This is a genomic window from Micromonospora lutea, from assembly GCF_016863535.1.
Classification (GTDB): Bacteria; Actinomycetota; Actinomycetes; order Mycobacteriales; family Micromonosporaceae; genus Micromonospora; species Micromonospora lutea.
Map to the genome: position 1 here is coordinate 1 of NZ_BOPB01000029.1, position 57,671 is coordinate 57,671.

Consider the following 57,671-nt stretch of genomic DNA (forward strand, 5'->3'; position numbering starts at 1 on the left):
CAGCAGCCAGACCTCGAAGCAAGGGTTGGACCAGGCCAGCCGTACCCCCGACCGCTGCGCCTCAGCCGAGGCTTCCCCGGGCGGGTAGTGGTCGACGTCGCACACGGCCCATGCCTCGTCGTAGTCGTTGTCCCGCTGCCGGCGGTACGCGTCGCGTACCAGATCGACGGGGGAGCCGCGCTCGACGGCGACCGCCACTTTGGCGCTGATCCACGGCTCCCGCTTCAGCGCGTCGAAGTAGGTCCGCTCGGTCGACTCACCGTTCGTGGTGATCAGCACGGTCCGCCGTTGTTCCCGGGTGGCCGGCCGCCTGCGCAGGTCGGTCTCCCGCCGGCCGGTGCCGACCGTACGGCCTTTCCGGTGTTCAGCGTGCCGGGGTGTCATCCGCGTCTCCACGGGTGGCGAGTGCCTGCTCGAACAGGTGGCTGGACAGGTCGGGCACCGCGCCGTAGTTGCCGTTGAGGTAGCGGCGCTGGCGGTTCTCACCCTCCTTGCGGGGTTTGAAATCGGTCAGCGGGTAGAGCGAGGAGGCGCCCTGGTCATCCTTTTCCACGAACCAGATCTCGTCGCGGCGCAAGATCTCCTCGGTGTCGATGGTGCCGAGCAGCGCGGCGTCGTGGCTGGTGAAGATGAGCTGGCTGCCGAGCGGGTTGGCTTTCGGGCTGCGGAAGAGGCTCATGAGTTTGGCGGTCAGGATCGGATGCAGGCTGGCGTCGATCTCGTCGATCAACATGGTGGCGCCGCTGCGGAGCATTGCGGCGGCGTGCAGCCCCAGGGTGAGCAACTGTCGGGTACCACTGGACTGGTCGTGAAGATCGAGGAGCGCGGTGCCGTTGGGGCCTTGGTGCGCGAACTGGATCCGGGGGAGGCGCATCGCGGCAACCGCTGCCTTCAGCCATTTCCTGAGCGCAGTCGACGCAGGTTCCTCCTCAGGGTCTGCGTCTGATCGAACCACGATGTCGACGATGCCCACGTCAGCGGCTCGCAAGAGGTCGACGACGAGTTGGCGTACCTGCTCGGCGTCCGAACTGCCGGCACGCATCAGGGCGGACAACCCGGAGGCAGGATCGGTACGCTGGCTCATCAGGTAGAACCATCGGTACGTGTCGTGCAGCGGCTGTGGGTTCGCGGGATCCGGCTCCGGGCGGCTGTGGCCGAAGCGGGCGACGGTGCTGAGGAAGAGCGCGGTCGGGGCGGTGATCTCGGCGATCTGTTCCAAGGGACGCCGGCCCGACTCCTCGCCCCAGGCGAACTCGCTTCCGTCCCGTTCGAAGATGCGCCGCCTACGTCCCAGCGGGTAGTGGTAGAGCCATTCGTCGAGCACCCGATCGTCATCGATCGTGAACCCGTAGGTGTGCCGTACGCCCCCGAGCATGAGGTCCACGACGTAGCGCGAGGGCTGCACGGCGATGTCGGGATCCAGCCGGAAGGGCTCCCGGGACAGCCCTACGCCGGGCTCGACCGCCCGGTCTGACTCCACGACCATCTGCCGCATGAACCCCAGGGCACCCAGACAGTTGGACTTGCCGGACGCGTTGGCCCCAAAGATGCCGATGACCTGGACCGCCTGCGGAGTCGGCTCGTCCGCCTCGGCGCCGTCGCCGTAGACGGGCATGAGATTGAGCTGATGCTCGTCGCAAAACGAACGATGGTTGGCGAAGCGGAAACTCAGCAGCATCGGCGGTGTGCCCCTACACAGTAGGCGTTTACAAGCCCATCCCTGCGAGTAAATCACGAGAAACGCGGTCAAGCCCTCCACCGCGCGAGCTGTGTTACCCGCGCCGGAACTGACTGAGCGTCCGCAGGACCGCCCCGGGCGCGGGTGGGGGGGATTACCGCGACCCGGGGCGGGTGGCTCTCAGCGGGAGCGGACGGGGACACAGTCGGTGAAGCGCCGGTGCAGGTCCGGCAGGTGGGTGCCGGGGTGCAGGCGGGCGAGCTGTTCGATCGCCTCCTCGCGCAGGGTCACCAGGTAGACCATGAGTCCCGGGATGTTGTCCCGGTACTCGGCGAGCAGGCGCAGTTTCGCCGGGGAACAGGGCCAGGCGATGCCGCAGGCCCGGCAGCGCCACGTCGGGCGGGACGGTACGTGCTCGCGGGCGGGTGTGCTCACCGGTCGGCCCGCTTCGCATTGTGGGGCACCGGGTTGCGCTGCGGGTTCGTCGTCGGCTTGGGGTGTGCGGTCTGCGGTGGTTGGGCGGAGCGCATTCCGGCGGGGCGCATTTCGGTGGGGCGCATTTCGGTGGGGCGTACGTAGAGTTCGCGGCGGTCGATGGCGTCGCCTCGGGCGTCGAGTTGGTAGACCTCGATCCAGGCCCAGCCGTCGTAGGTGAGCAGGTCGCTGCGTTCCCGGATCACCCGTACCGTGATCGGCTTGCCGAACTGCGGCGACGCCTCGCGGGTCAGCACATACACCCCGGGGGTGACCCGGGGCGTGCCGTCCTCGCGAGTGCTGTGCGTCGCGGCGTCGGGACGACCGCGCCAACGCGACGCCGGGACGGCATTCGCTGGCTTTGGTACGGGCACCGGGCATCCCTTCGTGTATGGGGCATGTGGGTGGGCCGCCCTGTGAGTGCTCGCCCGCCAGGGCGGCCCGCCGGCACGCCAAGCGAGTGCAGGGGGACCGCTACTCGGGCCTGCCGGCCGATAAATAGCTTGCCGAGGGTTGCGAACCAGTAACACCGCGTAGGAGTTTGGTGGTCAGACATTCTGGACGAACGTCGTTGGGAGAGGGATGAACCGGGCTGTTCAGATCGCGATGGCGGAGGCGGGCCAGACGGCCGACACTCTGGCGGCGCGGGTGGGGGTGGATCCGAAGACCGTCGCGCGGTGGGTGAGCCAGGATCGGGTGCCGCAGACCCGGCATCGTGCTCTGGTGGCGGAACTGCTGGGCAGAGAGATGGAAGATCTCTGGCCGGACGCGCATCGCCGGCGCGAACCCGCCTGGTTCCTGCCCTGGACCCAGCTTGAGCGGGAGGCTGCCGGACTGCGGTGCTACGAGTCCGTTGTGATCCCGGGACTGCTCCAGACCGAGGCGTACGCGCGTGCCGTCCTGACCTGTGGCCCGTTGGTCGCCGACGCGGAGAGCCACGTCGCCATCCGGCTGGAACGGCAGGTGGCGGTCTTCGAGCGAGCCCGGCCGCCACTGGCGGTCTTCGTGATCGACGAGGCGGCGCTGCGTCGAGGCGCACCGGAGATCATGGGACCGCAGCTCGACCACCTGATCGCGATGGCGCGGCGACCGAATCTCATGGTGCACGTGCTGCCGCTGGCCGCCGGGCTGCACCCGGGTCAGGCCGGGCCCTTCGTGATCGCCACGACCGGCGATGGCGAGGACGTCGGCTACCTCGATGACCAGGCGCAGGGCAGGGTCACGAACGAGGTTGCTCCACTCTGGGCGGTGTGGGATACCGTGAGATCGGTGGCGCTTCCGCGTGACCAGTCCATCGACTTCCTGAGAGCGCGAGCATGGCTGAGCTGACCGGCGCCCACTGGCGCAAGAGCACTCGCAGCAGCTCCAACGGCGGCAACTGTGTCGAGGTTGCCGACAAACTGCCCGGCGTCGTCGGCGTACGCGATTCGAAGAACCCGACCGGCCCGGCGCTGACCTTCACCCCCACCGCCTGGCGAACCTTCCTCACCCACCTCCCCACCCCCTCCTAACCACCGCCCCGCCCCTGCCTCCCGCCCCACCCCCTCCTAACCACCGCCCCGCCCCTGCCTCCCGCCCCACCCCTGCGCCGATCATGCAGTTGTGGTCGTTGACAAAACGGTGCATACCTCACATTTCAGGTGCCACAACTGCATGATCGGCGGGAGCGGGGGTCGGCGGGAGCGGGAGCGCGGGGCATCTTGGCGATGTTGCCGCCGAGGTGGCCGGGGATGGGCTGCGATGGTGGGGTGACGAGATCATCGGGGCGCTGGGGCCGGGGACACGCGGTCCGGTTCCTTCGCAGTCCGACGAGCGGCCAGCAGTCCACGTACGTGGAGCTGTTCTTCGATCTGGTGATGGTGTTCGCCATCAACCGGCTGGTGGCCACCGCAGCGCTGGGTCTGGCGGGGCCCGGGGCCGACACGGCGGCTGAACGGTGGGCCGTGTTCGGCCAGACACTGCTGCTGTTCACGCCGCTGCTCTGGTCGTGGACGACGACCGCGTACATGACCGCCCGCTTCGACCCACGTAGCTCCGGTGCCCAGTGGGCGATCCTGGTCACCGCGTTCGCCGTGCTGGTGATGGGCACGAGCGTGCCGCACGCGTTCGACGGCGGAGGCGCGCTGCCGTTCGCCCTGGCGTACGCGCTCAGTCAGGTCGGTCGAGCGTCGTTCCTCACCTACGCGCTCGGTAGTCACCCACTGGCCCGGGCGTACCTCCGCGTCACGGTGTGGTTCGCCGCCGGCGGACTGCTCTGGGTCATCGGTGCGTTCCACCCGGGCCGGACGCAGGTGCTGTTCTGGATCTTGGCGGCGACCGTCTCGCTCGGCTCGGCGAGGTTGGGCTGGCCGCTGCCGCGCCTGGGCCGGCAACGGATATCGGCGTGGGCGGTCTCCCCGCATCATCTCGCTGACCGGTACACGCAACTGGTGCTGATCGCTCTCGGCGAGACGATCCTCGCGGTCGGCATCACCTACGCCAGCGGTCCGGGCCGCACCAACGGGTACGCGAGCCTCGGGCTGGTCGTGGCGTTCGTGACCGCCGTGCTGATGTGGCGCATCTACTTCCAGCGCGCGGGTCAGGTGTTCGGTGAGGCGGTCGCCGGGGCCCGGGACCCGGCGGCGCTGGGACGGTTCACAGCGACCGCCCACGCGTTGATGATCTTCGGAATCCTGATGACGGCGATCGGGCACGAGATCATCCAGGGCCACCCGGTCGGGCGGGTCCTCCCGGGGTGGCTGGCCATGATCCTCGGAGGACCGGCCTGCTACCTGGTCGGTCGGGCGGCGCTGGAGTGGGCGGTCTTCTCCCGGTTCTCGGTCCGCCGTTCGATCGGGATCGCCGCCCTGCTCGCCAGCGGCGTGCCCCTGTTGGCCGCACCGCCGGTGGTCGCCGGGATCACCGCCGCCGGCATCCTGGCCGTGATCGCGTACGCCGACACCCGGCGGGCAGCCGGCCGCCCGATCGAGCAGCCGAAACCGGCCCAGACGTTGCTGCCGCCGGCCTGAGGCCCGCCGAAGCGGGCCGTTCTACTCCGTCGACGGCGGCTGCGGTTCGCGCTGTCCCTCGTGGGCGGCGTCCAGCAGGTGGCACCGCACGATCGCCCGACAGGAGGTGGCCAGGAGCAACCCGATACCGGCGGCCATGATCGGGATTCCGGCTTCGAACGGCAGCTCGGTCACGTAGTCCAGGGCGCTCCTTTCGCCGAGCGTGCCGAAGCTGGCCGCCACCACCGCCATCGCGTTGACCAGGGTGCCGATGGCGGCGACCACACCGGTCATCGCCGCCGCCAGGACGGTCCGTGCCCACAGCGCGGCCCCGGCGGCCAGCGCCAGCCACGCGAAGGTGATCAAGGTCCAGCCGCCCCCGTTGCTCATCGACGCGTACTCCCAGCCGGAGAAGGACCACAGGGCGGACCTCCTCGGCCGGAACCAGGGCATCAGGTACCCGACGAGAGCGATCAGCGTCGCCACGAGCATGCCAACGTCGACCGCGAACACGGAGAGCTTCGACTCTTGCTTGGCCGTGGACATGGGGTCCTCCAGGGGTGCGTCGAGAGCCGCATCCTATGCGGCCGGCGCTGCGCCCGTGCTGAGCGGCGGGACGTGCGCGCCCGTGCGACGATTCTCGACGGTCCGGGCACCGACCCGGCGGCTGGCCGTGAAAGTCGAGGATGAAATGGAGCTCTTGACCAGTCCCGAGGTGTGGATCGCGTTCGCGACCCTGCTCCTGCTGGAGATCGTGCTGGGCATCGACAACGTCGTGTTCATCTCGATCCTGTCCGGTCGGCTGCCCGAGCATCAGCAGGCCCGGGCGCGGACGATCGGCATCTCACTCGCCCTGATCACCCGTCTGCTGCTGCTGGCGTCGCTGTCCTGGATCATCGGTCTGACCGCGCCGCTGTTCACGATGTTCGGGCAGGAGATTTCCGGGCGCGATCTGATTCTGTTGCTCGGCGGGATATTCCTGGTGGCCAAGGCCACCTACGAGATCGACGAGCATCTGGAAGGCCCCGACCACTCCCGCAAGAGCGCCAAGACGGTCTCGTTCGGCGCGGTCATCGCGCAGATCCTGGTGCTGGACGTGGTCTTCTCACTCGACTCGGTGATCACCGCGGTCGGCATGGTGGACGAACTCGCCATCATGATCGCCGCCGTGGTCATCGCGATGATCATCATGCTGGTCTCGGCCGGTGCGGTGAGCAGGTTCGTCAACCAGCACCCGACGGTCAAGATGCTGGCCCTGTCGTTCCTGCTGCTCATCGGTGCGAGCCTGATCGCGGAGAGCTTCGACCAGCACATTCCGAAGGGCTACGTCTACGGCCCGATCGCCTTCTCCATCTTCGTGGAGTTCCTCAACCTGCGGGTCCGGGCGCGCCAGCAGCAAAAGCGGGAGCAGGAGCCGCTGCCGGTGCAGTTGCGCCCGACGTACGTCAAGGACGCATCCCCCCGCCCCGACCCGCAGTCGGAGCCGGAGGTGACGCCGGCCGGCTGAACCACCCAGGCCCCCGACGCCGCACGCACCGCCCGGTGCGTGCGGCGTCCGTCGTTTGTGGAGCATCGTGCGGCCTGGGTACGCGTCGGAACGCCTGCTACCCGCGCGTAACTTTTCATTGACGTTTCTGGATCGTGACCCGCATCATCAATGCACGGTCGATCGGACACCCCACCGCCTCCACCCGGCAACCCCGGAATCCCCCTTGGGAGGTGCAGCGATGCTGCTCCGAAAGGCTGTCCCCGTCCTGGCACTCACCCTCGCCACCGTCCTCACCGCCACCCCCGCCCCTGCGGCGCCCGCTGCCCCTGCGGCGCCCGCTGCCCCTGCGGCGCCCGCTGTCCTCGCGGCCACCGCCGACTCCGCTGCCCCTGCGGCGCCCGCTGCCCTCGCGGACTCCGCTGCCCTCGCGGACTCTGTTGCCCTCGTGGCTCCTGCGGATTCCGCCGTTCCCTCCGCTTCCGTGGCCCGCTCCGATGCGGCAGCGTCCACCTCCGTCACCGCGCCCGTCGACACCGCCACCACCGGTGCGGCGGCAGACGACGACCTGCGAGCGCTGGCCAGTGCCAATCCGGTCATCGTGGTCGGTGGGCTCAGCGCCCCCGCCGCCGTCTACGCGCCGCTCGCCGCCCGACTGCGCGCCGACGGCTACCGGGTCTGGGTCTACCAACTGCCCAACCTCGGGCTCGGCGACATCACCGCCTCCGCCGCCGGGCTACGTACATACGTCGGGCAGGTACGCTCCGCCGCCGGGGCCGCCAAGGTCGACCTGGTCGCACACTCCGAAGGTGGCCTGGTCAGCCGCTACTACATCAAGAACCTCGGTGGCGGCGACTCGGTCGGTCGCTACGTCAGCCTGGGCACCCCGCAGTACGGCACGTACGTGGCGAACATCGTGAAGTTCCTCGGTCTGGGAAGCTGCGCCGGTGTGGTTGCCTGCCAGCAGATGAGCATCGGATCGTCGTTCCTCACCGCCCTCAACGAGGGCGACGACACCCCCGGCGCGGTGCGCTGGACCACCGTGCGTACCTGGCAGGACGAACTGGTCCGACCGGTTGACAATGCGATGCTCGCCGACGGGGCGACCAACGTCCTGATCCAGTCCGGGTGCCCGCTGCGCGTGGTCGGCCACCTCGGACTGGTCCTCGACGGCACCACCTACACCGTCGTCCGACAGGCATTGCGCGACGCCACGATCCGCCCCAACTGCCTCGCCCTGTAACACCCCACGCCCGCCGCCCGCCGCCCGCCGCCCGCCGCCCGCCGTCCGTTGGGCCCGCCGGCCGCCGGGCCCGAAGGCAGCAGTTTCCCTGATGTTGTGGGGTCCGGTCGGGTTGCAGGCAGCAGTTTCCCTGATGTTGTGGGGTCCGGTCGGGTCGCAGGCAGCAACTTCCCCGTTGTTGCTGCCTGCTGCCTGCTGCCTGCTGCCTGCTGCCTGCTGCCTGCTGCTGCGACCCGGCTGTCTGCTGGCCTGTCCGACGGCGCCGGGTCGAGGTCGGCGCCGGAGTCGAGGTCGGAGTCGAGGTCGGAATCGAGGTCGGGGTCGGGGTCGGCGGAGCGGCCGGTGCGTACCGATGGTCGGGTTTGTGGCAGCGCCTCCGCGCTGCCCCTGCTACCGAATACACGGCAGTGCTCCGTCGTTCACGGCGGAGGTGAAGTCGTGTTCCTGATCCCGCCGTCAGGCGGGCCGCTGTTGACTTTCGATGTACTGGCGCACCATGGACAGTGGTGCGCCGCCGACGGAGCCGGCGAAGTACGACGCGGACCACAGCCGGTTGGCTCGCCAGTAGTGCCGCCGCAGGTCGGGGAACTCCTGACGCAGCCGTCGGGACGAGACGCCTTTGAGGCTGTTGACCAGCTTGGCCACGGCGACTTTGGGTGGGTGGTTGACGAGCAGGTGGACGTGGTCGGTTTCGCCGTTGAACTCGACCAGTTCGGTGTCGAAGTCGGCGCATACGGCTCGCATGATCTGTTCCATGCGGGTGAGGTGCCCGTCGGTGAACACGCCGTGTCGGTACTTCGTCACGAAGACCAAATGGGCGTGCAGGGCGAAAACGCAGTGCCTACCAGTGCGAACGTCTCGATTATCTACCATAGGCCAATGCTAGACTGGGTACGTGCAGCTTCGTTACAACTACCGCCTGTACCCGACGCCGGGTCAGCAGCAAGCGCTGGCTCGGGCGTTCGGGTGCGCGCGGGTGGTGTTCAACGACGGGCTGCGCGCACGCCAGGAAGCCCACCAGCAGGGACGCCCGTACATCACGGACGGGGAACTGTCCCGCACGCTGATCACCGACGCGAAGCGCACACCCGAACGGGCATGGCTGGGCGAGGTGTCGGCGGTGGTGCTGCAACAGGCCCTCGCGGATCTGAACACCGCCTACCGGAACTTCTTCCACTCGGTCACCGGCAGACGGAAGGGCCGCAAGCTGGCTCTGCCTCGGTTCCGGTCCCGCAAGGACAACCGGCAGGCGATCCGGTTCACGGCCAACGCCCGGTTCAAGGTGCTCGACAACGGACGGCTGCGGCTGCCGAAGGTCGGGGACGTGGAGGTGCGCTGGTCACGCGCCCTGCCATCAGCACCCACCTCGGTCACGGTGATCCGGGACGCGGCGGGCCGGTACTTCGCGTCGTTCGTGGTGCAGACCACCGACGAGCCGCTGCCGGAGACGGACGCCGAGGTGGGTATCGACCTGGGGCTGTCGCACTTCGCGGTCCTGTCCGATGGCACGAAGGTTGCCGCGCCGAAGTTCCTACGCCGGGCGGCCCGGAAGCTGCGCCGGTTGCAGCAGGATCTCTCCCGCAAACAGAAAGGCTCGGCCAACCGCAAGAAGGCTGTCGTGAAGGTCGCCCGCGCTCACGCGAGGGTGGCCGACACCCGGCGGGACTGGCAGCACAAGCTATCCACGGCAATCATCCGCGACAGCCAAGCGGTGTACGTCGAGGATCTGTGCGTGACCGGGCTCGGCCGGACGCGGCTGGCCAAGTCGGTGCACGATGCCGGCTGGTCGCAGTTCGTGACCATGTTGGAGTACAAGGCTGCCCGGTACGGGCGGACCTTCGGGAAGGTCGACCGCTGGTTTCCGTCGACCCGCATGTGCTCCGACTGTGGCGTGATCGGCGACACGATGCCGCTGAATGTTCGGTCGTGGACCTGCCCGTGCGGGTCGACTCACGACCGGGACATCAACGCCGCCCGCAACATCAGGGCCGCCGGACGGGCGGACCTCAACGACCGTGGAGCGCAGGTAAGACCAGCATCCATGCCGGCACCGCGCAGCGAAGCGGTAACCCACCGGGAGCTAGCCCCCACGGGGGTGTAGCAGACCGGAATCCCCTTCCTTCAGGGAGGGAAGGACGTCAATAATCATCGGAATCGATGCGGGGGCGGGGGTGGCCGGCGTGGGGCAACGGTTCAGGTCCGATCCGGTGCGGCGGTTGCGCGAACGGCTGGACCGCTTCGGCAACACGATGAATCCGCGATGGGTGCTGGAACCCGACGCGCTCCAGGACGCCAAGGCGGTCCTCACTCTGATCGACGGGACCGGGCGGGGGCGGCCGCTCGCCGAACACGAGGCCGAGCGCATCTTCCTGCTGGCCTGCCTGCACTGGTACCGGTACCAGGTACTGCCCGTGGGCGAGAAGCAGAACGACCTGGTCCAGGCCGTCGGGCTGACCGAGCTGATGCTGCACCTGGCGCCGGAGCTGGTGCCGCCGTCGCTGCTGGCCATGCTCCACGCACACGCTCCCGGCGCGACCCGCGCCACGACGCCCGGCGCGACCCGCGCCACGACGCCCGGCGCGACCCGCGCCACGACGCCCGGCGGCCCGGCCCGGGGCGCGCCGTCTTGCCCGGCCGGCGCCACGACGCCCGGCGCGGGACGGATTCCCGCCGCGCGTTCGGCGGCTGGTGCCGCCGGGCCGGTCGGCTCCGGTGGGGACGCCCCGACCACGCTCTTTCTCCAGGCGGCCACCCTGATGGGGGGTGCCGAACGCTCCGGCGACTACCGGGTCGCCGACCAGGCCCAGGCATTGCTGGAGCGGGCGTTGGCCGGCACCCCGACCGGCACCCGGGAACATCTGCACTTCCTCTCCGCGCTCGGCCGGGTGTACCGGGAGCAGTACCTGCACCTGGGCCGCAAGCGGTCGCTGTCGGCGGCGATCGACGCGCACCGGGAGAGCCTGGATTCGACCCCGGCCGGCGACCCGGAGCTGCCGACCCGGCTGTTCAACCTCGGCAACGTGCTCGGCGACCGGTTCGCCGAGACCGACGACGCGGCGGCGCTGGACGAGTCGATCCACCTGCTCGGCGTCGCGGCCCGCACCGCGCCCGCCGAGTCACCGGTACGGATGATGGCTCACCTCAACCTGGGCCAGCGGCTGCGGGACCGCTGGCAGCGGCGTAGTGACCGGGCCGACCTCGACCGGGCCGTCGACGCGGTGGCGACGGCGGTCTCCGCCGGTGCGCCCCCGGAGGCGATCAGCGTGTACGCGTCGCTGGCCGGTGAGCGGTTCCTGGTCGACGGTGCCGACGCAGACCTGGACACGGCGATCGACGCCAACCGAGCCGCGCTGGCAGCCGGGCTCGGCGGAGACCTGGCCGGCCTGACCCGGGTCACCCTGGCGGGACTGATCGGGACGCGCTACGACCGGCACGGCGAGCCGGCCGACCTGGACGCGGCGATCGAGGCGTACCGGGCGGCAGCCGCCGGACACCGGGGTGGCGGTTCCGAACCGGCCGGACTGGAGCAGGCCACCGGCAAACTGCTGGAGTCCCGCTACGCCCTGCACCGACGGGGCGAGGACCTCGACGAGGCGGTGCGGCTGCTGCGGGCGGCGGCGGCCGAGGCAACCGACCCGACCGACCGCGCCGAGTGCCTCGGCGACCTCGGTTATCTGCTCGGCCGCTGGTACGCCGACCTGGCCGGGCTGCCGAGCCTGCGCGAGGCCCGGGACGTGCTGGCCGAGGCGGAACGGCTGCTGCCGGCGGGGGAGCCGGGCCGGGCCGACCTGCTGAACAACCTGGGCAACGTGCTGCGCGAGCTGGCCGACACAGCGGGCGAACCCGAACTGCTGGAGCCGGCCGTGGCGATGTGCCGCGCTGCGGTCGCCGCCACGCAGGATCCGGCGGAGCTGCCCCGCAACCTGTCCAACCTGGGATTGGCGCTGCAGGCGCTCTTCGGTCACACCCAGGACCTGGCCACCCTCACCGAGGCGATCACCGTGCTGCGTCAGGCGATGGACGCGGCCCCACCCGGGCACCTGGACCGCCTGCCCGTACTGACCAACCTGGGATCGGCGCTGAACCGGCGGACCGAGCTGGCGGCCAACGACGCGCTGCCGGCCACCGGGGACGCGCCGGAGGTGCCCCGCGCCGCCGCGCTGTCGGACGTCGAAGAGGCGATCACGCTGCTGCGGGAGGCGGCGGAGCTGACCCGGGGGGAGTCCGAGCCGGGCGAGCGGGCGCGGGTCGTCGGCACCCTCGTCCTCAGCCACCTGCTCCGGTACCGGCTCTCCGAGGACACCGCCGCGCTGGACGAGGCGGTCACCCTGCTACGGGAGGTCACGCAGGCGCCGATCGCCGTCCCCTCGGACCGGCACCGGCTGCTGACCAACCTCGGCAACGCCTTGCTGCTGCGGTTCCGAGCCACCCGTCACCGCCGGGACGCCGAGGAGATGCTGGCGGCGTACCGCTCGGCGGTCACGGCGTTGCCCGCCGGGCACGCGGAGCGGACGATGTGCCTGAGCAACCTGGCCACCGCCGTCGAGGAGATCGCGCACGCCGCCGCCGAGGACGCGGCGCTGCCCGGCGTCGACCTGGCCGAGGCGATCGCCGCGCTACGCGAGGCCGCCGCGATCGAGGCCGCCCCGTCGCTGCTGCGGGCCAGCGCCGCCCGACGGCACGCCGCCCTCGCCGCCGAGTCCGGCGACCTGGCGACGGCCCTGTCGGGCTACACCACCGCGATCGAGCTGATCGACCTGGTCGCCTGGCACGGCATGGACCCCGACGACCAGGTACGCCTGCTCGGACAGTTTCCCGGCCTGGCCGGAGACGCGGCGGCGGTGGCGATCGCGCTCGACCGTCCGGACCACGCGGTGGAGCTGCTGGAGTACGGCCGAGGAGTGCTGCTGACCCGCGCCCACGACGCCGGGGCCGACCTGGCGGCGTTGCGTGCCCAGGCACCCCGGCTGGCCGAGCGGCTGGCCACCCTCCAGAACGCCCTCGACCGCATCGGTCCGGCGTCCGGGACGGCCGGGGCGGCAGCCCCGCTGCTCCCGACGCCGGTCGAAGGGCCGGAGCGCCGGCACGAACTGGCGCTCCAACGGCGCAAGGTGCTGGCGAAGATCCGGCGACTACCCGACTTCGGTGATTTCCTGCGCCCGCCGTCCTTCGCCGACCTGGCCGACGCTGCCGCCGACGGTCCGGTCGTGCTGGTCAACGTCGCCGCCCGGCGCTGCGACGCCCTGGTGGTCACCGAGGGACGGGTACGGGTGGTGCCGCTGCCCGGACTGACCCTCGCCGAACTGACACCGCGGGTCCTGTCCTTCCTGGTCGGGCTCGCCGAGGTCACCGCGCCGGCCGTCGCACCCGGTCCCGAGGCGCAACGCCGCCGGGAGGCCTTCCGGCGGCGGATCCCAGAGACGCTGGACTGGCTGTGGCGGGTGGTGGCCGCCCCGGTGCTGGACACGCTCGGCCTGGCCGCCGCGCCACCGGACCCCGGGGCGGATCCGCCCCGGCTGTGGTGGTGCCCGACCGGGCTGCTCGCCCTGCTGCCGCTGCACGCCGCCGCCGCGTCCGGCGGTGGTGACGCCACGCTCGACCGGGTGGTGTCGTCGTACACGGCGTCGCTGCGGGCGCTGCGGCGGGCCCGGCACGCGGTACCGGAGCCCCCGACGCCGGTGACCTCGGCCCTGGTCGTCGGGATGCCGCAGACGCCGGGCCTGACCGATTTGCCCGGTGCCGCCCGGGAGGAGGCGATCGTGCGGCGGTACGTGACCGAGGTGACCTCGCTGACCGGGCCGGCGGCCACCCCGGCGGCGGTGCTCGGCGCGCTACCCGGGGCGGCGCTGGCCCACCTGTGCTGTCACGGCACCCAGGATCTCGCCGCACCGGCCCGGGGTCGGCTCGCGCTGGCGGGTGGCCCACTGCGGGTGCGGGACATGTGGCGTCCGGCCGATACCACGGCCGCGCTCGCGGTGCTGTCCGCCTGCGACACGGTACGCGGCGGCGCCGCCCTGCCGGACGAGGCGCTGACCCTGGGCACCGCGTTCCAGCTCGCCGGGTTCCGGCACGTCGTCGGCGCGCTCTGGGCCATCTCCGACGCGCTGACCGCGCAGCTGTGCGAGGAGTTCTACGCCCGGCTGGCGGTGCCCGGTGGCCTCGACCCGCAGGGGGCCGCGTACGCCCTGCACCATGCCGTCCGGCAGCTGCGCGCCGCCCTGCCGGACCTGCCGGAACTCTGGGCCGGCTACGCCCACCTCGGGCCGTGACCGCCCTGAGCAGCCAGCCGACGACGGCGGATCAGGGCTGGCCGGGCGCGTACCAGGTGAGGCCCACGGCGGCGACCAGCAGGGCGGTGCAGAGCAGCACCAGCAGCACCCCCAGACGCAGGGCCCGTGCCGCGGCGATCGCCTCCCGATGCTCACCGAGCGGGGCGGGCGGCAGCGCGGCGACCGGCGTCACCGACAGCGGTCCGTGCGCGGCGCGCAGCAACGCCAGGGCCCCGGCCACCCCGGTCACGATCGCGGCCAGCAGCAGCACACCGACCAACGCGCCCCAGCCCGGGGCGAGGGTGCTGACATCGGAGCGACCCCGGATCAGGCTGAAGCCGACCAACGCCACCAGCAGGCCGCCCAGACCGTTGCGCCAGGCCAGCGCGGCCGTCCGCACCCGGACCAGTTCGCCGCGCAGCAACGTGGCCAGCTCCTGCGCCCGGCGCAGGTCGGTGAGGGTGGCCGGAGGGCCGGGCCGCAGCCGGATCACGACTCGACCTCCAGCGTCACCGTCCAGTACGCGCCGCAGCCGGTCAGCCCGTCCGGGCGGGACGGGTGGTCACCGGCGCAACCGCACAGGAGAGTCCGGTAGCCGGGGTCGATCGACGGCGCCGGCGCCTCCCGCCGATACACCTCGCCGACGATCGGGCAGGTGATCGGATGCCGGCAGCGTGGGCAGTCGCCGCTGAGCAGCACCGCCGGACCGAACTGGCGCACCGAGAACGTCTCGGCGACCTCGGTGGCGTACCCCTCGTCGGTGACCTCGGCGTACGGCAGCGGCTCCGCTGCCGGCTCACCACCCTGCACCGGTGCACCCCCGCCGTCGGCCGTACGCATCGACCACACGGTAGCGGCCGTCCGCCCATCGGTCATCCGGCGCGCGGACAGCACCCGGCGACGGGATCGGCGGAGCGCCCGTGCGACCGAACCGTCCGTGGAAGGCTGGACGTACCGTCGCGTGCATCGCCGTGGCGTCGGCGGGCGGCGGAAGGGTGGTCATGTCGAAAGAGCCGCAGGTCGACTTCGCGCTCGACACCTACGAGTGCATCGTGCTGTACCCGGGGGCCGCCGGGCGGGCGCTGCCAGCCGAGACCGTCCAGCGGTTGCAGGCCGAGCACGCCGCACACATGCAGGCGATGCAGCGCCGGGGGATCATCCTGGTGGCCGGCGCGGTGGACGGCAAGGCTCGACAACCGGACCCACCGCTCGGGTTCGGTCTGGCCCGCACCGGGTCGGTCGACGATGTCCGCAGCGTGATGGAAGCCGATCCGGCGGTGCAGGCGGGCCTCTACCGGGTGGACGTGATGACCTTCCTCTGCCCGGCCGGCTCGCTTGAGTTTCCGCTGGTGAAGACGGACAGTTGAGCGAATCTGACGCACTCGCGCCATGTCATCGGATGCTTACCGACAGTTGTGCACCCGGAGCGCCCCAATGAGCGCTGGCGTCAGGGGCGTACCATTCCGGCTCGCGGTCGCCGTTGCCCGCCATCGACGTCCGGAGCGGCTCATGCTCGCCGGCTGCGCGTGTGAGCCGCGCGCCGTTGGACAGCTGTTCCACATTGCGCAAGGGGTCGGCCGGTGGTCCGACCCGGAGGAGAGACTAGCCTGATGGGCGTGACACGCCGCGCGAAGATCGTCTGTACTCTTGGTCCCGCCACCTCGTCGCCCGAGCGCATTCGCGGGCTCGTCGAAGCCGGCATGAACGTGGCGAGACTCAACTTCAGCCACGGCAGCCACGCCGACCACGAGACGGTCTACCGGCTCGTCCGGGAGGCGGCCGAGGCGGCGGGCAAGCCGGTGGCGATCCTGGCCGACCTCCAGGGGCCCAAGATCCGGTTGGGTCGGTTCGCTGACGGGCCACACGAGTGGCGTACCGGCGACTCCGTGGTGATCACCGGCGACGAGGTGATGGGCACCAAGGACCGGGTGTCCTGCACGTACCGGAAGCTTCCCCAGGAGGTCAAGCCCGGTGACCGGCTGCTGATCGACGACGGCCGGGTCGCCGTGGAGGTCACCGACGTGACCGGCAACGACATCCGGGTGCTGGTCACCGAGGGTGGGCCGGTCAGCAACAACAAGGGTGTCTCGCTGCCCAACGTGGCGGTCAGTGTGCCCGCCCTGTCCGAGAAGGACGCCGCCGACCTGCGCTTCGCGCTCGGCCTCGGTGTCGACCTGGTGGCGCTGTCGTTCGTCCGCTCCGCCGACGACATCAAACTCTGCCACGCGATCATGAGCGAGGTCGGCGTGCACCGTCCGGTGCTGGCCAAGGTCGAGAAGCCGGAGGCGGTCGACCATCTCGAAGCGATCGTGCTGGCCTTCGACGGCGTGATGGTGGCCCGCGGCGACCTCGGCGTGGAACTGCCGCTCGACGAGGTGCCGCTGGTGCAGAAGCGCGCGGTGCAGCTGTGCCGGGAGAACGCCAAGCCGGTCATCGTGGCCACCCAGATGCTCGACTCGATGATCGAGAATTCGCGGCCGACCCGTGCCGAGGCCTCCGACGTCGCCAACGCGGTGCTCGACGGTGCCGACGCCGTGATGCTCTCCGGTGAGACCAGCGTCGGCAAGTATCCGGTGCTCACCGTCAGCACCATGTCCAAGATCGTCACCACCACCGAGGCCGGATCGATCCGGGTGCCCCGCCTCCAGCACGACCCGCGTACGCACGGCGGTGCGCTCACCGTGGCCGCCTCCTCGATCGCCCGGGCCATCGGCGCCAAGGCGCTGGTCGCGTTCTCACAGACCGGTGACACCGTGCGGCGGCTCAGCCGGCTGCACTGCGACCTGCCGCTGCTGGCCTTCACCCCGGTGCCCGAGGTGCGCGCGCAGCTCGCCCTCTCCTGGGGGGTGGAAACCTTCCTGATGCCGTTCGTGCAGCACACCGACGACATGTTCCGCCAGGTCGACCAGGCGCTGCTCGGACTGAACCGGGGCAACCCCGGCGACTACGTGGTGATCGTGGCGGGCAGCCCGCCCGGCACCCCCGGCTCCACCAACACCCTGCGGGTTCACCAGCTCGGATCGCTTGTCGACGCCGCGTCGGCGAGGGCGTTGCAGTGACCGACGGCTCACTCGTCGGTCAGGCCGCCGTCGACCAGTTGCTGGAGGTGCTGGACCTCGCGCCGACCGGCAGCATGTCGTTCCGGGGGATGAGCCCGCCGGTCGGTCCGCAACGGGTCTACGGCGGCCAGGTCGCCGGCCAGGCACTGGTCGCCGCCGGCCGCACCGTCGACCCGGAGCGGGTGGTCCACTCCCTGCACGGCTACTTCGTGCGCGCCGGCGACCCGAGTGAGCCGATCGAATACGAGGTGGAGAACATCCGCGACGGCCGCTCGTTCTCGGTGCGCCGCTCGGTGGCCCTCCAGCACGGCAAGACCATCTTTTTCATGTCCGCCTCGTTCCAGCGACAGGAGGAGGGACTGGACCACCACGCCCCCCTCCCGCCGGACGTGCCGGAGCCGCAGGCGGTCCCGACCATGGCCGACCGGCTCTCCCGGTACCCGGAGCGGCTGGGCATCTGGGGGCAGATTCCCCGACCGATCGACGTCCGTTACGTCGGCGAGCCCGGGTGGGTACGCCCGGGTGACCGGCCGGCAGACCCGCACCAGCGGGTGTGGATGCGCATCGACGGCAAGCTGCCCGACGACCCGCTGCTGCACGCCTGCGCCCTGGCGTACGCCTCCGACCTGACCCTGCTCGACTCGGTGCTTTCGGTGCACGGCGAGGTGTGGGGGCCGGGCGGGGTGGTGGGCGCGAGCCTGGACCACGCCCTGTGGTTCCACCGGCCGTTCCGGGCCGACGAGTGGTTCCTCTACGACTGCTGGAGCCCGTCGGCCTCCGGTGCGCGTGGGCTGGCCACCGGCCGCATGTTCACCGTCGACGGCAGGTACATCGCCAGCGTGGTGCAGGAGGGGCTGCTGCGCCGGGTCGGCGCCTAAGAGCGACCGGCAAGAGGGCGGGTGGGGCTGCGGCACGCCCTGGCGCTTCGGCTGGCGGCGTTGTCGTCGTCGGCCATGCGACACCGGCATGGCCTCCTCCTCCGCCTTGCCACCCTCGGCCAGGACCCGCCTCGCCCTCCACCGCCCTACTGCCGGTCGCTCTAACGGCCGGTGACGGGCCGTCGGTCAGGGGCGGTTAACCTGTCCGGCATGCGTCTCTCAGCCCGGGTGGACTACGCCCTTCGAGCGGTCGCCGAACTGGCCTCGGTGACCGGGGCTGGACGCGGTCGCCCGGTCACCGCCGACCAGATCGCGCGGGCCCAGCAGATCCCGCCGAAGTTCCTGGAAAGCATCCTGCTGCAACTGCGCCGCGGTGGCGTCGTGCAGGCCCAGCGCGGGCCCGAGGGCGGCTACTGGCTGGCCCGGCCGGCTGAGGAGATCTCCCTCGCCGAGGTGATCCGGGTGATCGACGGGCCGCTGGCCCACATCCGGGGCCAACGGCCGGAGCATCTCGGATACCAGGGCGCGGCTCGAGCGTTGCAGGAGGTCTGGATCGCCCTGCGCGCCAGCGAGCGGCAGATCCTCGAACTGGTCACCATCGCCGACGTGGCCCGGGGCACGCTGCCCGAACCGGTCACCAAGCTGGTCGCCGACCCCAGCGCCTGGACCTGACCCACCGGTCTGTCACAGCGATCTGCCCAGCCAGGTCTCCTCCAACTGCCGCAGCGTGCCGTCGCGCCGCAGGTCCGATATCGCCGTGGCGACGCACGGACCGAGCGGACTGTCCGCGGGCAGGACGAAGCCGAACCGTTCGGGGTCCGGCGTCGTCTGTGGCAGCGCGCCGACCACGCGAGTGCCGGTCAGTTCCACGGTCGTCAGGTAGAACGCGGTCGGCAGGTCGACCACCAGGGCCTCGATCGAACCGGCGAGCAGCGCGTTCTTCGCGTCGTCGCTGCTGTGGAAGATGGTCGGGGGAGCGGCGGGCCGGATCGACTCGGCGATCGATGCCAGCGCGGCGGAGCCGGCGGGGGCCCCGAGCCGTACCGAGGCGAGATCGGCCGCAGTGGTCACCGACCGGACGTCGAGGTTGTCGTCTCGCGCAATGACCGCCTGCCGTACGTCGTAGTAGGGCGACGAGAATTGCGCGTTCGGTTCGCGCTGAGGAGTTACCGGCACCTGGTCGAAGCCGAGGTCGAAGTCTTTCGGGCCCGGTTGCAGCAGGGTGTTTTTCGTCGCCTGGACCCACTGCGTCCGATCCCTGGGAAAGCCGAGGTGGCGGCTTACGGCGGCGGCCACCGCGGCCTCGTAGCCGCGACCATCGGCGGGATCGTCGATCGTCCAGGGCGCATGGCCTGGATCACGGGCAGCCCAGGTGATTCGGCCCGGGGTAATCGTCTGAAGCGACTCGGTTCGGCAGTCCGCCGACAGCGTCGGAGACGGCTGCGGCCCCGGTGTCGATGCGCAGGCGGATGTCAGAAATACGACCATCGCGACGACGGATCGTTGTGCGGCCGGAACAGGTTTCACCAGCACCTCTCCTGACGGTTGTTCGTCCGCATTGCCGAACGGTAACGCCGGGATCTTTCAGATCGGCAGCGCCGACTCGGCGAGGATGCCTGGCCGATCATCCGAACGACAGGACCCATGTGGATGGAGGCCACCGCCTTCGCTCGCCGTAGGGTGACCGAAACCCATTCGGCGGTGCCACTGCCGCATTTCTGATCGGTTCTGATGCGACCCGCTCGCATTCCGGCGGTATGCGCGACCAGGTGAGATTCGGGAGACCCGATGAAGCGAAAGCGCGTCAGATTATTGGCAACCGGAATGGTCCTCGTACTCGCGGTCGGATCGTCCCTCGTGGTCACCGGGCCGGCAACGGCGGCTGGCCGCACCTGCCAGGGGTTCAGAGCCACCCTGGTCGGCACCGACAAGGCCGACACGCTGACCGGTACGCCCGGCCGTGACGTCATTCTCGGCCTCGGCGGCGACGACGACATCAGCGGCCTCGGCGGTGCCGACGTGATCTGCGGCGGCCCAGGTCAGGACGTGCTGCGCGGCGGCGGCGGACGTGACGTCCTGATCGGCGGTGGCGATGAGGACCTCATCGTCGGCGGAGCCGGCTCCGATGTGGCCATCGGGGGCGGCAGGCCGGACCTGTGCCATCAGGTTGAGCGGGCTTTCCGGTGCCGGAAGGCCCGTGCGGGCCGGATCACCGTGTCCGCACTCTCGCACACCTCCGCTCCGGCGACCGCGCTGCGCGGCTTCGCGCCGCCGCGCGCCACCGTGGTGGTGCTCGGCGGACTCGCGCCGGCCAAGGCGGTGGCCGACGCCGACGGTGTGTTCCGCGCCGATGTGATCCTGCTGCCGGGCAAACGCAACGATCTGCAGGCCGTGGTGCGGGCGTCCGGCAGCACGAAGCAACTGTCCGCGAAGGTGACCGTCTGGCAGCGTGGTGGCACGGCGACCCAGCAGGTCAGCGGACGGATCGTCGACCCCGAGGGACATGGTGTCGCCGGTGCGAAGGTCGCGTACGCCGGTCGTTCGGCGGTTTCCGCTGCCGACGGCAGGTACCGCCTGACCGGGCTGCCGGCCGGGCTGGTCGCGTTGCGTGCCACCAAGGCCGGCCACCTCGGCGGTCTGTCCACCGTCGACACCACCGGTGGCCAACCCGTCGACATCCTGGTCCAGCCGATCGCCGCGCCGGTCACGCTGACGTCGGCGGGCGGTACCTTCCAGGGCGCCGGCTACCGGATCGTCGTACCGCGGGACGCGGTGGCACGCCCCACCCCGCTGTCGATCACGGCGCTGGTGCTCAGCGGCACCAAGGACGACTACGGACTGCCGGTGGTCGACCTGTCGCCCAGTGGCCTCACGTTCCGCCGGCCGATCACCGTCGAACTGGACCCCGGTGTGGTCGGCGTCGCGGCCCGGGACGCCGGCGTCGTGGGACTCAATCCGGACACGGGCCGGCTGACCCCGCTGGCCTCCCGGATCGTCGGCGGCAAGCTGCAGGTGAGCTTGCGTACGTTGGACGGGATGGAGCTGCGCCTGCCGTTCGACCCGGCCGCGCTCGGCACGCCGTGCACCCGGTACAACCCGATCGCCGCAGTGGCGGTACGGGATTTCTACCGCGGGGTGCTGCCGCCGTTCCTGCTCGCCAGGATGGGGCTCGACGCCAGCCTGCTGTGGGGCCGCTACCTGGCCGGGGGGCGCGCCTCGACGCAGCGGCGCACGCTCACGTCGTTCGGTCAGGACGCGTTCAGGACCAGCCGCTTCACGGTCGACGCGCGCGCCGGCGTCGCCCAGGACCTCGGGCGGGCGCTGCTGGGCTCCGCCACCCTGCCGGCGCTACGACCGCCGGCCACACCCGCCGAGCAGCAGGTGAAGGACTTCGGTGTCGGGCAGAATTTGCAGATCAACTATGCCGAGGTGTACTCGGTGCCCGGCAACCTCGCCGGCGGCGTCGGGGTGTCTTCGCCCGCGCTCGGCTCCGTCCGGGACTCGCGCGCCATCGACGGCACCATCACGTTCACCCCCGAAGCCACCGACCGCGGCGTGCTCACCAGGGTGTCCGCCAAGGCCGGGTTCAAACTGACCGTGCTGGACAGCGTGGATCTGTGCCCCGGTGACGTGGGCGCAAGCATCGAGCAGTTCGCCACGATTCCGTTGAGTCGCCTCGAGGTGACCCCGATCCCGATCCTCGGCGGCACCTTCGCCACTCCGCAACTCTTCATCGCCGACCCCGACCTTGAGCCCGAGACGTACGACGTCACCCGCCGCTATCCGGGCAACGACCAGGACAGCGACGGCGTCCCCGACCGTCAGCCCTGGACGGGCGGCACGTATCGGCTGGACAACTGCCCGGCGATCGCCAACCCGGACCAGGCCGACAGCGACGGCGACGGCGTCGGCGACGCGTGTGACGACAGCGACGACCCGGAACCCGACCCGGGACCTCGCCCGCCCGGCGCCGGAAGCTCCTTCGGCGACCCCCACCTGCTCACCTTCGACAGTCTCGCCTACGACTTCCAGGCCACCGGCGACTACGTGGCCGTGACCGACCCCGTCGACGGATTCGAGATCCAGTACCGGTTCTCCCGGCAGACCGGCGGCTCGCCGGCCATCTCCTTCAACCGAGGAGCGGCCGCGCGGGTCGGCGACTCGGTCATCGCGTTCGGCGACGACGCCAGCACGACCCCGGGCGCCGAGATGGCCGCGACGCTGGACGGCCGACCGCTCACCGTCGGCACCGCACCCACCGAGCTGCCCGGCGGGGCCACCGTACGTCTGATCGGCAGCGATCGGTTGGTCCGCTGGCCCGACGGCACGGAGCTGCGGGTCGGGCCGCGGGCCGCCTACTCGACCGTCGCCGTCACCGTGGCCCCGGCCCGGTACGGACGGGTGGCCGGCCTGCTCGGCAACGCCGACCGGGATCCGCGCAACGACCTCACCGCCCGCGACGGCACCGTCGTCCAGGACGTCCGCGACCGGGCGCAGCTCTACGACGGGTTCGGTGCGAGCTGGCGGGCCACCGGGACCGCGTCGCTGTTCCGCACGCCGCTGCCCAACCTGATCGGGCTGCCGGTGCTGCCGAGCAGCATCACCTCCATCTCGGAACTGTCGGCCGAGGCCCGGGCCGAGGCCGAACGGATCTGCCGGGACCGGGGCCTGCAGGCCGGTGCCGGCCTGGAGCAGTGCATCCTCGACGTCGGCATCACCGGCGACCCGGCCTTCGCTGACCTCGCGGCGCAGCTGGCCACCCGGATGCTCACCGTGGTCGACGCCTCCGCGTTGAATCCGCAGGTCGAGACGACCTCGGCGGTGACGATCGGGCAGCGGGCCACCGGCTCCCTGGACACCCCCTTCGCCGTCGACGTCTTCACCGTCAACCTGACCGCCGGCGACGGCATCCGGGTGGAGTCCGGGGGCAGTTGTCCCTCCGTGGGCACGTTCAGCGTCACCCTGGTCTCCCCGACCGGCCGCGTCATCACCCGTACCCGGGGATCGGAGTGCGGATCACTGGGTGTCTCGAACGTCCGCGAATCCGGTGTCTATCAGCTCCGGGTGCAGGACACGGGTGGCTTCACCGGTGCGTACGCGTTCACCGTCAGCGGCACCGGCCTCGGGCTGACCTGCCAGGCCAACGAGGTCGGCCCGAACGACGACGGCTCCTCCGAGGAGGTTTCCCTGCCGTTCTCGCTCGACTTCGACGGCCGGACCTTCTCGACCCTGTGGGTGAACAACAACGGCAACGTCACCTTCGACGGCCCGCTCAGCGCCTACACCCCGCAGGACCTGTCGACCTTCGGTCGGCCGATCGCCGCGGTGTGGTGGGCCGACGTGGACACCCGCGGCACCGACAACGGCCAGGTCCGGTACGGGCTCGGCGAGGTCGATGGACGACGGGCCTTCTGCGTGGACTCCCGCGACGTCGGCTACTACGGCGGCAGCGACAGCAAGCGCAACTCGTTCCAGCTGTATCTGGTGGATCGCTCGGATGTCGCAGCCGGTGCCTTCGACATCGTCTACCGCTACACGAAGCTGCAGTGGGAGACCGGATCCGCCAGCGGTGGTACCGGCGGGCTCGGCGGCACGTCCGCCGCGGTCGGCTACACCAACGGGGCGGGCAGCGTCCGGGAGCTGGCCGGCTCGCGGGTACCGGGCAGCTTCCTCGACACAGCGCCGGGAAGCCTCGTGAACACCTCGACCAGCACCGATGAACCGGGCGTGCACGTGTTCCCGATCCGGCGTACCCGGTAACGCCGACACCCGGGGGTGTCGGCGCACGCCGGCACCCCCCGGTCCGGTCGTTCCACTGACTGATCAGGGCTTGACCCGGGGCCTGCGAGTACCGCATTGTCGATTGAGTTGGTAGGAGTTGTCGCAGAAGGGGGCGTCCGTGCGCAAGCTGCTCGTCATCGCACTGGTGGGGCTCGCCGCACAACTCGTCGACGGGGCGCTCGGCATGGCCTACGGCCTGACCTCCTCAACGCTGCTCCTGCTGGCCGGCGTCGCACCGGCAGCCGCCTCCGCCTCGGTGCACCTGGCTGAGATCGGCACCACCCTCGCCGCCGGCACGGCGCACTGGCGATTCGGCAACGTCGACTGGCGCGTGGTGCGCCGCATCGCGCTGCCCGGCGCGCTCGGCGCCTTCGCCGGTGCCACCTTCCTCAGCGCACTCTCCACCGAGTCCGCCGCACCGTGGATGGCCGCGATCCTCTTCACGCTCGGCGCGTACCTGCTCATCCGGTTCTCCCGACCGCTGCGCCGCAACCCGGCCGCCGGCCGGCTGCGCGGGCGGTTCCTCGGCCCGCTCGGCCTCGTCGCCGGCTTCGTCGACGCCACCGGTGGCGGCGGGTGGGGGCCGGTGGCCACGCCGGCCCTGCTGGTCAGCGGTCGGATGGAGCCCCGCAAGGTGATCGGCTCGGTGGACACCTCCGAGTTCGTCGTGGCCTCCGCCGCCAGCCTCGGCTTCCTGATCGGCCTGGGCACCGAGGGCTTCCTGTTGCCGATCGTGCTCGCCCTGCTCGCCGGTGGCCTGATCGCCGCGCCGATCGCGGCCTGGCTGGTCCGCATCGTGCCGGCCCAACTGCTCGGCGCGGCCATCGGCGGCGTGATCGTGCTGACCAACGCCCGGGTCCTGATGCGCGCCGTCGACCTGGACGGTGCCCTGCCGGTGGCCGTCTACCTGCTGCTGGCCGCAGGCTGGATCGCGGCGCTGACGCTGGCCGTCCGCGTGCTGCTCCGCACCCGCCGCCAGCGCGCGTTCGTCGAGCCGGTCGCGGTCCCGTCCCGTCCGCGCAGCACCGAGAAGGTCGACGCCTAGGACGGCGGGAGATCGGCTGCCGCACGCGAGATTAACTCCCACGCCTCGTCGACGTGTGCCTGCGTGGTCTGCGGGGCGCCGACGGCCAGCCGTAGCGTGTGTCGACCGTCGACCCGGGTGTGGGTCAGGTAGACCCGACCGGTGGCGTTCACCGCCGCCAGCAGCCGCTCGTTCGGCCCGTCCGGGCCGCGCAGCCGAAAACAGACCAGGGCGTACGGATGGTCGGCGACCAGTTCGAAGCGTTCGTCGGCGCGGACCCGGTCGGCGAAACCGGCGGCCAGCGCGACGCCTTGACGGATGTGCTCGCGCAGCCCCTCGACGCCGTACCAGCGCAGCACGAACCACAGCTTCAAGGCCCGGAACCGTCGGCCCAACGGCACCTGCCAGTCCCGGTAGTCGGTCACCGCACCGGAATCGGTCGCCGCGTTGCGCAGGTACTCCGGTAGCACGGACAACGCCTCGACCAGCTCGGCGGCGTCGGCGACCCAGAAGGCGTCGCAGTCGAAGCCGGTGAGCAGCCACTTGTGCGGATCGAAGCAGTACGAGTCGGCGTACTCCAGACCCGCGTGGCCGAACCGCAACTCCGGGCAGACCGCCGCCGCCCCGGCGTACGCGGCGTCGACGTGCAGGAACACCGCGTGCTCGGCGCAGATCGGGCCGATCTCCGGCAGCGGGTCCACCGCCGTGGTGGAGGTGGTGCCGACGGTCGCCACCACCAGGGCCGGCACCACCCCGGCGGCCCGGTCCGCTTCGATCGCGGCGCGCAGCGCCGTCGGCGACATCGCCCGACTCACCGAATCCACCTCGATCAGGCGTACCCCGTCGGCGCCGAGCCCGGCGATCCGGGCGGCCTTCTCCACCGACGAGTGCGCCTCCGTCGAGGTGTACACCCGGTAGCGGCGGTCGACGCCGGTCTGACGCCACCGCCCACCGGCCGCCCGGTGCAGCGCGATCAGGGTGGCCACCAGGGTCGCCGAGGAGGCCGAGTCCTGGATGACGCCGCCGCCGCTGCCGGTGGAGCGGAACGTCGCCGGCAGGTCCAGCAGGGCGGCCAACCAGTCGAGCAGCACCGTCTCCAACTCGGTGCAGGCCGGACCGGTGGCCCACAACATGCCCTGGACGCCCAGCCCGGCGCTGACCAGGTCACCCAGCACGCTGGGGCCCGAGGTGTTGGCCGGAAAGAAACCGAAGAAGCCCGGATGCTGCCAGTGGGTGAGCCCGGGTACGACCAGCTTGTCCAGGTCCGCGAGGACGGCCTCGACCGGCTCGCCGGTCACCGGTGGTCCGGCCGGCAGCCCCGCAGCCACCGTGCCGGGCGGGTCCTGGGAGGTCACCGGGCGTTGGGGGAGCGTCGACCAGTAGTCGGCAATCCAGTCGACCACCGCGTGTCCGGCCCGGCGGAACTCCTCGGGCGTCATGTGTGCAGCCACCCGCCGAGTGGATCAAGAAGATCGGCGGCGAAGCAAGACCACGGATCGATTGTGAGCAGAAAACGCTTGCCCTAGCATCACAGGTGCGCGGGAACGCACTCATGGGCGTCGATCAACTCCGCTAGCGTGGCGCGGCCCGCTGTTCCGGGCACGGCCAGCGGACCAACGGCTCGTCGGCTCCGGGCACGGCCGACGGCCACCGCACGCCGCGCGTCCGACCTCCACCGGAGGAACCATGCCTCGCACCGCCCCCCGGGCGGCCCTGCTCGCCGCCGCCACCGCCGTCACGGTCGCCGCCGCCGGAGTGCTGACCACCCTCACCGCCTCGGCCGCCGTCGCCGGCTGCCACGTCGACTACCGCGTCACCACCCAGTGGACCGGCGGCTTCGGCGCCGACGTCACCATCACCAACCTCGGCGACCCCGTCAACGGCTGGACGCTGACCTGGTCCTACGCCGCCGGGCAACAGGTCACCCAGGCCTGGAACGCCACCGTCACCCAGTCCGGCGCCCAGGTGAGCGCCCGCAACGCCGACCACAACGCCGCCATCGGCACCAACGCCAGCGCCAACTTCGGCTTCAACGGCTCGTGGAACGGCAGCAATCCGACCCCGACCAGCTTCGCGCTGAACGGCACCACCTGCACGAGTTCCCCCACCCCGACCACCCCACCGCCCAGCCCGCCGCGTCCGACACCCACCATCGCGCCGTCGACGCCTCCATCGCCGACCGTCTCACCACCCACCCCACCGCCCGGGACGATGCAGGCGGAGAACCTGGAACGGGGCCTGATCAGCGTCCGCTCCGGGTCGGCCAACCTGGTCTCCTGGCGGCTACTGGGCACCGAGACCAGCGGCGTCGCGTTCAACCTCTACCGAGGCACGAACAGGGTGAACGCCAGCCCGATCACCGGCGCGACCAACTACCTGGACAGCGGCGCGCCGACCGGAGCGAACTACACCGTGCGGCCCGTGGTCGACGGCGTCGAACAGTCCCCCTCCGTACCGGCCCTGCAGTTCCCCGCCGGCCACCTCGACGTGCCGTTGCAGGTCCCGCCGGGCGGCACCACGCCCAGCGGCGAGACGTACACCTACTCCGCCAACGACGCCAGCGTCGGCGACCTCGACGGCGACGGCGATTACGACTTCGTCGTCAAGTGGGAGCCCTCCAACGCCAAGGACAACTCGCAGTCCGGCTACACCGGCAACGTCTACCTCGACGCGTACACCCTGCCCGGCTACCGGCTGTGGCGCATCGACCTGGGCCGCAACATCCGGGCCGGGGCCCACTACACCCAGTTCCAGGTGTACGACTACGACGGCGACGGCCGCGCCGAGGTGGCCATGAAGACCGCCGACGGCACCCGTTCCGGCACCGGCCAGGTGATCGGCAACGCCGGCGCCGACCACCGCAACTCCGCTGGCTACGTCCTCGCCGGCCCCGAGTACCTGACCATGTTCGACGGCAGCACCGGCGCCGCCCTCTCCACCGTCAACTACGACCCGCCGCGCGGCACCGTCTCCTCCTGGGGCGACAACTACGGCAACCGGGTCGACCGGTTCCTCGCCGGCACCGCCTACCTCGACGGCCAACGCCCGTCACTGATCATGGCCCGGGGTTACTACACCCGCGCGGTCATCGCCGCCTGGGACTTCCGCAACGGCACCCTCACCAAGCGGTGGACCTTCGACTCCAACGCCTCCGGCAACGGCTCGGCCGCCGGGCAGGGCAACCACAGCCTCTCCATCGCCGACGTCGACAGCGACGGCCGGCAGGAGATCGTCTACGGCGCGGCCACCATCGACGACAACGGTCGCCTGCTGTGGTCCAACGGCCTCGGCCACGGCGACGCCGGGCACGTCGGCGACCTCGACCCGTCCCGCCCCGGCCTGGAGTACTTCAAGGTCAGCGAGGACGGCAGCAAACCCAGCTCCTGGTTCGCCGACGCCCGCACCGGCCAGCCGCTCTGGTCCACCCCCACCGGCGGCGACAACGGCCGCGGCGTCTCCGGTGACATCTGGGCCGGCAGCCCCGGGGCCGAATCCTGGTCGTCCGCAGTGAGTGGCCTGGCCAACACCCGAGGCCAGAACATCGGCCGCAAGCCGTCCTCGACGAACTTCCTCATCTGGTGGGACGGCGACCCGGTCCGTGAACTGCTCGACGGCACCCGGATCGACAAGTACGGCACCGGCGGCGACACCCGCCTGCTCACCGGCAGTGACGTCGCCTCGAACAACGGCACCAAGGCCACGCCCGCGCTCTCCGCCGACATCCTCGGCGACTGGCGGGAAGAAGTGATCTGGCGTACCAACGACAGCCGGGCGCTACGGATCTACAGCACGCCCACCCCGACCAGCACCCGGATCTACACCCTGATGCACGATCTGCAGTACCGGGTCGCCATCGCCTGGCAGAACACCGCCTACAACCAGCCCCCGCACCCGAGCTTCTTCCTCGGCGACGGGATGACCACGCCACCCACCCCCTCGATCTACCTGCGCTGACCGAGAGCAACAGCGGTAGACGGACAAGGCACCGGGCCGCAATCGCGGAATCCGCACAACTGCGGCCCGGTGCCCCACACCGCGGCACCCCCGACCCGTCCCGACCGGGGAGTGCCGTACCACCACCGGATACAACATTAGGCAGGCTCCGCGTCACGAGGGTGACGCTGCCGTGAAGATCGTGTTTCACGTCCCAGAAACGCTGTGACCTGGCCCACCAACCAGCCCGGCCACCGGAACCTGCCCAGTCGGCGGCACCGCCTCAGCGCCGCAGACCGCCGGCCACCTCGTTCGCGATCAACTCGAACGAACGCACCCGGTCGACGACGTCGTACACCATCGAGGTCAGCATCAGCTCGTCCGCGCCGGTGCTGGCCAGCAGCTCGCTCAACTGCCGACGTACCGTTTCCGGAGAACCGCACGCCTGACCCTGCTGCCGCTGCGCCAGGAACTCCCGCTCGAACTCGGTGTACGGGTACGCCGCCGCCTCATCCGGCGTCGCCAGGGGCTCCGGCCGCCCCGACCGCAGGCGCAGGAACGACAACCCGGCCGGCCCGGCCAGCCACTCGGCGCGCTCGTCGGAGTCCGCGCAGACCGCGTTGACCGCCACCATCGCGTACGGCCGCTCCAGCCAACGCGACGGACGGAAACTCTGCCGGTACAGCGCCAACGCCGGCAACGTGTTCTGCGCGCTGAAGTGATGCGCGAAGGAGAAAGGCAGGCCCAACGCGCCGGCCAGTTGGGCGCTGAACCCACTGGAACCCAGCAACCACACCGCCGGGCGCTGCCCGCGCCCCGGAGTCGCGGTGATCCGCCCCGACCCCGCCTCGTCGAAGTAGCCCATCAGATCATTCAGTTCCCGGGGGAACCCCTCGGCCGACAGGCCCTCCATGGTCCGGCGCAGCGCCAACGCGGTCACCTGGTCGGTGCCCGGAGCACGGCCGATACCCAGATCGATGCGTCCCGGATGCAGCGCCTCCAGGGTGCCGAACTGCTCGGCGACCACCAGCGGCGCGTGGTTGGGCAGCATCACCCCACCCGAACCCAGCCGGATCCGGGTGGTGTGCGCGGCCAGATGCGCGATCAGCACCGCCGGCGCCGAGGACGCGATGGCCGGCATGTTGTGGTGCTCAGCCACCCAGAATCGGTGATAACCCAACTCGTCGGTGCGTCGAGCCAACTCGGTGGTGTGCCACAGCGCCTCACCGGCGGAAGCGCCAGCGGCCACCGGGGCGAGGTCGAGGACAGACAACGGTACGTCGATCACAGAGGTGGCCAACCCGGCGTACGCCGAATCTGTTCCCGACCAGGCCGGCGACGTGATCAGCCTGACCCGCGGGCCTGCTCGAAGATCAGGCTGGTCTGGGTGTGCTGCACCGCCGGGTCGACCGCCAGATGGTCCAGCACGAAATCGCGCAGCGCCTCCGCCGAGGCCGACCGCACGTGCAACACGTAATCGTCCGCGCCGGCCACGTGGAACACCGACACCACACCCGGCAGGCGTACCGAGCGGGCCCGGAACGCGTCCACCGCCGCCCGCGCGTGCTCGGTCAGCCGTACCGACACCAGCGCCTGCAACGGCAACCCCAGCGCCGCCGGATGCACCTCGGCGTGGAAACCCCGGATCGCCCCGCACTCCCGCAACGTCCGGGTGCGCGCCAGGCAGGTCGACGGCGCCACCCCCACCCGCTCGGCCAGGGCATTGTTCGGCAACCGGCCGTCGCCAGCCAGCTCGGTGAGGATGGCGCGATCGGTGTCGTCGAGGGCCGCGAAGGGCCGAACATCGTTCGATACGGGAGGCATACCAGCATCCTCCACCGAACGCCATCGGCTCCGAAAGCGGTTATGACGAATTATATTCGGAGCTATTGCCCCTCATGGGCGAGATGTTCGATCCTCCCCCCATGACGACCGTGGACACCCGAGCCGTGCACGCCGGCCGCGAAGACCTCGCCGCCCTGGGCGTCCACGTGCCGCCGATCGACCTCTCCACCACCAACCCCCTACCCTCGGTGGACGCCGGAGGCGACGCCTACGAGACCCTCGCCACCGGCGGCACCCTCCCCGCCGGTGCCAGCGCCGTCTACCAACGGCTGTGGAACCCGACCGTCGCCCGCTTCGAAACCGCCCTCGCCGAACTGGAAGGCACCGCCGAGTCCGTCGCCTACGCCAGCGGCATGGCCGCCCTCACCGCCGCTCTGCTCGCCGCCACCCGCGACGGCCGCCGCCACCTGGTCGCCGTCCGCCCCCTCTACGGCGGCACCGATCACGTGCTCGCCACCGGCCTGCTCGGCACCGAGGTCACCTGGGCCCGACCCGAGGAGGTCGCCGCCGCCATCCGCCCCGACACCGCCCTGGTGATCGCCGAAACGCCCGCCAACCCGACGCTCGACCTGATCGACATCGCCGCCCTCGCCGAGGCCGCCGGGCAGGTGCCGCTGCTGATCGACAACACCGTCGCCACCCCCGTGCTCCAACAGCCCACCCGCCACGGTGCCCGGTTGGTGCTGCACAGCGCCACCAAGAGCATCGGCGGCCACGGCGACGTCCTCGCCGGAGCGATCGCCTGCGACGCGGACTGGGCCGCCCGCCTGCGCCAGGTCCGCGCGCTCACCGGCGCGATCCTGCACCCGCTCGGCGCGTACCTGCTGCACCGTGGCCTGCAGACGCTGCCGGTGCGGGTCCGCGCCCAGCAGGCCAGCGCGGAGAAACTCGCCCTCTGGCTCACCGACCACCCGGCGGTCGCACGGGTCCACCACCCCGGCGTCGACGACCCGAGCGGGCTCGTCGGCCGGCAGATGTCCGGCCCGGGCAGCCTCCTCGCCTTCGAGGTACGCGGCGGCGCGCCGGTCGCGGCGGCGGTCGCCGGCGCCTGCCGGCTGATCACCCACGCCGTCTCACTCGGCGGCGTCGACACACTCATCCAGCACCCCGCGTCGCTCACCCACCGCCCGGTCGACGGGGACGCCCGGCCCGACGGTGGACTGCTGCGGCTCTCCGTCGGTCTGGAGGACCCGGAGGATCTACGCGCCGACCTGGCAGCCGCGCTCGCCACGGTCTGACCCGTCCAGTCGTGACCATGCCGAGCTGGCCCGGCATGGTCACGACTTCGGGCCGACGTGGCGGTCCAGCGCGGCGACCGCCTCCCGTCGGGCGACCGAGAGGCTGTTGCGACGGTTCATCCGCCAGGCGACGCCGAGCAGGTCCAGCGCCCACTGGCAGAGCCCCATGATGTCGGTGGACTCGTTGACGAACATGTAGCGCGGGTAGACGTACACCTTGTCGCGAACGGTGACCCGGTTGGCGAAACGGGCGCCGTCGGAGTGGAAGAGACCGCACAGAAAGTCACCGGGAACCGCCCGGACGATGCGCTCCTGCCAGTCGGCCAGGGTGATCGGTCGCTCGTGCTTCTTGCCGGGCCCGTGCTGTGGCAACAGGCAGGGCCAGTGTGTGCCGTAGCTCTGCACGCCGACGCAGCCCTGCTTCTGCACGCGTTGCACCGAGGCTGCCAGCACTGCGCGCATGGCCTTGTCGCAAAGGGAGATCAAGGTCGGCCAGGCGTCGGAGCAGTAGATGCGCAGGACCGGTATCCGGGCACTGGTCACGAGATGGCCATCACCCAGGTAGAGGCCGAGGAGGTAGGCGTACTGATCGGGTGCTGTCGGATTGCCGATCTCAGGGCGGCAACGGAAGCAACGTAGGGCGCTGGCTTGTTGTTTCGGCTCCGGTTGGCCTCTGCACCAGTAACGGACGGTCGCGTATGGGAGCCCGACGGCGCGGGCGGCCTCGGACACGGTCGCGCCGGCCAGGTAGAGACTCCGTGCCTTGACGCGAATCTCGGGGGGATGCACCGGTGCATTTTTGAACGCGTGTACGACACTTCGTGCCCCCGGTGGGATTCGAACCCACACTGTATGGCTTTTGAAACCATCGTCTCTGCCGTTGGACTACAGGGGCCTGGAGTTCTTGGCCCTCACAGGTTACCCACTACGCTAGGAGCGGCGACACCCGGTACCGCGGGTGTCGGGTGCAGAGTGGGTGGGAGTGGCTCGTGGCCGAGACGCAGACGGATGCCGCGCGCAGGCGGGTACTGATCGCCGAGGACGAGGCGCTGATCCGGCTGGACCTGGCCGAGATGCTGGCCGAGGAAGGCTATGAGGTGGTCGGCGAGGCCGGTGACGGCGAGGCCGCCGTACGGCTGGCCGAGGAACTCAAGCCCGACCTGGTGATCCTCGACATCAAGATGCCGATCATGGATGGGCTGGCGGCCGCCGAGCGGATCGCCGGGGCCCGGATCGCCCCGGTGATCATTCTGACCGCGTTCAGCCAGCGTGACCTGGTGGAGCGGGCCCGCGCGGCCGGCGCGATGGCGTACCTGGTCAAGCCCTTCCAGAAGAGCGATCTGGTGCCGGCGGTGGAGATCGCCCTCTCCCGCTACGCGGAGATCGCCGCGTTGGAGGCCGAGGTGGCCGGGCTGAACGACCGGCTGGAGGTCCGCAAAGCCGTCGAGCGGGCCAAGGGCGCGTTGATGACCACCTACAACATGAGCGAACCGCAGGCGTTCAAGTGGATCCAGCGCACCGCGATGGACCACCGGATGACCATGAAGGAGGTCTCCGAGCGGATCCTCGCCGAGACCACCGGTGGTGAGGTCACGCAGCCCGCTCCATGATCGGGTTTACCGGCGACCGGCGACCGGCGACCGGCGACCGGCGACCGGCGACCGGCGACCGGCGCTGGGCGTCGCCAGCGTCCGGCGTCGCCGGCGTCAGTAAAGAGCGTTGGGTCGCACGTGGTCGACGTGCGTCGATCAATGGTGTCTAAATTCTCCCGGAGACGAGTGTCCTGCCTCGGTCAGGGCGGTTGCTGATGGTGTTGAGCCTGGTGTGCGAAGGCGCCTGTCCGCCGTTCACCACACACCGGCGACAGGCTGACGAGACCAACGAATTGATCGCTACTTCTTACAGCTATCGCCTGCTATCACGCATGCCGTGTAACGGTTCGGTCAACGGCCTGTTCTGGGACTTACGCCACGCCTGCAGGGTGGGATAACGTCCGGCCCCAGACCGGCGACGACGGTCTGGTTCGTCCGCCCCGCAAGTGCCAATGGGCAGCGGGTGGTTTGGGCCATGGGACGGAGGAGGGTTCGGGCCGTGAGGCAGAAGCTCGTACGTTTGGTCGGTGGGGTGGCAATCGCCGCGCTCGCCCTCGGCGGCGCAGCCGCCTGCAAGTCTGACAGCGCCAGCAACGAGGCCGGCGGTGACGGCTGTGGCAGCAAGATCGCGTTCTTCGGCGCGCTGACCGGTCCGAACGCGGCGCTGGGCATCAACATGAACAACGGTGTCAAGCTCGCTCTCGATCAGTACAACAAGGAGAACGCCGACTGCCAGGTGACCCTGGTGCCGCTGGACTCCCAGGGCAACCCGGAGCAGGCGCCGGGCCTGGCCCAGCAGGCGATCGACGACGCGCAGATCCTCGGCGTCGTCGGCCCGGCCTTCTCGGGTGAGTCCGAGGCCGCCAACCCGCTCTTCTCCGAGGCCGGCCTGGTGCACGTCACCCCGTCCGCCACCCGGCCCAGCCTCGCCGACCAGGGCTGGAAGACCTTCGTCCGGACCGTCGGCAACGACCTGAGCCAGGGCCCGGCGGCGGCCAACTACATCAAGAACGTCCTGAAGGCCGAGAAGGTCTTCGTCGTCGACGACCAGTCCGCGTACGGCGCGGGCCTGGCCGACGAGGTCAAGAAGGTGCTCGGCGCGGCGGTCGTCGGCAGCGACAAGGTCCAGGGCGACGGCAAGCAGAGCGACTTCTCCGCCACCGTCACCCAGGTCAAGTCCTCCGGCGCGACCGCGATCTACTACGGCGGCTACTACGCCGAGGCGGGCCTGATCCGCAAGCAGCTCACCGCCGCCGGTGTGACCGCCACCCTGGTGGCCGGTGACGGCGTCAACGACCCCTCCTACATCACCGGTGCCGGCGCTGCTGCCGCCGAGGGCGATGTCCTGACCTGCCCCTGCATGCCGGCGTCCGAGACGGGCGGCACCTTCGCGGAGGACTTCAAGGCGCTGCACGGCAGCGAGCCGGGCACCTACAGCGACACCGCGTACGACGCGGCGAACATCCTGCTCCAGGGCATCAAGGCCGGTAACACCGACCGCGCCAAGCTGCTCGAGTTCGCGCGTGGCTACACCGGCCAGGGTGTCGCGGCCAACTACAAGTTCACCGAGAACGGCGACCTCGCGCCGGAGGCGGTCCGGGTGTGGGCGTACGTGGTCAAGGACGGCAAGATCGTGCCGGACCAGGAGATCCCGAAGTCCTGACGCCGGTCGCTGCGACAGCGATCGAGTGGTGATCGTGGGTGCGGCCGGGAGCTGACTTCCGGCCGCACCCCAATCTTTCTTCATTCCTGTACGGAGTACCTTCCTTGGACTTCAACACCCTGTTCTCCGATTTCGGGGGATACACGATCACCGGCCTGACAGTGGGTGCCATCTACGCCCTCGTCGCGCTCGGTTACACGCTGGTCTACGGCGTGCTGAGACTCATCAACTTCGCCCACTCCGAGGTCTTCATCGCCGGTGCCTTTGCCGCCATCTGGGGCTGGGCCGCGCTCGGTCTGGACCGCGACTCGGTCGCCAGCGGTTTCGGCTCGATCATGCTCTACCTGCTGGTCGGCGCGCTCATCGCGGCGGCAGCCTCGGCCGGCACCGCGACGGTGATCGAGCGGGTGGCGTACCGGCCGCTGCGCAAGCGCAACGCCCCGCCGCTGGCCTTTCTGATCACCGCGATCGGCGCGTCGATCGCGATCGCGGAAGCGTTCGGCATCTACACCCGGCGGCTGCCGGTCGGTGCTCCCACCGTGGTCAAGAACGACGTGGTCTTCACCGTCTTCGGTGCCGAGGTCACCGTGGTGCAGCTGCTGATCCTCGGCTCCGCGCTGGCCATGATGGTCGCGCTGGACCTGTTCATCAACCGCAGCCGGATCGGCCGGGGTATCCGGGCGGTCGCCCAGGACCAGAACACGGCCGCGCTGATGGGGATCAACAAGGACCGCATCATTCTGGTGGTCTTCGTGATCGGCGGTGTGATGGCCGGGGTCGCCGGCATGCTCTACGACATCCGGATCGGCACGCTGACCTACAGCGTGGGCTTCCTGCTCGGCCTGAAGGCGTTCACCGCGGCGGTTCTCGGCGGCATCGGCAACCTGCGCGGCGCGCTGATCGGCGGGCTGCTGCTCGGCCTGGTCGAGAACTACGCCTCCGCGCTGTGGGGTGCGAACTGGAAGGACCTGGTCGCGTTCGTCGTCCTGGTCGTGCTGCTGATGTTCCGGCCGACCGGCCTGCTCGGCGAGTCGTTGGGGAGGGCCCGCGCATGACAAGCGTCAGGGAATGGATCGCTTCGGGCCGCCACGCGGTCTCCGACCGTTGGCACGACGCACCGCGCTGGATGCGGTGGTCGGTCATCGCGGCGGTGATCGTCTTCTTCTACGCCCTGCCGAACCGGGAGTTCTACCAGTGGCTGGGGCCGATCCCGACCACCGGCTCGAACTTCGGTCAGGTGCTCTTCACCGTCTCCATCTACGTGCTGCTGGCGGTCGGGTTGAACATCGTGGTCGGCTTCGCCGGCCTGCTCGACCTGGGCTATTTCGGCTTCTTCGCCGTCGGTGCGTACACGGTGGCCGTGCTGACCTCGCCCAGCAGCGACCTCAAGACGCTCTGGCCGTGGCTGCTCGCCCTGCCGGTGGCGTTGGGGCTCACCATGATCTCCGGGGTGATGCTGGGTACGCCGACGCTGCGGTTGCGCGGTGACTATCTGGCCATCGTGACGCTCGGCTTCGCCGAGATGATCCGGGTGGCGGCGACCGCCTCGGACTTCCTGAAGGGGCAGCGGGGCTTCAACCAGATCCCGCACCCGCCGGGCACCCACGCCGACGGCACACCGGTCTTCGGGGTGCTCGACCCCCGGCCGTACTACTGGCTGGTGCTCACGCTGATCATCCTGGTGGTCATCGGGGTGCGGAACCTCAACCGCAGCCGGGTCGGCCGGGCCTGGATCTCGATCCGGGAGGACGAGGACGCGGCGCAGCTGATGGGGGTGCCGACGTTCAAGTTCAAGCTCTGGGCGTTCGCCTCGGGCGCGTTCATCGGCGGTCTGGCCGGGGCGCTCTTCGCCGGCAAGCAGAACTTCGTCAGCTCGCAGAACCTGGAACTGCTCAACTCGATCATCATCCTCTCCGCGGTCATCCTGGGCGGTTCGGGCAACATCGTCGGCGCGATCGTCGGCGGCGGCCTGGTGGCGTACCTGATCGAGCGGTTCCGCGGCATCGAGGTGCTCGGCATCGAGCTGTACGAGTACCGGTTCATGTTCTTCGGCCTGGTGCTGGTGGTCATGATGATCTTCCGGCCGCAGGGCCTGATACCCAACCGACGACGAGCGGCGGAGCTCAAGGACCGCCGCAAGGAGGTGATGGTCGGTGGGTGAGACCGTGCAGCAGCCGACTGTTCCGGAGCAGGCCGGGGCGCCGGCGGTGGAGTCCACCGCCGGTGGCCGGGAACCCCTGCTGGAGGTCGACCACGTGACGCTGCGGTTCGGCGGCGTGGTGGCCCTCGACGACGTGGACTTCACCCTTTACAAGGGGGAGATCCTCGGGCTGATCGGCCCGAACGGCGCCGGCAAGACCACCTGCTTCAACGCGATGACCGGGATCTACCAGCCCTCGCAGGGGGAGATCCGGTTCCGCGGGCAGCGGATCACCGGCAAGAAGAAGCACCACATCACCAAGATGGGCATGGCGCGGACGTTCCAGAACATCCGCCTGTTCCCGGAGATGACCGCGCTGGAGAACATCCAGGTGGGCGCGGACGCCCACCACAAGACCAGCGTCATCTCCGCGCTGTTCCGGTTGCCCCGGCACCGGCGGGAGGAGCGCGACGGGCTGGAGAAGGCCAAGCGGCTGCTGGACTTCGTCGGCATCTCCGACCGGATGCACGACGCCGCCCGCAACCTCTCCTACGGCGAACAGCGCCGGCTGGAGATCGCCCGGGCCTTGGCCACCGACCCGGTGCTGCTCTGCCTGGACGAGCCGGCCGCCGGCTTCAACCCGGCGGAGAAGGAGGAGTTGCTGCAGCTCATCCGCAAGATCCGGGACCAGGGCGTCACCGTGTTGCTGATCGAGCACGACATGCGCCTGGTCATGGGGGTCACCGACCGGATCGTGGTGCTGGAGTTCGGAAAGAAGATCGCTGATGGGCTCCCCGCCGAGGTGCGCGAGGACCACCGGGTGATCGCGGCTTACCTGGGGGTGCCGGATGACGACGTTGCTTGAGATCGAGGACGTCAGTCTGCTCTACGGGCGGATCAAGGCGCTGCACGGGATCAGCCTGACCGTGGACGAGGGCGAGATCGTGGCCCTGATCGGCGCCAACGGTGCCGGCAAGTCCACCACGATGCGGGCCGTGTCGGGCATCCGCCCGATCGCCAGCGGGAAGATCCGGTTCAACGGTGAGGACATCACCAAGCTCCGGGCCGACCTGCGGGTACGCCGCGGGCTCTGCCAGGCGCCGGAGGGCCGGGGCATCTTCCCCGGGATGACGGTGCTGGAGAACCTGGACATGGGCGCCTACACCCGGCGGGACCGGGCCGGGGTGGCCAAGGACCTGACCCGGGTGCTGGAGCTGTTTCCTCGGCTGGCGGAGCGGCGCAAGCAGGTCGGCGGGACGCTCTCCGGTGGTGAGCAGCAGATGCTGGCCGTCGGCCGGGCACTGATGAGCCGGCCGAGGCTGCTGCTGCTCGACGAGCCCTCGATGGGGCTGGCGCCGATGTTGATTCAGCAGATCTTCTCCATCATCACGGAGATCAACGAGCAGGGCACCACGATCCTGCTGGTGGAGCAGAACGCGCAGCAGGCCCTGGCCCGGGCCCACCGTGCGTACGTGCTGGAGACGGGCCGGATCGTCAAGAGCGGCACCGGCCGGGAACTGCTGCACGACCCGGCGGTCAAAGAGGCCTACCTCGGGGTGGTCTGACCGACCGCCCCACCCCTCAGTGCAAGGAGTACGACATGTTCAACCTCAGAGGTCGTCGGCGGGCGGTGCTCGGCGTGGCCGGGGCGGCGCTGCTGGCACTTTCCGTGGCTGGTTGCGGCGAGAAGGAAGCCACCGAGCAGCCCGGTGCCGGCCCGAGCGTGACCGCCGACGCGGATGCGTCGCTCGCCGCCAAGGTGCCCGACGCGATCAAGGCGGACGGCAAGATCGTGGTCGGTAGCGACACGTCCTACGCCCCGGCCGAGTTCCTCGACACCGACGGCAAGACGGCCATCGGGTTCGACGTGGAGCTGTTCAAGGCGGTGGCGGCGAAGCTGGGGCTGGAGGCGGAGTTCGTCTCCGCCGACTTCGGTGCCATCATCACCGGCGTCAGCTCGGGCAAGTACGAGGTCGGCGTGTCGTCGTTCACGATCAACGAGGAACGCAAGGCCCAGGCCAACATGGTCAGCTACTACCAGGTCGGCACCCAGTGGGTGACCAAGAAGGGCAACCCGGCCGGGGTTTCGATCGACGACGCCTGCGGCAAGAAGATCGCCGTACAGCGGGACACCGTCCAGGTGGAGGACATCGAGAAGCGCTCCAAGGCGTGCACCGACGCCGGCAAGCCGGAGATCACCATCGAGCAGTTCCCGGGCCAGGACGCCGCCACCGCCGCGGTGGTCTCCGGCAAGGACGACGCGATGCTCGCCGACTACCCGGTCGGGGTGTACGCGGTGACGCAGTCCAACGGCCAGTTGGAGCTGCTCGACAAGATGTACGAGGCGGCACCGTACGGCTACGTGGTGGCCAAGGACCAGAGCGCGTTCGCCGAGGCCATCCGGGACGCGACGAAGGCGCTGATCGATGACGGCACGTACCAGGCCATCCTGGACAAGTGGGAGGTCGGGGACGGCGCGATCACCGATCCCGCGATCAACCCGTAACACGACATGACACCGGAAACGACTACCGAACGGGCACGGCCAGAACCAATCAGGGCCGTGCCCGTGCGGCATCCCGGCCGCTGGGTGGCTGTCGCCGTGCTGGCGGTCCTCGCGGCGATGTTCGTGCATGTACTCGTCACGAACGACAACTTCCAGTGGTCGTTCATGGTCGATCACATGTTCCGGCCGCCGGTCATCGAGGGCCTGCTGCGTGGCACGGTCACCATGACCATCTGCGCGATGCTGCTCGGGGTGTCCCTCGGCATCGTGGTGGCGATCATGCGGCTCTCGTCCAACCCGATCCTGCGGGTGGTCGCCTGGCTCTACACGTGGGTCTTCCGGGCGGTACCCCGGCTGGTGCTGCTGGCGGTCTTCGGCAACCTCGGCATCCTGTGGAGCCGGATCGAGTTCGGGGTGCCGTTCGACACCCAGATCGGCCAGCTCTTCGGGATCGACAATCTGCAACTGCGGGTCTTCGGGTTCAGCTCCCGGGACGTGTTGACCGGCTTCGTGGCCGGCCTGCTCGGGCTGGCGCTGTCCGAGGCCGCCTACATGGCCGAGATCGTGCGGGCGGGCATCCAGTCGGTGGACGAGGGGCAGACCGAGGCGGCCTCGGCGCTGGGCATGAGCCGGGCGCAGATCCTGCGCCGGATCGTGCTGCCGCAGGCGATGCGCGTGATCATCCCACCGACGGGTAACGAGACCATCGCGATGTTGAAGGACACGTCGCTGCTGTTGGCCGTGCCGTACAGCGTCGAGCTGTTCTTCCAGCTCGACGCGGTGGGGAAACGGACGTTCCAGATCTTTCCGATGTACGTCGCGGCCGTGCTCTGGTATCTCTTCCTGACCAGCATCCTGCTGATCGGGCAGTACTTCCTCGAGCGGCACTTCGCCAAGGGGTACGGGCGGACCGAGCGGGCGCGGCTCCGGCTGCGGTCGATCACCGCGGAGGCCGGTGGCGGCGGCGGTACGGGAGGTGACACGTGACCGGACAACCCCAGGCACCTCAGGCCGACGCGCCGGAGGCGGAGTCGGGCCTGATGGTCCGGGCCGAGCAGGTGCACAAGTCGTTCGGGTCGCTGGAGGTGCTCAAGGGCGTCGACCTGGAGGTCCGGAGCGGGGAGGTCTGCTGCCTGCTCGGGCCCTCCGGCTCCGGGAAGTCGACCTTCCTGCGGTGCATCAACCACCTGGAGAAGATCAACGCCGGGCGGATCTGGGTGGACGGCGAGTTGATCGGCTACCGGCAGCGTGGCGACAAGCTGTACGAGATGCGGGAGAAGGAGGTTGCCGCGCAGCGCCGCGCCATCGGCATGGTGTTCCAGCGGTTCAATCTGTTTCCGCACAAGACCGCGCTGGACAACGTGACCGAGGCGCCGCTGCTCGTGCGCAGGGAGAAGCGGAGCGAGGCCAGGGACCGGGCGGTGGCGTTGCTGGAGCGGGTCGGGTTGGGCGACAAGCTGCACAACTACCCGAGTCAGCTTTCCGGCGGGCAGCAGCAGCGAGTGGCGATCGCGCGGGCGCTGGCCATGCGGCCGAAGCTGATGCTCTTCGACGAGCCGACCAGCGCGCTCGACCCGGAGCTGGTCGGCGAGGTGCTCGACGTGATGAAGGACCTGGCCCGCGACGGCATGACGATGATCGTGGTCACCCACGAGATCGGGTTCGCCCGGGAGGTCGGCGACTCGCTGGTCTTCATGGACGACGGCGTGGTGGTCGAGCAGGGCAACCCGCGTGAGGTGATCGCCAACCCGCAGCAGGACCGCACCAGGTCCTTCCTCGCCAAGGTCCTCTGACCGGGTTCCCTATCCGTTGATCATGAGGTTGGCGGCGGTCGGCTGCCGCCACCTCATGATCAACCGCTTTGGGGGTGGGCCCCGCCTGGGTCAGCTTGTCGGTGGCACGGACTAGAGTCGCAGCGTGACAGCTACCACCCCGCGCCTGCTTCTCGTCGACGGCCACTCCCTGGCCTACCGGGCGTTCTTCGCCTTGCCGGTGGAGAATTTCTCCACCACGACCGGGCAGCCGACCAACGCGGTCTACGGCTTCACCTCAATGCTGATCAACGTGTTGCGCGACGAGCAGCCGACCCACATCGTGGTCGCCTTCGACGTCTCCCGCCGGTCCTTCCGCACCGAGAAGTACGCGGAGTACAAGGCGGGCCGCAGCGAGACTCCGACCGACTTCAAGGGCCAGGTCAGCCTGGTCAAGGAGGTCCTGGCGGCGCTGCGCGTCCCGGTGGTGGAGAAGGAGGGCTACGAGGCCGACGACGTCCTGGCCACGCTGGCCTGCCAGGCTCGTGACCAGGGAATGCCGGTGCTGATCTGCACCGGCGACCGGGACGCCTTCCAACTCGTCGACGAGCAGATCACCGTGCTCTACCCGCGCAAGGGCGTCTCCGATCTGGCCCGGATGGACCCGGCGGCGGTCGAGACGAAGTACGGCGTCACCCCCGACCGCTACCGCGACCTCGCCGCCCTGGTCGGTGAGACCAGCGACAACCTGCCCGGCATCCCCGGCGTGGGCCCGAAGACCGCGGCGAAGTGGATCAACGCGTACGGCGGGGTGGAGGGTGTCATCGCCCGCGCCGACGAGATCAAGGGCAAGGCGGGTGACAGTCTCCGCGAACGGCTCGCCGACGTGATCCGTAACTACGAGATCAATCGCCTGGTCGCCGACCTGGAGCTGCCGCTGCGCCCCGAGGACGCCCGCTGGCCGGGATGGGACCGGGAGGCGGTGCACCAGGTCTTCGACACCCTCCAGTTCCGCATCCTGCGCGACCGTCTCTACCAGTACCTGGAGGCGGTCGAGCCGGAGGCGGAGTCGGGCTTCGACCTGGCCGGCGAGGTGCTCGCCGCGCCCGGCGCCCTGGCCGGCTGGCTGGAGACGCACGCGCCGGCGGGCACCGGCGTCGGCGTCGCGGTCAAGCTCGACACCGGTCCGAACCGCCGACACACCGCCACCGTCACCGGCATGGCACTGGCCACCGGTGACGGCGCGGCGGCCTGGTTCGACCCGGGTCAACTGGAGGCCGGCGACGAGGTGGCGCTGGCGGCGTGGTTGGCCGACGAGACCCGGCCCAAGGTGCTGCACGACAGCAAACCGGCCGTGCTCGCCTTCGCCGCGCACGGGTGGGACCTCGCCGGCATCGCCCGCGACACGCAGATCGCCGCCTATCTGGCCCGCCCCGACCAGCGCTCCTACGACCTGACCGACCTGGCGCTGCGCTACCTGCACCGGGAGCTGCGGGTCGACGCCCCGCAGACCGGGCAGCTGACCCTCGACGGGCTCGGTGACGACAGTGAGGCCGAGCAGAACCTCATGCTGCACGCCCGGGCCACCCTCGACCTGGCCGACGCGATCGACGCGGAGCTGTCCCGCGACGGGGAGCAGTCGACCCGGCTGATGGCCGGGGTGGAGCTGCCGCTGATGCGGGTGCTGGCGCAGCTGGAGCGCACCGGCATCGCCGCGGACACCGACTACCTGACGGAGTTGGAGGCGCACTTCGCCGCCGAGGTGAAGGCCGCCGCGCAGGGCGCGTACGAGGCGGTCGGGCGGGAGTTCAACCTGGGCTCACCCAAGCAGTTGCAGGAGATCCTCTTCGGCGAGCTGGACCTGCCCAAGACCAAGCGGATCAAGACCGGCTACACCACCGACGCCGACGCGTTGCAGTGGCTCTACGCGCAGAATCCGCACCCGGTGCTGGCTCACCTGCTGCGGCACCGAGATGTGGCCAAGCTCAAGTCGACGGTGGACGGTCTACTCAAGTCGGTCTCCGACGACGGGCGCATCCACACCACCTTCAACCAGACGGTGGCCGCCACCGGTCGGCTCTCCTCCACCGAGCCCAACCTGCAGAACATCCCGATCCGCACCGAGGAGGGGCGACGCATTCGGCGCGCCTTCGTGGTGGGGGAGGGATTCGAGTGCCTCCTCACCGCCGACTACAGCCAGATCGAAATGCGGATCATGGCGCACCTGTCGGCCGACGACGCGTTGATCCAGGCTTTCAACTCCGGCGCCGACTTCCATGCCGCGACCGCGTCGTCGGTCTTCGGGGTGCCGCTCGCCGAGGTCACCCCGGACCAGCGGCGCAAGATCAAGGCCATGAACTACGGCCTGGCGTACGGGCTCAGCGCCTTCGGCCTGTCCCAGCAGCTCAGCATCAGCGCCGAAGAGGCGCGCGGGCTGATGGAGAACTACTTCGCCGGGTTCGGCGGCGTGCGGGACTACCTCCAGGAAGTGGTCGCCCGGGCCCGGCAGGACGGCTACACCTCCACCATCCTCGGCCGCCGGCGTTACCTGCCCGACCTGGTCAGTGACAACCGGCAGCGGCGGGAGATGGCCGAGCGGATGGCGCTCAACGCCCCGATCCAGGGCTCTGCGGCCGACATCATCAAGGTCGCCATGCTGCACGTCGACACCGCGTTGCGGGACGCCGGTCTGCGCTCGCGGATGCTGTTGCAGGTGCACGACGAGTTGGTCTTCGAGGTGGCGCCCGGAGAGCGGGCGGCGCTGGAGGAACTGGTACGCCGCGAGATGGGCGGGGCCTACCCCCTCTCGGTGCCGCTGGAGGTGTCGGTGGGCGACGGCCCCGACTGGAACAGCGCCGACCACTGACACCTCGCCCAGATCTTGGTACGAAAACGCCCTTATGACGGCGCTCTCGTACCAAGATCTATCCACGTCCGGTGTGGACGAGCCGCCGCCCTTAAGCCGGTCGGGTCCGGCGGGCCCTGGGTGGGGTGCGGTGCCGCTCCAGGGCCTTGCGGGACGGGCCGCCGGGTGGCGGCAGCTTGGCCTTGACCGGGTCGTGGCCCCAGTTCATCAGGGAATAGCGCCATCGGGTCGCACGTACGTCGCCGCTGGGTCGCTGCGCCATGTGCCGCCGGACGTACCCGACGACCTTGCGCATGTGTTTGTAGTCGGCCTCGGTGAGCTGGTCGCGTTTGCGCCGGAGCAGGTCGATGATCTTCCGGCCGGACTGGTGGCCGACCGACTCGCCGCCGCCCTTACGCCAGCCGACCTGTTTGGACTCCTCCGTCTCCAACCACGTGGACAGCTCGCCGGGCTTCATGTTCACCGCCTCGGTGAACTCCCGGTAGGTCTGGTCGGAATCGTCACGACTGCTCACGACGCAACACCTCCGGCCGGTGGGCGACGTCTCTGCCCGAGTCGTCGTTGGTGATCCGGTACTGCGGCTCGTCCGCAGAGGCGTTCACCGGGTGTCCGCGCACATGGGTGCGTTCGGTAAGTTTCTCCTTGACGACTCCGTACGCTCGGCCGCGGTGGCTGGCCCAGGAGACGTGGTCGCCGGTGCGGAACTCCTTGTCGGCCATGCCGCCCGGTTACCCGAGGTCGACCTGGGGAAACGACCAGGTGGTACGGGCTACGCGACGATCTCGGTGATCGGCAGCTTGATGTCGAAGGGCTCGGTCAGCTCGATCAGTTCCGCGCTGTCCGCCACGAGTTCGTACTGCTGCTCCCCGCCCGGCCCGATCCGGTCGCCGAGGCGGTAGGCGTACAGGTGCACCGGATCCTGTTCGATGCGCCAGTAGAAGGGGATGCCGGCGGCGGCGTACTCACCCGGCTTGGCGAACCGGTCGACGCGCCGGGTGCCGGGCGAGACGACCTCGACCGCCAGCACGACGTCCGCCGGTCGTAGCCGGGAGCGGTCGGACGGCAGCCCGGCGCGGCACAGCAGCACGTCCGGTTGCCGGCTGGTGTTGTGACTGAGCGCGACGCCAACTGCCTGGGTGGCGCGCAGGTGGGCCGGGGCGTGGGACCGCAACCACGACGTCAACAGGAATGAGATGTTCTGGTGGCCCAGGGTGGGGGAGGGTGTCACGTGGATGACTCCGTCGACGAGTTCGACGCGGGGGGCGTCGTCCGGCAGGGCGAGCAGGTCCTCCAGCGTGTAGTCCGCACGCTGCTGCCGCATCGGGTCCGGACACCAGGGGCCAGGTGATGTCGGGATGGGCTCGGCGCTCATGAGGTGAGCGTACCGCCGCTGCTGCGCCCCGAGGTCGCACCGGGAGTGCGGCTCAGCCGGCGGGTTTCTCGGCGACGAAGATGGCGGTGCCGGGGAAGAGTCGGCCGCGCAGCGGACTCCACTGCCCCCAGATCCCCTCGTGTCCCTCGGGCCACTCGGGTTCCACCAGGTCCATGAGCCGGAATCCGGCACTCACCAGTTCGCGTACCCGGTCGCCGAGGGTGCGGTGCTGCTCGACGTAGGTGGCGACGCCGTGCTCGTCCTGCTCCACGTACGGCGCGGTGTCGAAGTACGAGTGCACGGCGACCAGCCCACCCTCGCCGGGATCGTCCAGGAAGATCCAACGCATCGGGTGGGTGACCGAGAAGACCCAGCGACCGCCCGGGCGCAGCACCCGGTGCGCCTCGCGCATCAGTGCCGCCGAGTCCTCCACGAACGGCACCGCGCCGAACGCCGTGCAGGCGATGTCGAAGACCTCGTCCCCGAAGGGCAGCGCCAGCGCGTCGGCCTGCGTCAGGGGCACGCGTACGCCGCTGCGGGCGCTGGCCTGCGCCGCGTGCCGCAACATGCCGGCGGACAGGTCCAGTGCGACCGGCCGGGCACCCTCGGTGGCCAGCCAGCGGGAGCAGGACGCCGCCCCGCAGCCGATTTCGAGCACCCGCCGCCCGGCCACGTCGCCGAGGAGCCGGGCATCGGCCTCGCGCAGTCCCTCGGGACACCAGACGAAGTCGACATCGCCCAGGAAGCTGCCGTGTTCGGCCTGGTAGGCGTCGGCGTCGGCGTCCCACCAGCGTCGGTTGGCGTGGCGTGCCTCGGCGTCACCGACCTGACGTCGGGTCACCCGGTGGTCGTCGTTCACCAGGCCACGCTAGGCCCTCACGACGTCGTTGCCCGCGGCGACCCGTCGCGGCCACGGCCCGCCTGGTCGAAATCTCCGCTTTCGCGGCTGGTGCGCCGATGAGTAAGACGGGAGGGCTTGCACGCTGTGGTAATGCAGCAGGTAGGGTAGACGATGCGCTCGCGGATCGTGTGCCTCGGCAGGGAGCAGGTGCGCGGTCGGCGGAGTCACATCAAGATCTCGTTCAGCGATATCCAGGTGGGCCCGCCGACGGATCCGCTGGCGCGCACAGGTCACCGCGACACCAGCCTGCTGTGACACACCATCCGACCGGAGCAACCGCCCACATGACGAGCAGCATCGAGGCCCCCTCGAGCGCCACCAAGGTCACCGTCGACGATCTCGGCTCAGAGGAGGCTTTCCTCGCCGCGATCGACGAGACCATCAAGTACTTCAACGACGGCGACATTGTCGAAGGCACCGTCGTCAAGGTCGATCGGGACGAGGTCCTGCTCGACATCGGCTACAAGACCGAGGGTGTCATTCCCTCTCGTGAGTTGTCGATCAAGCACGACGTGGACCCGGCAGAGGTCGTCTCGGTGGGCGACCACATCGAGGCCCTTGTCCTCCAGAAGGAGGACAAGGAGGGTCGACTGATCCTCTCCAAGAAGCGGGCGCAGTACGAGCGGGCCTGGGGCACGATCGAGAAGATCAAGGACGAGGACGGTGTCGTCCGCGGGTCCGTCATCGAGGTGGTCAAGGGTGGCCTCATCCTCGACATCGGGCTGCGCGGCTTCCTGCCCGCCTCGCTGGTCGAGATGCGGCGGGTGCGCGACCTGCAGCCGTACGTCGGCCGGGAGCTCGAAGCCAAGATCATCGAGCTGGACAAGAACCGCAACAACGTGGTGCTGTCCCGCCGTGCCTGGCTGGAGCAGACGCAGTCCGAGGTGCGCACCGAGTTCCTCAACAAGCTCCAGAAGGGGCAGGTCCGCAAGGGCGTCGTCTCCTCGATCGTCAACTTCGGCGCCTTCGTCGACCTGGGCGGCGTGGACGGCCTGGTGCACGTCTCCGAGCTGTCCTGGAAGCACATCGACCACCCGTCCGAGGTCGTCGAGGTCGGCCAGGAGGTCGAGGTCGAGGTCCTGGACGTCGACCTGGACCGCGAGCGGGTCTCGCTGTCGCTGAAGGCGACCCAGGAAGACCCGTGGCGTCAGTTCGCCCGCACCCACGCCATCCAGCAGATCGTGCCGGGCAAGGTCACCAAGCTGGTGCCGTTCGGCGCCTTCGTCCGGGTGGACGACGGCATCGAGGGCCTGGTCCACATCTCCGAGCTGGCCGAGCGTCACGTGGAGATCCCCGAGCAGGTCGTCCAGGTCGGCTCCGAGGTCATGGTCAAGGTCATCGACATCGACCTGGAGCGTCGCCGGATCTCGCTGTCGCTCAAGCAGGCCAACGAGGGCTTCGTCGAGGGCGAGGAGCACTTCGACCCGACCCTCTACGGCATGGCGGCGACCTACGACAACGAGGGCAACTACATCTACCCGGAGGGCTTCGACCCGGAGACGGGCGAGTGGCTCGAGGGGTACGACCAGCAGCGGGAGGCGTGGGAGCAGCAGTACGCCGAGGCGCGGCAGCGCTGGGAGGCGCACCAGAAGCAGGTGCAGACCTCCCGGGCCGCCGAGGCCGAGGCCGCTGCCAACCCGCAGCCGGCTCCCACGGGCGGCGGCACCACCACCTCGACCAGCGCGGCACCGAGCCGGCAGGCCGAGGAGCCCGCGGGCACGCTGGCGACCGACGAGGCGCTCGCCGCACTGCGGGAGAAGCTCGCCGGCGGCAAGTGAGCCTGCGGCGCTTCCAGGAGCGGCGCGTCTGAGGCGCGTCACGACCTGGATCTGTCGGCTGACGACAACGGGCCCCGTCCCGACCCGGACCACCGGGTCGCGGCGGGGCCCGCGTCGTTGGCGCTGCCGCTTGGATCTCGTTCCGACACCCGAACGGACGGCGTCCTCGCGGTGTGGCACGTGCGGCGAAGATCGGGTTGACTGGTCCCGTGCTGAGGGTGGGGTTGACCGGCGGGATCGGTTCGGGCAAGAGCGCGGTGGCACGACGGCTGGTCGAGCTGGGCGCGGTGGTGATCGACGCCGACCTGCTCGCCCGAGAGGTGGTCGCGCCCGGAACCGAGGGTCTCGCCGAGGTGGTCGCCGCCTTCTCCGACCGGGTGCTGGACGCGGACGGGGCCCTGGACCGGGCCGCCATGGGTGAGTTGGTCTTCGCCGACGAACCGGCCCGGCGCCGGCTGGAGTCGATCATCCACGGTCGGGTTCGGGCCCGTACGGTCGAGCTGACCGCTGCCGCCCCGCCGGACGCCGTGGTGGTCAACGACGTTCCGCTGCTGGTCGAGGTGGGGTTGGCGCCCGCGTACCACCTGGTGGTCGTGGTGCGCACGGAGGTGGAGACCCGGTTGGCACGGCTGGCCCGCGACCGGGGGATGAGCCGGGCGGAAGCTCAACGCCGGATCGCCGCCCAGGCCGACGACGCCCGCCGCGCGGCGGCGGCGGACGTCGTACTGGCCAACGACGGCGCCCTCGAACAACTGCACGCGGCGGTCGACGCGCTCTGGCGCGACCGGCTGGTGCCCTTCGAGATCAATGTGCGGCACCGGCGGGCGGTGCGGATGGACCAGGTCCAGTTGGCCGAGCCCGACCCGACCTGGCCCCAGCAGTACGCGCGGCTGGCGGACCGGATCCGGCACGCCATCGCTCCGGACGACCTGCGGATCGACCACATCGGCTCGACCGCCGTCGCCGGCCTGGCCGCCAAGAACGTCATCGACATCCAGCTCAGCGTGCCGTCCCTCGCCGAGGCTGACGGTGTGTTGGCCGAGCGGCTGGCCAAGGCCGGTTTCCCGGCGCTGCCGGGCCAGTGGTGGGACAGTCCCCGACCGGCCGGCAGCGGCCGGTGGGAGAAGCGGCTGCACGGCAGCGCCGACCCGGGCCGCCCGGTTCACCTGCACGTGCGGGTGACCGGTTCGCCCGGCTGGCGGTACGCCCTGCTGATGCGTGACCACCTGCGGGCCGACCCCGACCAGCGGGCCGCGTACCTGGCGCTCAAGCGGGAACTGGCGGCGTCCGCGCCGGACGTGGGGACGTACGCCACAGCGAAGGACCCGTGGTTCGACGAGGAGCACCTACGGGCGGAGGAGTGGGCCGCGCGCACCGGTTGGCGCCCCTGAGATCGCGGCACCGTTCGTCGGCCCCGGCGGGGGAGCGCCACGCCGGCTTCGGGGTCAGCGCTTCGCGGGCGGCCGGGTCAGCGGTGGTACCCGGCCCGGATCCAGGTCGAGTTGCGCCCAGGCACCCGCCCGCGTCGACAGTTCCAGCCGGCGCAGCATCCCGCCCCGGTCGACCCAGTAGCGCAGCGGCCCTCGGGCGGTGTCGACCTGCACCACGTCGACTGTGGCGCCGGCCAGGGTGTCGCCGCGTACCCGTTCTGCGTTGCCCGGCACGCCGGTGGGTCGGGCGGCCCGCAGCGCGGCGGCCACCAGCGGGTCGAGGGCTTCCGTGCGGTGTGGTCCCGCCCGCCATCCGGCCTTCGGTGGCGGCAGTGGCGGACGTGCCGTCGCGTCGGACGTCGCCGTGCCGTCGATCCGGGTGACCTTGCGATCACGGTGGCGGACCAGGGTACGTCGACCGGCCGTGTCGAGATCGGTGACGCTCAGGTACGCGGTGCCCGACGCCCAGCTCAACCAACCGCTGCCACGGAGGTTGGTGGCGGCGGAGGCGGGCACGGTAAGGGTGGCCCTCGCTCCGCCGACGCTCCGTAGGCGGGCCGGCAGTCGGCGCCAGCGGTCCCGTTCGGCGGCGGTCAGGGCGCGTGGCAGGCCGGGGCGACCGCCGAGCGCCTCGACCGGCCGCAGTGTCGGTCGGTCGGCCCGGTTCAGGGCCACCGTCACCGATCCGATGCCGGCGAGATCGGCCTCCACCCGGTGCAGCCGACCGGCCTGGTCCAACCAGTAGCGGGCCGGAGAACCGGCATTGGCATCGGGGGCGCGGCTCGCCGACGCGCCGGAGCCGGCCGTGGAGACCTCCAGGACGTCGACCGGCTCACCGTTGAGACGTTCCCGCCCCACCCAGCGGCCGACCCATCCATCCACCTTGTCGGGCCGGTCGGCGGCGAGCGCGAAGATGAGTCCGAGCAGCGGGTCGATGCCCCGGCCGGCGGGCAGCCGCCAACCGCCGGGCGGTGGCACCAGCGGCGGCACGGCCGGCGTCGGTGCGGCCGTCGGATCGGGCCTGATCACCAGCACGGTGGGGGTGGCCTGGACCAGTCCGCGCATCGGGCCGGCACCGGGGCCGCCCACGTCGAGATAGGTCAGCCCGCGGGCCCAGTCGACCCAGCCGAGCAGGTCGGTACGGGTGGCGCCGTCGCCGGCGGTGATGTGTAACCCGGCGCGCAACTCGCGATAGTTGGTCACCCGCATGGCGGCCAGGCGTTCCCGTTCGCCCGTCGTCAGCTCCCGTGGCGGCGGCCCGTCCGGTGCCCAGGTGACCAGTGTGGCGACCAGCATCACGGCGGAGATCACTGCGGTGAGGGCCAGCCCGGTGAGGGTGAGGCGACGCCGTCGGTCGGCCGCCCGCCGCGTGTCGTCGGCCTCGGTGGCCGCCCCGGCCAGATCCTCTTCCTCGGCCCGGTTCCCGGCGGCCAGGTCGAGCAGCCCGCCGGAGACCACGGCCCGGCGGATGCCTGGCCGTGACTGCGGTGGCCGGGTGGCCGGCTCGGTGACGGCCAGGTTGAGGGCTGCGGGTGGCACGATGCCGGCCCGGTGGCGACGGTAGGCCGCGCGGTGTCGACGGTTGTCGGACGGCGGTTGTGAGCTGCTCTCCACGGGAGGATGAACGGGTTGGACCGCGTCGGGGTGACGAGCAGGGGCGCTCGCGGCGGCCGGTCAGCGCTCTCCGCGCGACCACGTCCGGTGCGCACGCCAGGCATGCCGGGTGCAGCGACCCTCGGTGCCGGGGGCGGCGTGGCCTGTGCGGCCCGCCACCGGCCCGGTCGGCCGCCGCGAGCGGCCTACGGGAAAAGCGTAACCGGGTGAGAAGAGCCACACAATGCGAATATTGAAGCCGATCAGGTGCCGCACGTAGTCGTCCGGGACCGGTGGGGCAGTGTCGACGCGCCCACCGTCGCAGACCGGGTGGTCGGTCCGGCGGCGGGGGCTCGGAAAGGGATTGGTTGTCGGAGCCCCGGCGTACCGTTGAGGTCATGGCGCTCGACATACCCCGACTCGACGGTCGCTTCAAGGTCATCAGTGATTTTCAGCCGGCCGGTGACCAGCCGACGGCGATCGACGATCTGGAGCGGCGGGTCCGTCGGGGTGACCGGCACACCGTGCTGCTCGGCGCCACCGGCACCGGCAAGAGCGCCACGGCCGCCTGGCTGATCGAGCGGTTGCAGCGCCCCACGCTGGTGCTGGCCCCGAACAAGACGCTCTGCGCGCAGCTGGCGAAGGAGTTCAGCGAGCTGCTGCCGGACAACGCGGTGGAGTACTTCGTCTCGTACTACGACTATTACCAACCCGAGGCGTACATCCCGCAGACCGACACGTACATCGAGAAGGACTCCTCGATCAACGAGGAGGTCGAGCGGCTGCGCCACTCGGCGACGATGTCCCTGCTGACCCGCCGTGACGTGGTGGTGGTGGCGACCGTCTCGGCGATCTACGGACTGGGCACCCCGGAGGAGTACCTCGACCGTGCGGTGCGGGTCGCCGTCGGCCAGGAGCTGGATCGTGACCAGTTGCTGCGCCGGCTGGTCGACATCCAGTACACCCGCAACGACATGGCCTTCCAGCGCGGCACCTTCCGGGTCCGCGGTGACACGCTGGAGATCATTCCGGCGTACGAGGAACTCGCGGTACGCATCGAACTCTTCGGCGACGAGGTGGAGAAGCTCTACTACCTCAACCCGCTCACCGGCGACGTGGTGCGTGAGGTGGACCATCTGCTGATCTTCCCGGCGACCCACTACGCCGCCGGGCCGGAGCGGATGGAGCGGGCGGTCCGCGACATCGAGGCGGAGCTGGGTGAGCGGCTGGCCGAGCTGGATCGGCAGGGCAAACTGCTGGAGGCGCAGCGGCTGCGGATGCGCACCACGTACGACATCGAGATGATGCGGCAGGTGGGCTTCTGCTCGGGCATCGAGAACTACTCGATGCACATCGACGGCCGGTTGCCCGGCAGTCCGCCGCACTGCCTGCTCGACTACTTCCCCGACGACTTCCTCACCGTCATCGACGAGTCGCACGTGACGATTCCGCAGATCGGCGGCATGTACGAGGGCGACGCCTCGCGTAAGCGGATGCTGATCGACCACGGGTTCCGGTTGCCCAGCGCGGCGGACAACCGGCCGCTGCGCTTCGACGAGTTCCTGGATCGGGTCGGGCAGATGGTCTTCCTGTCGGCCACGCCCGGTCCGTGGGAGCTGGAGCACGCCCAGGGCGAGTTCGTGGAGCAGGTGATCCGCCCGACCGGCCTGGTCGACCCGGAGGTGGTCGTCAAGCCCACCAAGGGCCAGATCGACGACCTGATGCACGAGATCAAGCTGCGCACCGAACGGGACGAGCGGGTGCTGGTCACCACGCTGACCAAGAAGATGGCCGAGGATCTGTCCGACTACCTCCTGGAGAACGGCATCCGGGTGCGTTACCTGCACTCCGAGGTGGACACGCTGCGGCGGGTCGAGCTGTTGCGCGAGTTGCGTCGCGGCGACTACGACGTGCTGGTCGGCATCAACCTGCTGCGGGAGGGCCTCGACCTGCCCGAGGTGTCACTGGTGGCGATTCTCGACGCGGACAAGGAAGGCTTCCTGCGCAGCGGCAGATCGTTGATCCAGACCATCGGTCGGGCGGCCCGCAACGTCTCCGGCCAGGTGCACATGTACGCCGACAAGATCACGCCGTCGATGGCGGACGCGATCGAGGAGACCAACCGGCGGCGGGCCAAGCAGATCGCACACAACGAGGCGCGTGGCATCAGCCCGGAGCCGCTCCGTAAGAAGATTCACGACATCCTGGACGACATCTACCGGGAGGCGGAGGACACCGAGGCGACCCGGGTCGGCGGTGCGGTGCGGCAGTTGTCCCGGGGCAAGGCGCCGGTGAAGGAGACGCGCAGCCGGGTTCGGTCCAGCGCGAGCACTCCGGCGCGCGAGGGCATGGCGCGTGCCGAGTTGGCGCAGCTCATCCAGGAGCTCAACGATCAGATGCTGGCGGCCGCGCGGGAGTTGCAGTTCGAGCTGGCGGCGCGGATCCGCGACGAGATCGCGGATCTGAAGAAGGAGCTGCGTGGGATGGATGCTGCCGGCGTGCGGTGAGGAGCGGCGCGGAATGGGCGCTGCCCACCCGCGGTAGGAGAGGAGCCACGGGGGTAGCGGAATGCGAGCGTCCTATTGCCCTAAGTGATCGCCGTGCCCTACTCTCCCTCGGTGGGAGGCGGGGATGCCGTTGCCAACGAGTCCGGTCATTCGACGTGCGCGACTGGGCGCCGAGTTGCGTCAGCTTCGCCGGCAGGAGGCGCTGACACTGGAACAGGTGTGTGAGCGACTCGGTTGGGCGTCCACCTCCAAGCTGTCCCGCATCGAGCTGGGCCAGAGCCGTCCCGACCTGGCGGACGTGCTCGACCTGCTCGACGTCTACGAGGTGCCGTCGCTGCAACGGGACGCTCTGATCGTCATCGCCCGGGACGCGGCCACCAGCCGGGGCTGGTGGAAGTCGCTGGGCGAGATGGGAGAGCGGCAGCGCACGTACGCCGAGCTCGAAGCCGGCGCGGCGGGCATCGTGGAGTACCAGCCGGCGATCGTGCCCGGCCTGTTGCAGTCCCCGGCGTACGCCCGGCTGCGCATCGCCGCCGGTCAGTTGATCGATCCGGCGGTGAATGTGGAGGCCGACCTGCGGGCCCGGGCCGCCCGGCAGGCGGTGCTGCGTCGCGTCGAACCACCCCGCTACACGGCGCTGATCACCGAGTTGGCCTGCGAGCCGGGCGATGATCCGGTGGAGGTGTGGCACGAGCAGCTACGGCACCTGCTCGATCTGGCCGCGCTGCCGCACGTGACGATCCGACTGCTGCGGGCCGGGGCGGGCCGGGACCCGTTGCCGCTGACGCCGTTCTCCAGTTACTCCTTTCCGGACCCGGCGGACCCGCGCACGGTGATGCTGGAGGCGCTGACCACGGACGTGCGGCTGACCACGGCGGCCGACGTCGACCGGTACGAACGGATGACCGACCGCCTGCTGGAGACGGCGCTGCCGATGGAGGAGACGGTGCGGCTGTTGGCGTGCCGCCTCGATGGGTGAGCCGAGCCCGCTGGCCGCAGGGCGACCGGTGGAGCCGGTGTGGTCGCGGCTGTGGCGTCGGCACCGGGCCCGGCGCCCCCGAATTCGTCGGGGCCGGTGCCGACGCGAGAAGCAGCCTAGGTGGACGGTGTGACAACTTCTCGGCTCGGCGCGTGGTGATCCGACGGCTGTCAGGCCGGCACGTCGACGAAGTGTTCGACCCGCGGCGGCGTGGCGAAGTGCGGGCCGATCAACTCCCGCCACCCGACGAAGCGTTCCGTGGCGCGGAAGTTCTGCTCGTGTGCCTCGATCGAGTCCCACTCCACCAGGAGCACGAACCGGGAGGGGGACTCCTGGCCCCGGGTCATGCGTACCGAGCGGCAACCGGGCGTGCTGGCGAGCAACGGATGCCCCTGGGCGTACGCGGCGGCGAACGCCTCCTCGTGGCCGGGGATGACATCGATGAGCGCTACCTCAAGGACCATGGCGGCAGCCTGCCACATCGGTACGCGCTCCATGTCGGGCCGGTCGGTTGTCCCATCCGTTGGCCGTCGGTGCCGCCCCCTCGCACCCCGGTAGCCCATCCTCCTAGGACGCCCAGAGGGGATGGGGCGACCGGCACGCTCCGGAAGGCGTACCGTGTGCCGGTTGCTGAGCGATTGCCGGAGGAATGAGACTGTGAACGTGTCCGGACTGGTGTGGGCGGCGACGCTCGTGGCCCTGACCACGATCCTCGTGGTGGACCTGCTCATCATCGGCCGTCGGCCGCACGAGCCGAGCGTGCGGGAGTCGAGTCTCTGGGTCGCCCTCTACGTCGGGCTGGCTCTGCTGTTCGGTGGTGGTCTCTGGCTCACCGCCGGCGGAAGCGTGGCGGTGCAGTTCTACACCGGCTGGGTGACCGAGTACAGCCTCTCGGTGGACAACCTCTTCGTCTTCGTGATCATCATGGCCCGCTTCGCCGTACCCCGGCAGTACCAGCAGAAGGTGCTGCTCATCGGCATCGTCCTCGCGCTCGTCATGCGGGGCGCCTTCATCGCCGCAGGTGCCGCGCTGATCTCCGAGTTCACCTGGGTCTTCTACATCTTCGGTGCGTTCCTGATCTACACCGCGATCAACCTGGCCCGGCAGGGTGAGTCGAGTGAGGAGGAGTTCACCGAGAACGTCCTGATCCGCTGGAGCCGGCGGGCGCTGCCCATCTCGCGGGGCTACGAAGGGGCCCGGCTGACCGTGCGGGAGAACGGCCGGCGGATGTTCACCCCGATGCTCATCGTCATGATCGCCATCGGTACCACCGACTTGATCTTTGCTCTCGACTCGATTCCGGCCATCTTCGGTATCACCCACGAGCCGTACCTCGTCTTCACCGCCAACGTGTTCGCGTTGATGGGTCTGCGACAGCTCTACTTCCTGCTCGGTGGGCTGCTCGACCGGTTGATCTACCTGAGTTACGGGCTCGCGGTGGTGCTCGGCTTCATCGGGATCAAGCTGATCCTGGAGGCGCTGGCGGAGAACAAGCTGCCGTTCATCAACAACGGCGAACACGTCGGCTGGGCGCCGCACATCCCGATCTGGCTGTCATTGATGATCATCCTGGGTACCCTGGCGGTGGCCACGGCGGCGAGCCTGGCCAGGTCCTCGCGGGACCGGCGACGTGAGCTGGCGGATTCCCGTAGCTGAGCTGTCCCACCTCCAGCACCCGCCGATGCGGCTGCGGCCCCGCGGCGGACGCCGGTACCGAGGACGAATGCCGGTACGCGGGACGCTCACGCCCCGGCGTCGGCGGGTGAGCTGAGCGCCGGGGCGTCCATCGGCTGGACCGCGTCGGAGGCGCCACGGGGCAGCGACGGCGAGGTGGACGGTCGCCTCGGTGCCCTGCGGCACGATCACCCCCGGTCGGTCGCACCCCCGTTGTTCGGACCATAGGGAACATCAGGCCCCCCATCAATTCATCAGTCTGAATATTTACGCGACAGGCTCGGCGGTGCTGCCCGGAAATCCGGTGGGACGAGGTCGGCCGAGCGTCGTGCGGTGGGTGCGTGCCGCGACGATCATCGGGTACGGCACCCTGTACCCGAGGGGTGGGTGACAGATGAGTGAGCGAGCGAGCACGTCGGACTGGAACCTTGTCGGCGCGCCCAACGCGCGGGACCTCGGTGGCCTGATCGGGTTCGGCGGCCGACGGGTACGCCCGGGACGGCTGATCCGTACGCCGGCGTTGGGTCGGCTGACCGACGAGGACCTGCCGGTGCTGGCGAAGCTCGAACCGGCCTGCGTGGTGGACCTTCGAGCCCAGTCAGAGGTGTCGGTGGCGCCGCCGGACCGGCTGACGGGCCAGCCGACGGTGGTGCACCTGCCGGTGCACGACCCGGCGCACCCGGTCTTCACGTACGTCTCGGCCGTGCTGCTCGGCCACGATCTCAGCGAGTACGCGGAGTTGGCGCGGCAGGGGACACCGGCGGCGATGGCGGCGATCTACCGCTGGTTCGTCACCGGGGACTCGGCCCGGGAGGGTTTCGCCGCGGCGGTCCGGTTGGTCGCCGATGCCCGTAACCTTCCGCTGGTCTACCACTGCTCGGCGGGCAAGGACCGCACCGGTTGGCTGACCGTGGTGCTGTTGCACGCCCTCGGGGTGGACGAGGCCGCGATCCGCGCCGACTACCTGGCCCACAACCCGTTGACGGAGAGTCTGCGCGAGGTGATCGTCGACGCGATGCGACAG

At 70.3% G+C, this 57,671-nt stretch carries 50 protein-coding genes and 1 tRNA gene (1 of these 51 running past the window's edge); 31 read left to right on the forward strand and 20 right to left on the reverse strand.

The genetic code is table 11. The features are described from left to right. The 4 genes from Vlu01_RS22710 to Vlu01_RS22725 all read right to left on the reverse strand — a co-directional run. On the reverse strand, positions 1-384 hold a 384-nt coding region (locus Vlu01_RS22710), incomplete at its 3' end, for an RloB family protein (protein WP_204002990.1). Beyond that, on the reverse strand, positions 365-1,678 hold the full coding sequence (locus tag Vlu01_RS22715) for an AAA family ATPase (RefSeq protein WP_204002994.1): 1,314 nt from the start codon (positions 1,676-1,678) through the stop codon (positions 365-367). The genes Vlu01_RS22710 and Vlu01_RS22715, both read right to left, overlap by 20 nt. A gap of 180 nt (positions 1,679-1,858) precedes the next feature. Continuing rightward, a complete protein-coding gene (locus tag Vlu01_RS22720) occupies positions 1,859-2,113 on the reverse strand; it encodes a flavin reductase (RefSeq protein ID WP_204002997.1) in 255 nt (84 codons plus the stop codon). Next, positions 2,110-2,526 (reverse strand): hypothetical protein, encoded by a 417-nt coding sequence (locus Vlu01_RS22725; protein WP_204003000.1) that lies wholly within the window; start codon positions 2,524-2,526, stop codon positions 2,110-2,112. Before Vlu01_RS22725 ends, Vlu01_RS22720 begins: the two co-directional genes overlap by 4 nt. 208 nt (positions 2,527-2,734) lie before the next feature. On the opposite strand from Vlu01_RS22725, the gene Vlu01_RS22730 reads away from it, so the two are divergent. The 3 genes from Vlu01_RS22730 (at position 2,735) to Vlu01_RS22740 (ending at position 5,160) form a co-directional block, all read left to right on the forward strand. Next, the gene (locus Vlu01_RS22730; protein ID WP_204003002.1) at positions 2,735-3,481 is read left to right on the forward strand and encodes a helix-turn-helix domain-containing protein; all 747 of its coding nucleotides are present in this window, start codon (positions 2,735-2,737) and stop codon (positions 3,479-3,481) included. Beyond that, positions 3,469-3,663: a DUF397 domain-containing protein gene (locus Vlu01_RS22735; protein WP_204003004.1), complete on the forward strand. Its 195-nt coding sequence runs from the start codon at positions 3,469-3,471 to the stop codon at positions 3,661-3,663. Before Vlu01_RS22730 ends, Vlu01_RS22735 begins: the two co-directional genes overlap by 13 nt. A gap of 237 nt (positions 3,664-3,900) precedes the next feature. Further along, positions 3,901-5,160: a low temperature requirement protein A gene (locus tag Vlu01_RS22740; protein WP_204003006.1), complete on the forward strand. Its 1,260-nt coding sequence runs from the start codon at positions 3,901-3,903 to the stop codon at positions 5,158-5,160. 21 nt (positions 5,161-5,181) lie between these two features. Here the strand turns inward: Vlu01_RS22740 and Vlu01_RS22745 are convergent, their stop codons facing one another. Next, the gene (locus tag Vlu01_RS22745; RefSeq protein ID WP_204003008.1) at positions 5,182-5,685 is read right to left on the reverse strand and encodes a hypothetical protein; all 504 of its coding nucleotides are present in this window, start codon (positions 5,683-5,685) and stop codon (positions 5,182-5,184) included. Positions 5,686-5,830: 145 nt separating this feature from the next. On the opposite strand from Vlu01_RS22745, the gene Vlu01_RS22750 reads away from it, so the two are divergent. Both Vlu01_RS22750 and Vlu01_RS22755 read left to right on the forward strand, forming a co-directional pair. Then, positions 5,831-6,646: a TerC family protein gene (locus tag Vlu01_RS22750; protein WP_204003010.1), complete on the forward strand. Its 816-nt coding sequence runs from the start codon at positions 5,831-5,833 to the stop codon at positions 6,644-6,646. Between the two features lie 220 nt (positions 6,647-6,866). Then, positions 6,867-7,868 (forward strand): lipase family alpha/beta hydrolase, encoded by a 1,002-nt coding sequence (locus tag Vlu01_RS22755; protein WP_204003013.1) that lies wholly within the window; start codon positions 6,867-6,869, stop codon positions 7,866-7,868. 456 nt (positions 7,869-8,324) lie between these two features. Here Vlu01_RS22755 and tnpA read toward each other — a convergent pair whose 3' ends face one another. Beyond that, positions 8,325-8,741, reverse strand: coding sequence for an IS200/IS605 family transposase (gene tnpA, locus Vlu01_RS22760; protein WP_204003015.1), 417 nt, complete (start codon positions 8,739-8,741; stop codon positions 8,325-8,327). A 22-nt stretch (positions 8,742-8,763) separates the two neighbouring features. Here tnpA and Vlu01_RS22765 point away from each other — a divergent pair, with 22 nt between their 5' ends. Beyond that, positions 8,764-9,969 carry an RNA-guided endonuclease InsQ/TnpB family protein gene (locus tag Vlu01_RS22765; RefSeq protein ID WP_204003017.1) on the forward strand — a complete coding sequence of 402 codons (1,206 nt, stop codon included), beginning with the start codon at positions 8,764-8,766 and terminating at the stop codon, positions 9,967-9,969. Positions 9,970-10,048: 79 nt separating this feature from the next. Next, positions 10,049-14,137, forward strand: coding sequence for a CHAT domain-containing protein (locus Vlu01_RS22770; RefSeq protein WP_204003018.1), 4,089 nt, complete (start codon positions 10,049-10,051; stop codon positions 14,135-14,137). 31 nt (positions 14,138-14,168) lie between these two features. On the opposite strand, the gene Vlu01_RS22775 is transcribed toward Vlu01_RS22770, so the two are convergent. Both Vlu01_RS22775 and Vlu01_RS22780 read right to left on the reverse strand, forming a co-directional pair. Further along, positions 14,169-14,630: a hypothetical protein gene (locus Vlu01_RS22775; RefSeq protein WP_204003020.1), complete on the reverse strand. Its 462-nt coding sequence runs from the start codon at positions 14,628-14,630 to the stop codon at positions 14,169-14,171. Continuing rightward, entirely contained in the window at positions 14,627-14,977 is a 351-nt protein-coding gene (locus Vlu01_RS22780) for a hypothetical protein (RefSeq protein ID WP_204003022.1), read from the reverse strand. Before Vlu01_RS22780 ends, Vlu01_RS22775 begins: the two co-directional genes overlap by 4 nt. 161 nt (positions 14,978-15,138) lie before the next feature. On the opposite strand from Vlu01_RS22780, the gene Vlu01_RS22785 reads away from it, so the two are divergent. The 4 genes from Vlu01_RS22785 to Vlu01_RS22800 all read left to right on the forward strand — a co-directional run bounded on the left by Vlu01_RS22785 (position 15,139) and on the right by Vlu01_RS22800 (position 18,746). Further along, entirely contained in the window at positions 15,139-15,504 is a 366-nt protein-coding gene (locus tag Vlu01_RS22785) for a YciI family protein (protein ID WP_204003024.1), read from the forward strand. A 243-nt stretch (positions 15,505-15,747) separates the two neighbouring features. Further along, the gene (pyk, locus tag Vlu01_RS22790; RefSeq protein ID WP_204003026.1) at positions 15,748-17,196 is read left to right on the forward strand and encodes a pyruvate kinase; all 1,449 of its coding nucleotides are present in this window, start codon (positions 15,748-15,750) and stop codon (positions 17,194-17,196) included. After that, a complete protein-coding gene (locus tag Vlu01_RS22795) occupies positions 17,193-18,074 on the forward strand; it encodes an acyl-CoA thioesterase (protein WP_204003029.1) in 882 nt (293 codons plus the stop codon). Before pyk ends, Vlu01_RS22795 begins: the two co-directional genes overlap by 4 nt. A gap of 210 nt (positions 18,075-18,284) precedes the next feature. Then, positions 18,285-18,746: an RrF2 family transcriptional regulator gene (locus tag Vlu01_RS22800; protein WP_204003032.1), complete on the forward strand. Its 462-nt coding sequence runs from the start codon at positions 18,285-18,287 to the stop codon at positions 18,744-18,746. A gap of 12 nt (positions 18,747-18,758) precedes the next feature. On the opposite strand, the gene Vlu01_RS22805 is transcribed toward Vlu01_RS22800, so the two are convergent. Further along, complete coding sequence (locus Vlu01_RS22805) at positions 18,759-19,607, reverse strand: ABC transporter substrate-binding protein (protein WP_204003035.1); 849 nt, start codon at positions 19,605-19,607, stop codon at positions 18,759-18,761. A gap of 255 nt (positions 19,608-19,862) precedes the next feature. Here Vlu01_RS22805 and Vlu01_RS22810 point away from each other — a divergent pair, with 255 nt between their 5' ends. Together Vlu01_RS22810 and Vlu01_RS22815 are read left to right on the forward strand one after the other, a co-directional pair. Further along, positions 19,863-23,834, forward strand: a complete 3,972-nt coding sequence (locus Vlu01_RS22810; RefSeq protein WP_204003038.1) for a nidogen-like domain-containing protein — start codon at positions 19,863-19,865, stop codon at positions 23,832-23,834. A gap of 139 nt (positions 23,835-23,973) precedes the next feature. Continuing rightward, complete coding sequence (locus Vlu01_RS22815; RefSeq protein WP_204003040.1) at positions 23,974-24,900, forward strand: sulfite exporter TauE/SafE family protein; 927 nt, start codon at positions 23,974-23,976, stop codon at positions 24,898-24,900. Here the strand turns inward: Vlu01_RS22815 and Vlu01_RS22820 are convergent. Then, positions 24,897-26,330 (reverse strand): pyridoxal-dependent decarboxylase, encoded by a 1,434-nt coding sequence (locus Vlu01_RS22820; RefSeq protein ID WP_239096066.1) that lies wholly within the window; start codon positions 26,328-26,330, stop codon positions 24,897-24,899. The genes Vlu01_RS22815 and Vlu01_RS22820 overlap by 4 nt on opposite strands. A gap of 235 nt (positions 26,331-26,565) precedes the next feature. Between Vlu01_RS22820 and Vlu01_RS22825 the strand changes: the two genes are divergently transcribed. Then, positions 26,566-28,833 carry a rhamnogalacturonan lyase family protein gene (locus Vlu01_RS22825; RefSeq protein ID WP_204003042.1) on the forward strand — a complete coding sequence of 756 codons (2,268 nt, stop codon included), beginning with the start codon at positions 26,566-26,568 and terminating at the stop codon, positions 28,831-28,833. A 262-nt stretch (positions 28,834-29,095) separates the two neighbouring features. On the opposite strand, the gene Vlu01_RS22830 is transcribed toward Vlu01_RS22825, so the two are convergent. Both Vlu01_RS22830 and Vlu01_RS22835 read right to left on the reverse strand, forming a co-directional pair. After that, positions 29,096-30,112 carry an LLM class flavin-dependent oxidoreductase gene (locus Vlu01_RS22830; RefSeq protein WP_204003044.1) on the reverse strand — a complete coding sequence of 339 codons (1,017 nt, stop codon included), beginning with the start codon at positions 30,110-30,112 and terminating at the stop codon, positions 29,096-29,098. Between the two features lie 44 nt (positions 30,113-30,156). Then, complete coding sequence (locus Vlu01_RS22835) at positions 30,157-30,636, reverse strand: Lrp/AsnC family transcriptional regulator (protein ID WP_204003045.1); 480 nt, start codon at positions 30,634-30,636, stop codon at positions 30,157-30,159. Positions 30,637-30,719: 83 nt separating this feature from the next. Between Vlu01_RS22835 and Vlu01_RS22840 the strand changes: the two genes are divergently transcribed. Further along, the gene (locus Vlu01_RS22840) at positions 30,720-31,895 is read left to right on the forward strand and encodes a trans-sulfuration enzyme family protein (protein ID WP_204003046.1); all 1,176 of its coding nucleotides are present in this window, start codon (positions 30,720-30,722) and stop codon (positions 31,893-31,895) included. A gap of 39 nt (positions 31,896-31,934) precedes the next feature. On the opposite strand, the gene Vlu01_RS22845 is transcribed toward Vlu01_RS22840, so the two are convergent. Both Vlu01_RS22845 and Vlu01_RS22850 read right to left on the reverse strand, forming a co-directional pair. Beyond that, entirely contained in the window at positions 31,935-32,438 is a 504-nt protein-coding gene (locus tag Vlu01_RS22845) for a hypothetical protein (RefSeq protein WP_239096067.1), read from the reverse strand. Between the two features lie 279 nt (positions 32,439-32,717). Then, a tRNA-Leu gene (locus tag Vlu01_RS22850) sits at positions 32,718-32,790 on the reverse strand. Positions 32,791-32,884: 94 nt separating this feature from the next. On the opposite strand from Vlu01_RS22850, the gene Vlu01_RS22855 reads away from it, so the two are divergent. The 10 genes from Vlu01_RS22855 (at position 32,885) to polA (ending at position 44,413) form a co-directional block, all read left to right on the forward strand. After that, on the forward strand, positions 32,885-33,505 hold the full coding sequence (locus Vlu01_RS22855; protein ID WP_204003049.1) for an ANTAR domain-containing response regulator: 621 nt from the start codon (positions 32,885-32,887) through the stop codon (positions 33,503-33,505). A 481-nt stretch (positions 33,506-33,986) separates the two neighbouring features. After that, a complete protein-coding gene (locus Vlu01_RS22860; protein WP_204003051.1) occupies positions 33,987-35,150 on the forward strand; it encodes a branched-chain amino acid ABC transporter substrate-binding protein in 1,164 nt (387 codons plus the stop codon). A gap of 104 nt (positions 35,151-35,254) precedes the next feature. Continuing rightward, positions 35,255-36,205 (forward strand): branched-chain amino acid ABC transporter permease, encoded by a 951-nt coding sequence (locus tag Vlu01_RS22865; protein ID WP_204003053.1) that lies wholly within the window; start codon positions 35,255-35,257, stop codon positions 36,203-36,205. Next, the gene (locus Vlu01_RS22870) at positions 36,202-37,311 is read left to right on the forward strand and encodes a branched-chain amino acid ABC transporter permease (RefSeq protein ID WP_204003055.1); all 1,110 of its coding nucleotides are present in this window, start codon (positions 36,202-36,204) and stop codon (positions 37,309-37,311) included. The genes Vlu01_RS22865 and Vlu01_RS22870 overlap by 4 nt, the downstream gene beginning before the upstream one ends. A gap of 4 nt (positions 37,312-37,315) precedes the next feature. Next, positions 37,316-38,155, forward strand: coding sequence for an ABC transporter ATP-binding protein (locus tag Vlu01_RS22875; protein ID WP_373307505.1), 840 nt, complete (start codon positions 37,316-37,318; stop codon positions 38,153-38,155). After that, a complete protein-coding gene (locus Vlu01_RS22880) occupies positions 38,139-38,855 on the forward strand; it encodes an ABC transporter ATP-binding protein (RefSeq protein ID WP_204003057.1) in 717 nt (238 codons plus the stop codon). Before Vlu01_RS22875 ends, Vlu01_RS22880 begins: the two co-directional genes overlap by 17 nt. A gap of 35 nt (positions 38,856-38,890) precedes the next feature. After that, on the forward strand, positions 38,891-39,796 hold the full coding sequence (locus tag Vlu01_RS22885; RefSeq protein ID WP_204003059.1) for an ABC transporter substrate-binding protein: 906 nt from the start codon (positions 38,891-38,893) through the stop codon (positions 39,794-39,796). Between the two features lie 6 nt (positions 39,797-39,802). Further along, positions 39,803-40,783: an amino acid ABC transporter permease gene (locus tag Vlu01_RS22890; RefSeq protein ID WP_204003061.1), complete on the forward strand. Its 981-nt coding sequence runs from the start codon at positions 39,803-39,805 to the stop codon at positions 40,781-40,783. Positions 40,784-40,836: 53 nt separating this feature from the next. Next, positions 40,837-41,589 (forward strand): amino acid ABC transporter ATP-binding protein, encoded by a 753-nt coding sequence (locus Vlu01_RS22895; RefSeq protein WP_204003313.1) that lies wholly within the window; start codon positions 40,837-40,839, stop codon positions 41,587-41,589. Between the two features lie 124 nt (positions 41,590-41,713). Then, positions 41,714-44,413 carry a DNA polymerase I gene (polA, locus tag Vlu01_RS22900; RefSeq protein ID WP_204003063.1) on the forward strand — a complete coding sequence of 900 codons (2,700 nt, stop codon included), beginning with the start codon at positions 41,714-41,716 and terminating at the stop codon, positions 44,411-44,413. Between the two features lie 91 nt (positions 44,414-44,504). Here the strand turns inward: polA and Vlu01_RS22905 are convergent, their stop codons facing one another. The 4 genes from Vlu01_RS22905 to Vlu01_RS22920 are packed head-to-tail and all read right to left on the reverse strand — an operon-like array spanning position 44,505 to position 46,644. Next, entirely contained in the window at positions 44,505-44,927 is a 423-nt protein-coding gene (locus Vlu01_RS22905) for a DUF3140 domain-containing protein (RefSeq protein WP_204003065.1), read from the reverse strand. Continuing rightward, complete coding sequence (locus tag Vlu01_RS22910) at positions 44,914-45,132, reverse strand: hypervirulence associated TUDOR domain-containing protein (RefSeq protein WP_204003067.1); 219 nt, start codon at positions 45,130-45,132, stop codon at positions 44,914-44,916. Before Vlu01_RS22910 ends, Vlu01_RS22905 begins: the two co-directional genes overlap by 14 nt. A gap of 50 nt (positions 45,133-45,182) precedes the next feature. Next, complete coding sequence (locus Vlu01_RS22915) at positions 45,183-45,785, reverse strand: Uma2 family endonuclease (protein ID WP_239096068.1); 603 nt, start codon at positions 45,783-45,785, stop codon at positions 45,183-45,185. A gap of 52 nt (positions 45,786-45,837) precedes the next feature. Then, on the reverse strand, positions 45,838-46,644 hold the full coding sequence (locus tag Vlu01_RS22920) for a class I SAM-dependent methyltransferase (RefSeq protein ID WP_204003070.1): 807 nt from the start codon (positions 46,642-46,644) through the stop codon (positions 45,838-45,840). Between the two features lie 326 nt (positions 46,645-46,970). Here Vlu01_RS22920 and rpsA point away from each other — a divergent pair, with 326 nt between their 5' ends. Both rpsA and coaE read left to right on the forward strand, forming a co-directional pair. Beyond that, positions 46,971-48,464 carry a 30S ribosomal protein S1 gene (gene rpsA, locus Vlu01_RS22925; RefSeq protein WP_204003072.1) on the forward strand — a complete coding sequence of 498 codons (1,494 nt, stop codon included), beginning with the start codon at positions 46,971-46,973 and terminating at the stop codon, positions 48,462-48,464. Positions 48,465-48,673: 209 nt separating this feature from the next. After that, entirely contained in the window at positions 48,674-49,855 is a 1,182-nt protein-coding gene (coaE, locus tag Vlu01_RS22930; protein WP_204003074.1) for a dephospho-CoA kinase, read from the forward strand. Between the two features lie 54 nt (positions 49,856-49,909). Here coaE and Vlu01_RS22935 read toward each other — a convergent pair whose 3' ends face one another. Next, on the reverse strand, positions 49,910-51,508 hold the full coding sequence (locus Vlu01_RS22935; protein ID WP_204003075.1) for a hypothetical protein: 1,599 nt from the start codon (positions 51,506-51,508) through the stop codon (positions 49,910-49,912). A 377-nt stretch (positions 51,509-51,885) separates the two neighbouring features. Here Vlu01_RS22935 and uvrB point away from each other — a divergent pair, with 377 nt between their 5' ends. Next, the gene (gene uvrB / locus Vlu01_RS22940) at positions 51,886-53,994 is read left to right on the forward strand and encodes an excinuclease ABC subunit UvrB (protein ID WP_204003077.1); all 2,109 of its coding nucleotides are present in this window, start codon (positions 51,886-51,888) and stop codon (positions 53,992-53,994) included. A gap of 124 nt (positions 53,995-54,118) precedes the next feature. Beyond that, positions 54,119-54,973 carry a helix-turn-helix domain-containing protein gene (locus Vlu01_RS22945; RefSeq protein WP_204003079.1) on the forward strand — a complete coding sequence of 285 codons (855 nt, stop codon included), beginning with the start codon at positions 54,119-54,121 and terminating at the stop codon, positions 54,971-54,973. 170 nt (positions 54,974-55,143) lie between these two features. On the opposite strand, the gene Vlu01_RS22950 is transcribed toward Vlu01_RS22945, so the two are convergent. Next, positions 55,144-55,437, reverse strand: a complete 294-nt coding sequence (locus Vlu01_RS22950) for an antibiotic biosynthesis monooxygenase family protein (protein WP_204003081.1) — start codon at positions 55,435-55,437, stop codon at positions 55,144-55,146. Positions 55,438-55,630: 193 nt separating this feature from the next. On the opposite strand from Vlu01_RS22950, the gene Vlu01_RS22955 reads away from it, so the two are divergent. Together Vlu01_RS22955 and Vlu01_RS22960 are read left to right on the forward strand one after the other, a co-directional pair. Then, the gene (locus Vlu01_RS22955; RefSeq protein WP_204003084.1) at positions 55,631-56,629 is read left to right on the forward strand and encodes a TerC family protein; all 999 of its coding nucleotides are present in this window, start codon (positions 55,631-55,633) and stop codon (positions 56,627-56,629) included. Between the two features lie 412 nt (positions 56,630-57,041). After that, on the forward strand, positions 57,042-57,671 hold the 5' portion of the coding sequence (locus tag Vlu01_RS22960; RefSeq protein ID WP_204003087.1) for a tyrosine-protein phosphatase. It continues 180 nt past the right edge of the window; the window shows 630 of its 810 coding nt (coding positions 1-630); the start codon lies at positions 57,042-57,044; the stop codon falls past the right edge of the window.

Excerpts from the sequence above, each read along its gene's own strand:
- pyk (WP_204003026.1), top strand. The coding sequence starts at position 15,748 with ATGGGCGTGACACGCCGCGCGAAGATCGTCTGTACTCTTGGTCCCGCC.
- Vlu01_RS22730 (WP_204003002.1), top strand. The coding sequence starts at position 2,735 with ATGAACCGGGCTGTTCAGATCGCGATGGCGGAGGCGGGCCAGACGGCC.
- Vlu01_RS22895 (WP_204003313.1), top strand. The coding sequence starts at position 40,837 with ATGGTCCGGGCCGAGCAGGTGCACAAGTCGTTCGGGTCGCTGGAGGTG.
- Vlu01_RS22810 (WP_204003038.1), top strand. The coding sequence starts at position 19,863 with ATGAAGCGAAAGCGCGTCAGATTATTGGCAACCGGAATGGTCCTCGTA.
- tnpA (WP_204003015.1), bottom strand. The coding sequence starts at position 8,741 with ATGGTAGATAATCGAGACGTTCGCACTGGTAGGCACTGCGTTTTCGCC.
- Vlu01_RS22840 (WP_204003046.1), top strand. The coding sequence starts at position 30,720 with ATGTTCGATCCTCCCCCCATGACGACCGTGGACACCCGAGCCGTGCAC.
- Vlu01_RS22800 (WP_204003032.1), top strand. The coding sequence starts at position 18,285 with ATGCGTCTCTCAGCCCGGGTGGACTACGCCCTTCGAGCGGTCGCCGAA.
- Vlu01_RS22945 (WP_204003079.1), top strand. The coding sequence starts at position 54,119 with ATGCCGTTGCCAACGAGTCCGGTCATTCGACGTGCGCGACTGGGCGCC.
- rpsA (WP_204003072.1), top strand. The coding sequence starts at position 46,971 with ATGACGAGCAGCATCGAGGCCCCCTCGAGCGCCACCAAGGTCACCGTC.
- Vlu01_RS22880 (WP_204003057.1), top strand. The coding sequence starts at position 38,139 with ATGACGACGTTGCTTGAGATCGAGGACGTCAGTCTGCTCTACGGGCGG.
- Vlu01_RS22950 (WP_204003081.1), bottom strand. The coding sequence starts at position 55,437 with ATGGTCCTTGAGGTAGCGCTCATCGATGTCATCCCCGGCCACGAGGAG.
- Vlu01_RS22890 (WP_204003061.1), top strand. The coding sequence starts at position 39,803 with ATGACACCGGAAACGACTACCGAACGGGCACGGCCAGAACCAATCAGG.
- Vlu01_RS22785 (WP_204003024.1), top strand. The coding sequence starts at position 15,139 with ATGTCGAAAGAGCCGCAGGTCGACTTCGCGCTCGACACCTACGAGTGC.
- Vlu01_RS22780 (WP_204003022.1), bottom strand. The coding sequence starts at position 14,977 with ATGCGTACGGCCGACGGCGGGGGTGCACCGGTGCAGGGTGGTGAGCCG.
- Vlu01_RS22825 (WP_204003042.1), top strand. The coding sequence starts at position 26,566 with ATGCCTCGCACCGCCCCCCGGGCGGCCCTGCTCGCCGCCGCCACCGCC.
- Vlu01_RS22745 (WP_204003008.1), bottom strand. The coding sequence starts at position 5,685 with ATGTCCACGGCCAAGCAAGAGTCGAAGCTCTCCGTGTTCGCGGTCGAC.
- Vlu01_RS22755 (WP_204003013.1), top strand. The coding sequence starts at position 6,867 with ATGCTGCTCCGAAAGGCTGTCCCCGTCCTGGCACTCACCCTCGCCACC.
- Vlu01_RS22870 (WP_204003055.1), top strand. The coding sequence starts at position 36,202 with ATGACAAGCGTCAGGGAATGGATCGCTTCGGGCCGCCACGCGGTCTCC.
- Vlu01_RS22715 (WP_204002994.1), bottom strand. The coding sequence starts at position 1,678 with ATGCTGCTGAGTTTCCGCTTCGCCAACCATCGTTCGTTTTGCGACGAG.
- Vlu01_RS22915 (WP_239096068.1), bottom strand. The coding sequence starts at position 45,785 with ATGAGCGCCGAGCCCATCCCGACATCACCTGGCCCCTGGTGTCCGGAC.
- Vlu01_RS22750 (WP_204003010.1), top strand. The coding sequence starts at position 5,831 with ATGGAGCTCTTGACCAGTCCCGAGGTGTGGATCGCGTTCGCGACCCTG.
- Vlu01_RS22910 (WP_204003067.1), bottom strand. The coding sequence starts at position 45,132 with ATGGCCGACAAGGAGTTCCGCACCGGCGACCACGTCTCCTGGGCCAGC.
- uvrB (WP_204003077.1), top strand. The coding sequence starts at position 51,886 with ATGGCGCTCGACATACCCCGACTCGACGGTCGCTTCAAGGTCATCAGT.
- Vlu01_RS22835 (WP_204003045.1), bottom strand. The coding sequence starts at position 30,636 with ATGCCTCCCGTATCGAACGATGTTCGGCCCTTCGCGGCCCTCGACGAC.
- Vlu01_RS22735 (WP_204003004.1), top strand. The coding sequence starts at position 3,469 with ATGGCTGAGCTGACCGGCGCCCACTGGCGCAAGAGCACTCGCAGCAGC.
- Vlu01_RS22885 (WP_204003059.1), top strand. The coding sequence starts at position 38,891 with ATGTTCAACCTCAGAGGTCGTCGGCGGGCGGTGCTCGGCGTGGCCGGG.